Annotated in this window: 46 protein-coding genes and 1 other annotated feature (1 of these 47 running past the window's edge); of the genes, 10 read left to right on the top strand and 36 right to left on the bottom strand. The window is 35.4% G+C overall.

The window, feature by feature from the left end:
- From pepF to spxA, 4 genes are all read right to left on the bottom strand, one after another.
- Positions 1-1,505: the 5' portion of an oligoendopeptidase F gene (gene pepF, locus CD30_RS10565; protein ID WP_036176495.1), read on the bottom strand. Its footprint begins 301 nt before the window's first position; only the first 1,505 of its 1,806 coding nucleotides appear in the window; the start codon lies at positions 1,503-1,505; its stop codon lies beyond the left edge, outside the window.
- Positions 1,506-1,549: 44 nt separating this feature from the next.
- The gene (locus CD30_RS10560; protein WP_052126148.1) at positions 1,550-2,689 is read right to left on the bottom strand and encodes a competence protein CoiA; all 1,140 of its coding nucleotides are present in this window, start codon (positions 2,687-2,689) and stop codon (positions 1,550-1,552) included.
- Positions 2,690-2,837: 148 nt separating this feature from the next.
- The gene (gene mecA / locus CD30_RS10555) at positions 2,838-3,488 is read right to left on the bottom strand and encodes an adaptor protein MecA (RefSeq protein WP_036176493.1); all 651 of its coding nucleotides are present in this window, start codon (positions 3,486-3,488) and stop codon (positions 2,838-2,840) included.
- Positions 3,489-3,878: 390 nt separating this feature from the next.
- Positions 3,879-4,274, bottom strand: a complete 396-nt coding sequence (gene spxA, locus CD30_RS10550; RefSeq protein ID WP_141096054.1) for a transcriptional regulator SpxA — start codon at positions 4,272-4,274, stop codon at positions 3,879-3,881.
- 452 nt (positions 4,275-4,726) lie between these two features.
- Positions 4,727-4,940 (top strand) — a binding site (T-box leader).
- Positions 4,941-4,997: 57 nt separating this feature from the next.
- On the opposite strand from spxA, the gene trpS reads away from it, so the two are divergent.
- On the top strand, positions 4,998-5,987 hold the full coding sequence (gene trpS, locus CD30_RS10545) for a tryptophan--tRNA ligase (protein WP_036176488.1): 990 nt from the start codon (positions 4,998-5,000) through the stop codon (positions 5,985-5,987).
- 326 nt (positions 5,988-6,313) lie between these two features.
- Here the strand turns inward: trpS and fabF are convergent, their stop codons facing one another.
- A complete protein-coding gene (fabF, locus tag CD30_RS10540; RefSeq protein ID WP_036176480.1) occupies positions 6,314-7,555 on the bottom strand; it encodes a beta-ketoacyl-ACP synthase II in 1,242 nt (413 codons plus the stop codon).
- Between the two features lie 63 nt (positions 7,556-7,618).
- Complete coding sequence (locus CD30_RS10535) at positions 7,619-8,554, bottom strand: beta-ketoacyl-ACP synthase III (RefSeq protein WP_036176477.1); 936 nt, start codon at positions 8,552-8,554, stop codon at positions 7,619-7,621.
- Between the two features lie 206 nt (positions 8,555-8,760).
- Here CD30_RS10535 and CD30_RS10530 point away from each other — a divergent pair, with 206 nt between their 5' ends.
- Entirely contained in the window at positions 8,761-8,952 is a 192-nt protein-coding gene (locus CD30_RS10530) for a YjzD family protein (RefSeq protein WP_036176465.1), read from the top strand.
- 120 nt (positions 8,953-9,072) lie between these two features.
- On the opposite strand, the gene CD30_RS10525 is transcribed toward CD30_RS10530, so the two are convergent.
- Positions 9,073-11,190: an ATP-dependent Clp protease ATP-binding subunit gene (locus CD30_RS10525; RefSeq protein WP_084077810.1), complete on the bottom strand. Its 2,118-nt coding sequence runs from the start codon at positions 11,188-11,190 to the stop codon at positions 9,073-9,075.
- A 358-nt stretch (positions 11,191-11,548) separates the two neighbouring features.
- Between CD30_RS10525 and CD30_RS10520 the strand changes: the two genes are divergently transcribed.
- On the top strand, positions 11,549-12,244 hold the full coding sequence (locus CD30_RS10520; RefSeq protein ID WP_084077808.1) for a Crp/Fnr family transcriptional regulator: 696 nt from the start codon (positions 11,549-11,551) through the stop codon (positions 12,242-12,244).
- Positions 12,245-12,585: 341 nt separating this feature from the next.
- Here the strand turns inward: CD30_RS10520 and CD30_RS10515 are convergent, their stop codons facing one another.
- Complete coding sequence (locus CD30_RS10515) at positions 12,586-12,894, bottom strand: metal-sulfur cluster assembly factor (RefSeq protein ID WP_170933655.1); 309 nt, start codon at positions 12,892-12,894, stop codon at positions 12,586-12,588.
- A gap of 264 nt (positions 12,895-13,158) precedes the next feature.
- Here CD30_RS10515 and CD30_RS10510 point away from each other — a divergent pair, with 264 nt between their 5' ends.
- Complete coding sequence (locus CD30_RS10510) at positions 13,159-13,968, top strand: Cof-type HAD-IIB family hydrolase (protein WP_036176459.1); 810 nt, start codon at positions 13,159-13,161, stop codon at positions 13,966-13,968.
- A gap of 99 nt (positions 13,969-14,067) precedes the next feature.
- Entirely contained in the window at positions 14,068-14,928 is an 861-nt protein-coding gene (locus CD30_RS10505) for a DegV family protein (RefSeq protein WP_036176456.1), read from the top strand.
- Positions 14,929-14,988: 60 nt separating this feature from the next.
- Here CD30_RS10505 and CD30_RS10500 read toward each other — a convergent pair whose 3' ends face one another.
- From CD30_RS10500 to CD30_RS10440, 13 genes are all read right to left on the bottom strand, one after another.
- Positions 14,989-16,827: an oligopeptide ABC transporter substrate-binding protein gene (locus CD30_RS10500; protein ID WP_036176454.1), complete on the bottom strand. Its 1,839-nt coding sequence runs from the start codon at positions 16,825-16,827 to the stop codon at positions 14,989-14,991.
- A gap of 136 nt (positions 16,828-16,963) precedes the next feature.
- A complete protein-coding gene (locus CD30_RS10495; RefSeq protein WP_036176452.1) occupies positions 16,964-17,872 on the bottom strand; it encodes an ABC transporter permease in 909 nt (302 codons plus the stop codon).
- Positions 17,873-17,901: 29 nt separating this feature from the next.
- The gene (opp4B, locus tag CD30_RS10490) at positions 17,902-18,864 is read right to left on the bottom strand and encodes an oligopeptide ABC transporter permease (RefSeq protein WP_036176450.1); all 963 of its coding nucleotides are present in this window, start codon (positions 18,862-18,864) and stop codon (positions 17,902-17,904) included.
- Between the two features lie 14 nt (positions 18,865-18,878).
- Complete coding sequence (locus CD30_RS10485) at positions 18,879-19,808, bottom strand: ATP-binding cassette domain-containing protein (protein ID WP_036176442.1); 930 nt, start codon at positions 19,806-19,808, stop codon at positions 18,879-18,881.
- A gap of 1,271 nt (positions 19,809-21,079) precedes the next feature.
- A complete protein-coding gene (locus CD30_RS10480) occupies positions 21,080-22,069 on the bottom strand; it encodes an ABC transporter ATP-binding protein (RefSeq protein WP_036176439.1) in 990 nt (329 codons plus the stop codon).
- Positions 22,070-22,307: 238 nt separating this feature from the next.
- Complete coding sequence (locus tag CD30_RS10475; RefSeq protein WP_036176436.1) at positions 22,308-23,777, bottom strand: alpha-amylase family glycosyl hydrolase; 1,470 nt, start codon at positions 23,775-23,777, stop codon at positions 22,308-22,310.
- A 230-nt stretch (positions 23,778-24,007) separates the two neighbouring features.
- Positions 24,008-24,364 carry a YisL family protein gene (locus CD30_RS10470; protein WP_036176434.1) on the bottom strand — a complete coding sequence of 119 codons (357 nt, stop codon included), beginning with the start codon at positions 24,362-24,364 and terminating at the stop codon, positions 24,008-24,010.
- 99 nt (positions 24,365-24,463) lie between these two features.
- Positions 24,464-25,366 (bottom strand): fumarylacetoacetate hydrolase family protein, encoded by a 903-nt coding sequence (locus CD30_RS10465; RefSeq protein ID WP_036176431.1) that lies wholly within the window; start codon positions 25,364-25,366, stop codon positions 24,464-24,466.
- A 181-nt stretch (positions 25,367-25,547) separates the two neighbouring features.
- Positions 25,548-26,708, bottom strand: a complete 1,161-nt coding sequence (locus CD30_RS10460; RefSeq protein WP_036176429.1) for a DUF418 domain-containing protein — start codon at positions 26,706-26,708, stop codon at positions 25,548-25,550.
- Positions 26,709-26,776: 68 nt separating this feature from the next.
- Complete coding sequence (gene addA, locus CD30_RS10455) at positions 26,777-30,517, bottom strand: helicase-exonuclease AddAB subunit AddA (RefSeq protein WP_084077806.1); 3,741 nt, start codon at positions 30,515-30,517, stop codon at positions 26,777-26,779.
- A complete protein-coding gene (gene addB, locus CD30_RS10450; protein ID WP_036176423.1) occupies positions 30,495-34,019 on the bottom strand; it encodes a helicase-exonuclease AddAB subunit AddB in 3,525 nt (1,174 codons plus the stop codon). Before addB ends, addA begins: the two co-directional genes overlap by 23 nt.
- 162 nt (positions 34,020-34,181) lie before the next feature.
- A complete protein-coding gene (locus tag CD30_RS10445; RefSeq protein ID WP_036176421.1) occupies positions 34,182-34,799 on the bottom strand; it encodes a TVP38/TMEM64 family protein in 618 nt (205 codons plus the stop codon).
- A gap of 11 nt (positions 34,800-34,810) precedes the next feature.
- Positions 34,811-35,362 carry a helix-turn-helix domain-containing protein gene (locus CD30_RS10440; protein ID WP_036176419.1) on the bottom strand — a complete coding sequence of 184 codons (552 nt, stop codon included), beginning with the start codon at positions 35,360-35,362 and terminating at the stop codon, positions 34,811-34,813.
- Positions 35,363-35,627: 265 nt separating this feature from the next.
- On the opposite strand from CD30_RS10440, the gene CD30_RS10435 reads away from it, so the two are divergent.
- Both CD30_RS10435 and CD30_RS10430 read left to right on the top strand, forming a co-directional pair.
- Positions 35,628-36,353 (top strand): AzlC family ABC transporter permease, encoded by a 726-nt coding sequence (locus tag CD30_RS10435; RefSeq protein WP_036176415.1) that lies wholly within the window; start codon positions 35,628-35,630, stop codon positions 36,351-36,353.
- Positions 36,350-36,676, top strand: a complete 327-nt coding sequence (locus CD30_RS10430; RefSeq protein ID WP_036176412.1) for an AzlD domain-containing protein — start codon at positions 36,350-36,352, stop codon at positions 36,674-36,676. Before CD30_RS10435 ends, CD30_RS10430 begins: the two co-directional genes overlap by 4 nt.
- A gap of 85 nt (positions 36,677-36,761) precedes the next feature.
- On the opposite strand, the gene CD30_RS10425 is transcribed toward CD30_RS10430, so the two are convergent.
- From CD30_RS10425 to CD30_RS10375, 11 genes are all read right to left on the bottom strand, one after another.
- Positions 36,762-37,004 (bottom strand): DUF2198 family protein, encoded by a 243-nt coding sequence (locus tag CD30_RS10425; protein WP_036176410.1) that lies wholly within the window; start codon positions 37,002-37,004, stop codon positions 36,762-36,764.
- A 56-nt stretch (positions 37,005-37,060) separates the two neighbouring features.
- The gene (locus tag CD30_RS10420; protein WP_052126147.1) at positions 37,061-38,227 is read right to left on the bottom strand and encodes a PDZ domain-containing protein; all 1,167 of its coding nucleotides are present in this window, start codon (positions 38,225-38,227) and stop codon (positions 37,061-37,063) included.
- Positions 38,228-38,399: 172 nt separating this feature from the next.
- Positions 38,400-39,839, bottom strand: coding sequence for a S41 family peptidase (locus CD30_RS10415; protein WP_036176407.1), 1,440 nt, complete (start codon positions 39,837-39,839; stop codon positions 38,400-38,402).
- Positions 39,840-39,950: 111 nt separating this feature from the next.
- Complete coding sequence (locus CD30_RS10410; protein ID WP_235802046.1) at positions 39,951-40,538, bottom strand: peroxiredoxin family protein; 588 nt, start codon at positions 40,536-40,538, stop codon at positions 39,951-39,953.
- A gap of 185 nt (positions 40,539-40,723) precedes the next feature.
- Positions 40,724-41,962, bottom strand: a complete 1,239-nt coding sequence (locus CD30_RS10405) for a murein hydrolase activator EnvC family protein (protein WP_036176404.1) — start codon at positions 41,960-41,962, stop codon at positions 40,724-40,726.
- Positions 41,963-41,982: 20 nt separating this feature from the next.
- The gene (gene ftsX / locus CD30_RS10400; protein ID WP_036176401.1) at positions 41,983-42,879 is read right to left on the bottom strand and encodes a permease-like cell division protein FtsX; all 897 of its coding nucleotides are present in this window, start codon (positions 42,877-42,879) and stop codon (positions 41,983-41,985) included.
- Complete coding sequence (gene ftsE, locus CD30_RS10395) at positions 42,869-43,555, bottom strand: cell division ATP-binding protein FtsE (protein ID WP_036176398.1); 687 nt, start codon at positions 43,553-43,555, stop codon at positions 42,869-42,871. Before ftsE ends, ftsX begins: the two co-directional genes overlap by 11 nt.
- Positions 43,556-43,892: 337 nt before the next feature.
- Positions 43,893-45,119, bottom strand: a complete 1,227-nt coding sequence (locus CD30_RS10390; RefSeq protein ID WP_036176395.1) for a DUF4097 family beta strand repeat-containing protein — start codon at positions 45,117-45,119, stop codon at positions 43,893-43,895.
- 155 nt (positions 45,120-45,274) lie between these two features.
- A complete protein-coding gene (gene uvrA, locus CD30_RS10385; RefSeq protein WP_036176393.1) occupies positions 45,275-48,142 on the bottom strand; it encodes an excinuclease ABC subunit UvrA in 2,868 nt (955 codons plus the stop codon).
- A gap of 5 nt (positions 48,143-48,147) precedes the next feature.
- Complete coding sequence (gene uvrB / locus CD30_RS10380) at positions 48,148-50,124, bottom strand: excinuclease ABC subunit UvrB (protein ID WP_036176391.1); 1,977 nt, start codon at positions 50,122-50,124, stop codon at positions 48,148-48,150.
- Positions 50,125-50,407: 283 nt separating this feature from the next.
- A complete protein-coding gene (locus CD30_RS10375) occupies positions 50,408-50,647 on the bottom strand; it encodes an IDEAL domain-containing protein (protein ID WP_036176388.1) in 240 nt (79 codons plus the stop codon).
- 213 nt (positions 50,648-50,860) lie between these two features.
- Between CD30_RS10375 and CD30_RS10370 the strand changes: the two genes are divergently transcribed.
- Positions 50,861-51,364, top strand: a complete 504-nt coding sequence (locus tag CD30_RS10370) for a competence protein ComK (protein ID WP_036176387.1) — start codon at positions 50,861-50,863, stop codon at positions 51,362-51,364.
- Here CD30_RS10370 and CD30_RS10365 read toward each other — a convergent pair.
- On the bottom strand, positions 51,339-51,725 hold the full coding sequence (locus CD30_RS10365; protein WP_036176384.1) for a hypothetical protein: 387 nt from the start codon (positions 51,723-51,725) through the stop codon (positions 51,339-51,341). The genes CD30_RS10370 and CD30_RS10365 overlap by 26 nt on opposite strands.
- Before the next feature lie 276 nt (positions 51,726-52,001).
- Here CD30_RS10365 and CD30_RS19490 point away from each other — a divergent pair, with 276 nt between their 5' ends.
- Positions 52,002-52,382 (top strand): DUF7310 family coiled-coil domain-containing protein, encoded by a 381-nt coding sequence (locus tag CD30_RS19490; RefSeq protein ID WP_052126146.1) that lies wholly within the window; start codon positions 52,002-52,004, stop codon positions 52,380-52,382.
- 94 nt (positions 52,383-52,476) lie between these two features.
- Here the strand turns inward: CD30_RS19490 and prfB are convergent.
- Positions 52,477-53,578, bottom strand: a protein-coding gene (gene prfB, locus CD30_RS10355) for a peptide chain release factor 2 (RefSeq protein ID WP_408056759.1) whose coding sequence is annotated in 2 segments (ribosomal slippage) — positions 52,477-53,502 and positions 53,504-53,578 — 1,101 coding nt in all. Because the reading frame shifts where the segments join, the coding sequence is not laid out codon by codon here.
- Positions 53,579-53,581: 3 nt separating this feature from the next.
- Between prfB and CD30_RS20120 the strand changes: the two genes are divergently transcribed.
- Positions 53,582-53,908, top strand: coding sequence for a hypothetical protein (locus tag CD30_RS20120; protein WP_141096051.1), 327 nt, complete (start codon positions 53,582-53,584; stop codon positions 53,906-53,908).
- 220 nt (positions 53,909-54,128) lie between these two features.
- Here the strand turns inward: CD30_RS20120 and secA are convergent, their stop codons facing one another.
- Together secA and CD30_RS20410 are read right to left on the bottom strand one after the other, a co-directional pair.
- On the bottom strand, positions 54,129-56,636 hold the full coding sequence (gene secA / locus CD30_RS10350; protein WP_036176381.1) for a preprotein translocase subunit SecA: 2,508 nt from the start codon (positions 56,634-56,636) through the stop codon (positions 54,129-54,131).
- Positions 56,637-57,480: 844 nt separating this feature from the next.
- A partial coding sequence (locus CD30_RS20410; protein WP_036176379.1) for a hypothetical protein occupies positions 57,481-57,671 on the bottom strand: 191 nt, incomplete at its 5' end.

Raw genomic sequence — 57,671 nt, 5'->3', positions numbered from 1 at the left:
GTAATTTCATCACCAAAATATTGCTTATTTAAATCGTAATAAATCGTCGTTAAACCTTCTGCAGTAATAGCTTCACCACGTGCATCCATTTCATGAACAATATGTTCAAATTCTGCAAACATCGTTTGACGGAACACCGTACTTCTAAATCCATCTAACCAATGATTTAACAAATAAATTTTCAGTTGCTCATCTTCAGTCGTTTTTAGCAAATAATCGAATAGTAGCTCTTCGTTGCAAGTAGAAGCTACTTCTGCAACAAAGATCGAGTAATCTGCATATGGGAATGGTTGATTTTCCGTTGTGAAATAACTGTGCATACTATGCCCAAATTCATGAGCTAAAGTAAATAAATTATTTAAATTATCCTGCCAATTCATTAATACATATGGGTTTGTACCATACGTTCCTGAGGAGTATGCACCACTTCTTTTCCCTTTATTCTCAAGAACATCTACCCAGCGGCTTTCTAAACCTTTTTGAACAATGGATTGATATTCATCACCTAGTGGCTCAAAGCTTTTTACCATTGTCTCTTTCGCCTTTTCATAAGGCATTTCAATTTTCATTTCTTTTACTAAAGGTACGAATAAATCATACATATGAAGCTCATCTACACCTAACACTTTTTTACGAAGGGCTATATATCGATGTAGTACTGGTAAAAATTCATGAATTGTGGAAATTAATTGGTCATACACTTTTTCAGGAATATGATTATTGCTCATTGCTGCATGTCTAGCTGAAGTATACTTTCGAATACGAGCGTTTACATTATGTGCTTTTACATTACCGGAAAGTGTTGATGCAAATGTATTTTTAAACTGACCATATGTCTCATACATTGCTTTGAATGCATCACGTCTAACATCACGGTTGTAGCTTTCTAAAAATGAAATATAATTCCCATGTGTTAATTCAACATCTTCGCCTTCATCATTTTTTATCACTGGAAATTGAAGATCCGCATTATTTAATGCACTAAACGTTCCACCAGAAGCACTTGTAACTTCTGAAAACTGTGCTAACATTTCTTCTTTATCAGCGCTTAAAACATGTGGTCTCTGTAGGTTTAACTCTTTTAACATTTGTGCATATAATTGTAATGGTTCATATTCTTTTAAGTAACTGTTAATAGTTTCCTCATCCACAGATAGTATTTCTGGTGTTGTAAATGACCATGCTGCAGCTAGTTTCGCACCTAATGATCGTACTCTTCCATCCATTGCTTGGTATTTACTGTTTGTCGTATCTTGATCATGCTTTAAGTGACTATAAACATAAAGTCTGCCAAAGCGTTCTGATAATTTATCACTAAATTGTAATGTTTCATATAAGCTTTTTGCACTTTTTGTTACTTTCCCTTTAAATTTTTCAGACTCTGGCACTAATTTTTCAATTTCTTTAAATTCTTGTTCCCATTCATCATCAGAAGAAAAAATTGTTGATAAGTCCCATGTTAATTCAACGGGTACTTCATCACGTGTTAAAACCTTTTTCGCCATAAAATAGCCTCCGATACAGTAAATTTCAATTCTTAAATATTTTCTCAATTTCCATTATTTAATGCAAGAAATTGGTCGTATAACACGTCAATGAGTTGCCCATCATCTACAGAATCCTGTACATGATGAATGGAAAGTTTTTTTATCAGATTGCAATATTCATGGACTGTAGCGATAGTTCTATCTGATTGGTCAATCCCTGCCCATTTTAAAAAGTGAAGAATATCTTGTTTTTCAATAGATCCATACACGGACCCGCTCAACTGCATAAAATAAAATAGCGCCGCTTGCCATTCAACTGCAAACCCCTTCATACTTTCATTCCCTCTAAGGGGAACACCTATAAAATTTGGAAGTGAGCTCAATGTTAAACGTAGCTCGTAAAGACTTCTTAAAAAGAGATCGTTTACTCCTTTCCTACTGAAATGGAGACGATATTTTAAAAATTGCTTCTTAGTATCAACATATGTCTTGAAATATTGTTTAAATTCAAGTTTCGTCAACTTCTTTGGTAAATAGAATGGAAATAATTGTTGATTTAAATCAAGGGTTTGGACTCTAGTGATATAACGATTATCTTTCACATGTAGTAGGTTTGAAAAATATACAAATTGCTTCTTGTAAGGATGGTAGGTAATTAAAAAAAGCTGGGTTTTAGTGGTTTGGATAAACTGACGAAGTTGTTCGTTTAAGGAAATTTTAGTAATACCACTTTCAAAATACTTCACTTCTGGTGTATAAGGGATCCATATCGGAATAATATTATTATCTAGATAGCCCTTGCTTCTATATAGGTATTTTTCTTTTGAAATGGTACTACATTGAAATTCAATAGCAAAGGTATTGTCTTTACTCGTTTTTACTAATAAATCAGGCCTTTGTTTAATGAAAGGTAAATAACTTTCTAATTCCACATTCAACTGAAGTGATTGAAATAATTCGTACAATTGCTGTTTACCTAATAAATGCGCCTCTGACTCACCTTCTGAAAATCGCAAATCACAATCATTATTGGATAAATGTGAAAAATGAGGAATTTTTACAGATCCAATTTTAAATTGAACCGGTTGTTTACATTGAGGACAAAAAAAGGTTCTCTCTTCACGAATCTTTTTATATATCGCTTTAGGCGTGCTCGAACATATAACAAATCGTTCATTTTGATCTGTTATGGCTACAAGCATAAATGCCCTCCTTCAAATTCATTTTAAAAAGAGTTTAGTATATGTGCAACCGAAAACTTGAAAATAGCGGGAATTTTTATTTTGAGGGCTTTTACCAAGTAATTAAAAAAATAAAGCCAAAATCCATTTTAGAATTTTGGCTTAAAATCTAATCGAAATATTGAATGACAGTTTCAAAGCAGCGATCTTGCATAATTTCTTCACCATACTCTTGAAGTCGATAAATCGTCATTTTTGAGCTAGTTAAAAACTCGTTCAATATCGCCTTAATATTTTGGCGTTTAGATTTTTCTTCGACATCAGTGAAATCTACTGCAACATAGTAAATATTGTCATATTTATATAAAGAAGAAGGTATATCGAAAGAAACGAGACGTTTAGCAACTGGAATTACTTCATCAAAATCTTTAAACTTGTAAGTGACGATATTTTGTACTGAATGATTTCCATTCATCGTATCTTCATCAACTGAATCAAACATTGAATCTTTTAGCTTATGTTCTGCACCATCTCGATTTTCATCAAAGCCTGAGAGTAGACTTGATTCGCCATCGCTATTAAAATTGGCACGGGTAACAATAACTTCTAGGCCTTGTTCAGAGGCATTTACATGTATCCAAATTGGCCCTTCAAGATCAAAGTACTCTTCAGTGTTTATTTCGCCAATCATATCCCAAAAAAGTTCCTCGCCTTTTGCTCTGTTGTACCAAATTTCTTCCTTACTATACCCACGATCTTCAATATCACGATAAGATATAAAGAGTTTTAGTGTATTTTCATTCACGCGTTCGATGTCCATATAACTTCAACTCCCTTCTAGTCTTCGTTGAAAAACACGGAAAGCGTTATTAGTATGCTTGAAATGTTCACTTTTATTAGTAAACAATTCAAAAGATGTCACACACCAAATCAGTTTTAAAAGAAAAATATTTAATTTGGTTATGCTACATTCTATAACTCTATTGTATGATGTTTGAACATAAAATGAAAAGGAAAAACATCTACAACATAAAATTATTTGAATATTGAAATTGTAGTTGACTATTCAACTGAAATCAAGCAATTTTTTATTGGATTCTTTAGAATTTACAGACAAAAATATATCTATTTTTCGACATTCATCATAGATAGAAAAAATCGATAAAATCCCTGCAAGAGGATTTTACCGACCATCCATTTCCTTTATTAATTAGTTAACCATACGTTGAGCTTCAAGTAATTGAAAGGCACGAACCTTTCTTGGAAGGAATCGACGAATCTCATCTTCATTGTATCCAACCTGTAAACGTTTCTCATCAATAATAATAGGTCTACGTAAAAGACCTGGGTATTCTTGAATTAACTCGTATAGTTGTTGCAGTGGTAAACTTTCTACGTCCACATTTAATTTTTGGAATATTTTTGATCGCGTAGAAATAATTTCATCTGTTCCGTCCTCGGTCATTCTTAAAATTTCTTTTATTTCACCGATCGTTAAAGGCTCAGAAAAAATATTTCGTTCTCTATATGGAATTTCGTGTTCTTCTAACCACGCTTTAGCTTTTCTACATGATGTGCAGCTAGGTGATGTAAATAGTGTTACAATCACGTCTAAGACACTTCCTTTCAATTGAATATCTATATTAAATTTTTATCACTTTAGAATTAATATAAATTAGATTATTGACTTCATTATACAACATTAATTGCCTTTTGGATATAGTATCTTGTAAAAAAATGTATCACCTAATTAATAAAATAGCTTCATTTTTGCTCATTTATTCAAAATTTTTATTTTTTCATGTATTATCTATATATACTTATACCCGTAATTGTCTACGACAAAACATGAAATTAATTTCATACATTTTCTCAATTAGATTAAATTAATCGAGAAATATCATAAGATTCTGTTAATTTTTACAATTGAAATAGCTATTTGCAATAAATGTATTACACGATAAAAGATTGCCCAATCTTTTAATATTTCATTCCAATTTAAAAAGAAAATGTATTTGCAATGAATTTTTATTTTTAATATAATTTAACTCATCATAGGAAAAGACGATGAGAAAGAGTAGTACATTTGTAAACCGTGTTTAGAGAGTCTGTGGATGGTGCAAACAGAAGATGGAGCAAATGGAATGGACTTTTGAGTTAGCTTTATGAACGTTAGTAGTAAAGTTCGAATCCTTCACGTTACGGAGGCAAAGTGGTTGAGTATTCAACAAACTGGGTGGTACCGCGGATTTAAGCATCATTCGTCCCATTACGTAATCGTAATGACGTATGATGCTTTTTATTTTGTATAAAAATTGGAGGGTTTATCGTGAAAAACATTTTCTCAGGGGTTCAACCAACAGGAGTTATTACTTTAGGAAATTATATCGGAGCATTTATGCAATTCCCTGCTCTACAGGATGAAGGTCGTACAGTTTATTGTATCGTTGATGAACATGCAATAACAGTTCCTCAAGATCCAGATGAGCTTAGCAATAACATTCGCACCCTTGCCGCAACTTATCTAGCCACTGGAATCGATCCAGAAAAATCAATCTTATTTATCCAATCTGAAGTCCCTGCCCATGCACAAGCAGGCTGGATTTTGCAATGTGTAGCAAGCATTGGAGAATTAGAGCGTATGACTCAATTTAAAGATAAATCCAATGGGAAAGAATCTGTATCAGCAGGTTTATTAACATACCCACCATTAATGGCAGCAGATATCTTATTATACAATACTCACGTTGTTCCAGTTGGCGATGATCAAAAACAACATATTGAATTAACTCGCGATCTTGCAGAACGATTTAACAAACGCTATGGTGAAGTTTTCGTTATCCCGGAAATTCAACTTCCTAAAGCGGGTGCTCGCATTAAATCATTGCAAGAGCCAACGAAAAAAATGAGTAAATCTGATACGAATACAAAAGCAACAATTCGTTTCTTAGACACACCAAAACAAATTGAAAAGAAAATCAAATCTGCTGTTACAGATTCAGATGGAATTGTAGCATACGATGAAGTGAATAAACCTGGTGTTTCGAATCTATTAACAATAGAATCAGCCGTAACAGGACAAACAATTGATGCCCTTGTTAAAAAATACGATGGTCTTGGCTATGGTGCTTTCAAAGAAGGTGTAGCAACAAGCTTAATCGAACATTTAACACCAATTCAAGCACGATTTAATGAGCTAATCGATTCTCCAGAGCTTGACCAAATACTGGATGAAGGTGCCGAAAAAGCAAACGAAATTGCTCAAAGTACTCTTAAGAAAATGGAGAGCGCGATGGGATTAGGTCGAAAACGACGATAAATAAAACCGTCAATGAAATAATCGCCATATACAATTCATGTGTCCCAAGTATAAATGACCAAACCGCTGACCATGAATAGCCAAGTGTACGGTAATTTAAATACAATATTAAATTTCCAATGGACATTACACTTAATCCATAGAAAAATAAGAAAATTAATAACCGTAATAAAATAAGTATCATCCTTTACTATGTATAGGTTCGTCTAAAGCATTGAGAAAAGCTTGACTCATTTTTAAACAAAAAGAAAAAGTTCCTTAATCTATCATATAAAAAAGCCTTTAGCGTTATGCTAAAGGCTTTTTAAACAATATTTATAAAAATTTTATTCTTCAAATTTTTTCATTAATAAGCTAGCGTTATGACCACCAAAGCCTAATGAATTGCTCATTGCATACTCAATACTTGCTTCACGAGCAACACCAGGTACGTAATCAAGATCACATTCAGGATCTGGATTAGTAAGATTTGTTGTTGGAGGTAAAATACTTTCTTTTAGTGCTAATGCTGTAAAGATTGCTTCGACACCACCGGCAGCACCTAGTAGATGGCCTGTCATCGATTTTGTTGAACTCATTGCTAACTTGTATGCATGGTCTCCAAAAACGGATTTAACTGCTTGTGTTTCATATAAATCATTATACGGTGTACTAGTACCGTGAGCATTAATATACCCTACTAAAGATGGATCAACACCACCATCATTTAATGCTTGTTGGATAGCACGTGCTGCACCTTCACCGTTTGGAGCTGGAGCAGTAATATGATATGCATCACCTGTTGAACCGTAACCAACGATTTCAGCATAGATTTTTGCACCGCGCGCTTTAGCAAATTCATATTCTTCAATAACTAATACGCCGGCACCTTCTCCGATAACGAAACCATCACGATTTGCATCAAATGGACGTGAAGCAGTTGCTGGGTCTTGATTTAGAGATAATGCAGTACTTGAGCAAAAACCTGCAACAGCCATATTCACAATTGGTGCTTCTGCTCCACCAGTAATCATAGCGTCTGCATCCCCACGTTGAATTACTTTAAATGCATCACCAATAGAGTTTGTTCCTGAGGCACAAGCAGTAACCGTACATGAATTAATACCTTTTGCCCCTAAATAAATCGATACTTGACCTGACGCCATATCTGGAATCATCATCGGAACGAAGAAAGGACTTACTCGGCGTGCTCCACGTTCTTGGAAGGTTACAAATTGATTTTCATATGTTTCCATACCACCAATACCTGAACCAATCCATACACCTATACGGTTTGCATTTGCTTCTGTAATTTCTAAATTAGCATCCTTCACTGCCATCATAGCTGAAGCAAGGGCATAATGTGTAAAGCGGTCCATTTTTCTTGCTTCTTTGCGTTCTATATACTGTTCAATATCAAAATCTTTAACTTCCGCAGCTACTTTTGCTGGGAACTTTTCAGCGTCAATTCTTGTTAAGGGCCCTACTCCAGATTTACCAGCTTTCACGTTTGCCCACGTTTCTTCCGCTGAATTACCTAGAGGTGTAACTGCGCCAACACCAGTTATGACTACTCTACGTTTCATAATCTATTTTCCCCCTAAATATTTTACATTAATTTTAAATTACTATATTTGTTTCTATTAAATCAATTATTTTCCCCATTTTATGACAGCTGCGCCCCAAGTTAGACCACCGCCAAAGCCTACTAATACAACAATATCGTCTTCTTTAATTTTACCAGCTTCTAATTCATCGGATAATGCTATACCAATAGAAGCACTTGATGTATTTCCATATTTATGAATACGTTTCGATAATTTTTCCTCAGGTAATTCTAAACGTTCACGAGAAGCTTCCATAATACGTATATTCGCTTGATGTGGAACTAAGAAGTCAACATCTTCTTTTGTTAAGCCTGCTTTTTCAATTACTGATACTGCAGATTCTCCCATTTGACGAACTGCGAATTTAAATACTTCACGTCCATTCATACTAATGTAACGATCGTCATTTAAAAATAAATGTTTGCCACCAGTACCGTCAGCACCTAATTCAAAGGATAATATACCGCGACCTTCAGATACTTTACCGATAACTGCTGCAGTAGCTCCATCTCCAAACAATACTGCAGTATTACGGTCATTCCAATCCGTTACTTTTGAAAGCTTTTCAACACCAACAATTAATACATAATCATAAGCATTACTTTCAACAAATTGTTTAGCAGTTGCAAGGGCATAAATAAAACCAGAGCAAGCAGCAGAAACGTCCATTGCAGCAGCATTTTTCGCTTCAAGTTTTTCTTGGATTTGACATGCTACACTTGGAAATGCACGGTCAGGAGTCACTGTTGCTACTAGTATTAACCCCACCTGATCTGCTGTTATTTCAGCTGATTTTAAAGCTTTTTGAGCTGCTTTATATGCTAAATCAGAAGTTTCTTCACCTTCTGCAATTCTTCTTTCTTCAATACCTGTTCTCGTACGTATCCATTCATCATTTGTATCTATTGTTTTTTCTAGATCAAAATTTGTGATTACTTTATCTGGAACGTATTTAGAAATGCTAATTATTCCTGCGTTCATTTACTTTCCCCCTTAAATTAAAACCATTCCTTTATGACTTGCATTTAGTACTTGGTCATAATTATAGCTCACATTTTTTATAACTACAACTGTAATATTTGTTAAAATGTAAAATGCGTATTGTTATTTATTTGTGTCGTGTGGTATGATATTTTAGGGTAAAATAGAAATAATATATCTAATAATGTTCGTTAGAGGTGAAAATGATGCAATATATCATGACATTTATCTGGTCATTCCTATTAGTAACAATGTTGAACTATGTTGTTAGTTCAGTATTAGGTGCTCACTTTGATTTTGTAACTGGTGCAATTATCTCAGTTGTGTTCTCTATCATAATTTTAATCATGACTGCAATTATTCCAAATGAACCAACTCCAGATGCAGAACATCACTAATTATAAGTACAATAATTAATTCCCGCGCTATAGCAGTGCGGGATTTTTTCTTTGGACTACTAAAAACAACGCACAAATGTAATCTTTAGCATTTGTGCGTTGTTCTATTAATGAAAAAAATTATTTAGTCACAAGTAATTCCTGATTTTTCATTGTAACGTTTAATGTATCCCCAGGAACGACATCTCCCTTTAACAACTCTCTTGCAACTGCTGTTTCAACATGTCTTTGAATAAATCTCTTTAAAGGTCTTGCACCAAATTGCGGATCAACACCATGTTCCACGACCCATTCTACGACAGATTCGTCAACCTTCAGCTCAATCTCTTGTTCTGCAATACGTGTTTTTAATTGCTCAATATACTTCCATGTGATCGCTGTAAAATGATCGGAACTTAATGCATGGAACATAATAATATCATCAACTCGGTTTAATAATTCTGGTTTGAAGTGAAGGCGCAATTCTGTCATGACTAATTCTTCAGCTGTATCTTTTTGTTCAAGCAAATATTGTGAGCCAATATTAGACGTCATAATAATTACCGTATTTGAAAAGTTTACAAGTCTTCCTTGGCTATCTGTAATTCGACCATCATCTAAAATTTGCAATAGAATATTAGCCACATCTGGATGAGCCTTTTCAATTTCATCAAGTAAAATCACAGAGTAAGGGTTTCTTCTTACACTTTCTGTTAATTGTCCACCTTCTTCATAACCGATGTAACCTGGTGGCGCACCAACAAGTCTTGAAACACTATGTTTTTCCATATACTCACTCATATCAATTCGTATGAAGTGCTCTTCTGAATCAAATAATTGGGCGGCTAATGCCTTAGCAAGCTCTGTTTTCCCTACCCCTGTAGGTCCTAAGAAGATAAATGATCCGATTGGCCGATTTGGATCTTGAATTCCTGCTCGAGCACGCCAAACTGCTTCAGTAACAAGCTGAACAGCTGTATCCTGACCAACAACACGCTCATGAAGAGTATCCTTTAGTCTTAATAGCTTCTCCCTCTCACCTTCAACAAGTTTTGTCACCGGTATGCCAGTCCATCTTGAAATAATGGAAGCAATTTCATCAGCCGTTACTTCTTCACGCAATATTCTTGTTTCAGAGCCTTGTTTCATTTCTTCTTCTAAGGTTGCTAGTTCCTTTTCTAATGCGGGAATTTTACCATGACGTAATTCAGCTGCTTTATTTAAGTCATATTTACTTTCAGCATCCTCTAATTCTCTACGGTATCGATCCAATTGCTCACGCTTATGTTGAATCGTTTGTAATCCTTGTTTTTCAAACTCCCATTGTTCTTTCATTGTTTGCTGTTTAGATTTTAATGATTGCAATTCTTCTTTTAATGCTTCTAGACGTTTTTTGCTCGCATCATCCTTCTCTTTCGTTAATGCTTGCTCTTCTATTTCTAGTTGCATCACTCGTCTTGTCACCATATCCAATTCCTGTGGCATAGAATCGATTTCTGTTCGAATCATGGCACAGGCTTCGTCTATTAAATCAATAGCTTTATCAGGTAAGAAGCGATCTGTTATATACCGATTTGAAAGCTGGGCAGCTGCGATAATTGCCCGGTCGTGTATACGAACACCATGATGTAATTCAAATCGCTCTTTTAAACCACGTAAAATCGAAACAGTATCTTCTATTGATGGCTCACGAACTAATACTTGTTGGAATCGACGTTCTAAAGCGGGATCTTTTTCAATATACATACGGTATTCGTCCAGTGTAGTCGCTCCAATACAATGAAGCTCTCCACGTGCTAACATCGGCTTTAACATATTCCCAGCGTCCATAGCACCGTCAGTTTTTCCAGCTCCTACGATTGTATGAATTTCATCAATAAATAAAATAATACGACCTTCTGATTCCTTCACTTCTTTTAATACACCTTTTAAACGTTCTTCAAATTGTCCACGGTAGCTGGCACCAGCAATTAATGCACTCATGTCTAGTTCGTATAGTACGCAATCCTTTAAGCCTTCTGGGACGTCTTTTCGTACAATTCGCTGAGCTAATCCTTCTACAATGGCTGTTTTTCCTACACCAGGCTCACCAATTAAAACCGGATTATTTTTTGTTTTTCTAGATAAAATTCGTATCACATTGCGGATTTCTTCATCACGTCCTATGACCGGATCCATCTTTCCTTTTTTAACTTCTTCTATTAAATTACGACCAAATTGCTCCAATGGTTTTCGATTATCTTGTTGTTGAAATTGCATTTTTTTCACCTCAATTTTATATCTAAATTATATCCCATGAAAATTTGACCTTTATTGACTATTCCCATTATAGGTTGAATCATTGGATACTTCAAGAAATTGCCATGTGATTTTATTTTATTTCACTGTAAAAAATCACCAATATGTCACATATTTCCTCTTAAATTCAAACATAAAGGTTATACAATATCAACGTAGAGTGGCGAAATTAACCATTAAATTTTTCACATATACATTAGACGTTTATGTTATCATTGCAATGTAGTATTTTATATATATCATTTAGTTCGTGTTCTTTTTATTATTTTTTTGATGACGATTTTAATTTATTCATAAGCAATTTAAGGAAGTGATACATTTGGTCGTTTTAGATAATTCCCCATTGAATTTCCATCGTTTATTCGAAAATAACGGGCAATTTTTTAAAGTTGATAAAGGGAATCATATATTTCAAGAAGGCGAAATGGCTCATGATATTTTTTTAATTAAAGAGGGCAAAGTTCAAATTAGTAAAGAACAAGAAAGCGGTAAGGAATTAACAATTCGGATTTGTGGCAAAGGCAGCATTCTTGGAGAAACTACATTATTTAGTCAAATTGGCTCCCATTCAACATCTGCTATCGCATTAAGCCAAACTGAAATTTTCTCATTAAGTAAAAGTGATTTAGAGTTGTTGTTAACAGAACAACCCGCTTTACTCATCGAATATTTAAAGTGGCTTCAAAATGAGAACATTAAAAACCAAAGTTTGATTCGTGATTTGGTAATGAACGGAAAAAAAGGTGCACTTTATTCAACTTTAATTCGTTTGTCCAATACTTACGGTGAAATAACGGATGATAATAAAATTTTCATTAATTTTAATCTAACAAACACTGAACTTGCTAACCTCTGCTCGACAAGTCGTGAAATGGTCAATCGTATGTTAAACGATTTAAGAAAACAAAACGTACTTTCAATCGATAAGGGATATATTACAATTCATGATTTGAACTATTTAAAAACTGAAATATGCTGTGATAATTGTCCAATTGAAATTTGTAGGATTGATTAAGTTTAGTTTTTGGAGATTTAAGCTAAGAAAGTGATTTGAGCTTATGAAATATATAATTTGGAACTTTTTCTAGGGAAAGTTCCTTTTTTCTTGTGGAAATTTTATCATAGGTGAACCTTCGTAACAGAAAGTGACCATTCTCACAAAACATATTTTTGGAGCACTTTCCCTATCGAAAGTGCTCTTTTCATAAAACTAGTTTTTCATTCAAGTACTTTTACAACCACCAAATAAAATTCCTTATCAACGTACCCTCACTTTTAATTGCAACTAAAATATAAAAAGAGGCTAACCCAAAAGAATCCTATTGGGCTAACCTTTTCTTAAATTAATTATAGAGATTATCGAATCCCTAGAGCCATTTTTGCATATCTTGACATCATATCTTTATTCCAAACTGGTTGCCAAACGATGTTAACGTCCACTTTTTTTACTTCTGGTAAGTCACTAAGAGCAGTGTTTACTTGATCCACAATGACTGGGCCAAGTGGACATCCCATGGAAGTTAATGTCATCGTAACAGTACATAGACCCTCTTCATCTAAATCGACATCATATACTAACCCTAAGTTCACTATATCAATCCCTAATTCAGGGTCAATTACATTTTCTAAAGCACCTAAAATGCTATCTTTTAAATCTTGATCAATTGCCATATCAGTTTCCCCTTTCCTTATAGTGTTTATTGTATCATATTAAAAATGATACATGACATGGAAAACAATTTCAAAAACCACGATTCTTCAATACTTCTTTTTAGTTATATTATATTCAGGAAGCACATAATATATCTGTTCATTATGTTTACTTAAACATACCGTGACAACGTTTGAAATATTCCTTATAGTAAATACTTTGACTAAAGTTTCCATTTAGATATAAAATTTAAAGAATACAGAAAGGAGTTTTCCTTTATGGAGAAACATTTAATTGTGTTAGATTTAGACGGTACTTTGTTGACAGATACACAGACGATTTCTGAAAAAACAAAGCAAACGATTATGAAGGCAAAGGAAGCAGGTCACCAGGTGATGATTGCAACAGGTAGACCATTCCGAGCAAGCCAGCTTTACTATAACGAGCTCATGTTAACTACACCGATTGTCAACTTCAATGGTGCACTTGTACACCATCCTAAAAATAAATCCTTTAAACTCGTTCATTCGCCAATGGATATTGGTGTTGTGCATGATGTTGTTGATTCTGTTGACAAATTTCAATATAAAAATTTAATCGCAGAAGTAATGGATAATGTTTTTATTCATACAGAAGATCAATCAATGATGAATATTTTTAAAATGGGTGATCCAGATGTAACAATTGGGAATTTAAGAGGAAATTTAAATGAAGACCCAACGAGCTTACTTATTCATGCGAATGAAGAAAATGTTCCAAGTATACGTAAACATTTAGAAGATGTCCATGCAGAACTAATCGATCATCGTCGTTGGGGGGCACCATTCCATATTGTTGAAATTGTAAAAAAAGGTCTAAATAAAGCGGTTGGTATTTCACTTGTTGCAAAGGAATTAAACATCCCACGAGATCGTATTATCGCTTTTGGTGATGAAGATAATGATTTAGAAATGATCGACTACGCTGGTATTGGCGTTGCAATGGCAAATGGCATCGATCAGTTAAAAAGCATCGCCAATGAAGTAACATTAAGTAATAACGAAGATGGCATTGCAAATGTACTTATAGAAAGATTAAAATTGAACTAGTAAAAAGGATAGGAAAATACTAGTATTTCTTATTTAAACAACATAAACTATCAAAAAAGCCATTGAATTTAAAAACAACATATAAAGGGGGTCATACTTTTGAAAATTTTTGCAGATAGTGCTAGTGATTTACCAAAGAAATATTTTGAAGATCATGAAGTCGAGCTTTTGACATTACGTGTAAATCTAAATGACGAACAATACCGAGACATTTTAGATATCGACTCAATTAAAGTATATGATGCAATGCGGAACGGCGTATCACCAAAGACATCCCAAGTATCGCCAGAAGATTTTTTAAAAGCATTCGAACAACTTGCCAAAGACAATGAAGAAGGACTTTATATCGCCTTCTCTTCAAACTTGTCTGGTACATACAGCACTGCCGTCATGATTGCAACACAGCTTAAAGAACAATATCCAGATTTTAAGTTAAAAATTATTGATTCAAAATGTGCTTCATTAGGATATGGATTACTAGTAAAAGAAGCTGTATCTTTACGTGATCAAGGATTATCACTTGATGAGATTACATCACGTATTGAGTATTTAGCGAAGCATATGACACATTTATTTACTGTTGAAAAACTTGATTATTTAGCAGCGGGTGGTCGAATTTCAAAATCTAGTGCTTTCATCGGTGGATTATTAAGTATTAAACCGATTTTACATGTAGAGGATGGAAAGCTGATTCCACTTGAAAAAATACGAGGTCGCAAAAAAGCAATACATCGTATTATTGAATTAATGGAAGAACGCGGTGGCGATTTTTCAAATAAAATAGTCGGAATCAGTCATGGAGATGACTTAGCATTTGCTGAGGAAGTTAAATCTTTGATCGAAGAAAAGTTACATCCAAAAGCATTTGATATTACTTTAATCGGTTCATCGATTGGCGCACATGCTGGTCCGGGTACAATTGCAATTTTCTTCCCTGATCGAGAATATCAGCAACAATAAAAAAGAGTTGTCCGAAATGACCCATTTTAGAGTGGATCATACTAAGGACAACTCTTTTTATTATTTTTTCTTATGTGCAATAGGTTTTTCTGATATGAGTTCTATTTCATGTAATCCTGTCCCATTACCATAGTCGATACTATAATTTTTCACTCTTTTATTAACAGGTACAATTTCATAACGGAATTGCATTGGAATGACGACTGCCATATCCTCCATGTATTCCTGAAATGCACCAAATTGCTGTGCTCTATAAACTGGGTTAAATGCTTGAGGTGAATCGATATTTTTTATTGTATTCTCTAAAAATTCTGACGTAAATCGAGTTAAATTATATGGGTCACTCGCTCCATATAATCCAGCTGGTGAAGGATTAGTTCCCGTTCCCCATGCTCCCATAAACATATCAATTTCAGGATCATCTGCTTCAATTTTTTCATAGAAGGAATTAAATTCGATTAATCGATCCGTTGATAATGTAACGTTTAAACCGACATCTCTCCAGTTCTGTAAATAATAAGAGATAATATCTTCCTGAGTCGTATCACCAGACATGGCAGCGAGCTTTATTTCTAATTGATTGCCTTCTCGATCTTCCCTCATACCATCACCGTCGACATCAATATATCCTGCAGAGTCTAATAATGCATTTGCTTTTTTCGGATTATAGTAATATCCTCTCAATGACGAATCATGGAAGGATGAAAATATTGGTGGTATTAATGAGTTTGCTCGTTCTCTTAAATTGTCATAAAACACTTCCGAGACACCCTCTATATCTAACGCATATGCCATTGCCTGTCGCAATCGTTTATCGCCCATTTTTGATCCCTCTAAATCTGTAACTACAGAATTTTTTGTAGAATCAAATGTACCTACTTTAAATCCAAGGTAAGAATAATACAGCTCAGATCTACCAAGAACGGTTATATTTTCATAATCCTTTATTTCAGGCATTTTCGTTGCATTGAAATGAAAGACAATGTCAAATTCTCCTGATCCAATTGCAACAGAAATAGTGCTTGAAGGTACAACCTGCACAATAACCCCATCAAGCTTTGGCTCGCCTTTCCAATAGTGCTCATTTTTCACAAATTGAACGGATTCACCTGGCACAATTTTATCAAATTTAAAAGGTCCAAGTGTCACAGGATTTTTTCTAACAGCATCAGATTCCATTAAATCCTTTACAGGAATATCGCCTATTTGATGAGAAGGAACCGCATATGTCCATAAACCATCACCACCGGAAAAAATGGCAGGTGATAATTGATGAAAATGGATTTCCATTGTATGTTCATCTATTTTTTTAATACCAGAAATTTTATCGGCAAGTCCATCATGATAATCCTCAGCACCAACAATGTTTTTAAAGGCTGAGTTATACCGGACTCCTGTATAATCCTGATGGCCAATAATCTCATACGGTAAAATAAGGTCTTCAATTTTCAACGGCTCACCATCAGACCACTTTACCTCTTCACGAATTTTAATCGTTACTTTATTATTTACCTGGTCAACAACCATGGAAGCAATTCCATCATTCGTTATTAGAAAATCTCCACTTACTTCAAAAATAGAATTTGAAGCAAAGCTCATAATATCTGAATCAAAACCATCTTCATTTAGCTCAGCTAAAAATACTCCTTTAAAAGGCTCGTCCTTAACTAGGGCAACTTTTAACATTCCACCTTTAATCGGTGTACCTTCGTTTGATACAGATAAATCAAATAAAGTATTTTCCTCTTTCTCTGCTTTTGCATTTTTCAATGGCTCATTATTTTCTTTTACAACAGGAACCATTTCGTCAACCTCAGCAGTTAACGTTGTCCCATTACAGCCTGCTAAAACTAATAATAGGGATAATATGAAAAATACGAACCTACTATGTTTTTTCATAACATTCCTCCAATAATTTCATGAATGATTGAACAGTTTCTAATCTTCTCTTTATTAGCATTAACATTTTTACTAGTTTTAAGTACAAAAGTAGATTAAAAATGGTTTCTCATCATGTGAAGGAAATATATATTGTTTAGCCTAAGCGTTGTTGAGCGTCAGCCGAACGTCTAAGCGCTTGTCCAACATAGTTAATCCCGAGCATCATAAATAATATAAATAAAGATGCTGGCAACCAAAGCCACCAATATTCTTGAATGATTAACGGGTTATTGGCATAGCTGACCAAAGTTCCGAGTGACGGTGTTGTTGGCGGAAGACCAAATCCTAAATAGGTTAGACCAGTCTCAATACCAACATTTCCTGCAAAATTTAAAGTAAGTTCAACGATTAAAATTGAACTTAAATTTGGTACAATTTCACGAAAAATAATGATTAAGTCATTTGTGCCAAGGGTTTTTGAAGCTAAAACGTAATCTCGTTTACTTTCAGACAAAGCCTTTGAACGGACAACCCTTGCAGTGCCTGTCCATAAAAATAAGCTCATAATCAAGATAAAAGAGAAAATCGTGTACTTAGGGATGATTGTAATGAACACAATGATTAACATTAGGGATGGAATCGTGACAAAGAAATCAATAATTCTCATGACGATTTGATCGATCCAACCACCGAAATACCCACAAACGAGCCCTATAATTACCCCGAAGCAGCCCGTTATAAACGTAATAGCAATCGCAATTCCTAACGAATTTCTAGCACCGATAATCAGTTGTCCAAGTATATCTCGTCCCCCTGAATCAGCACCAAGGAGAAAGTTTTCCCCTGGTGGTGCAAATCGATCCTTTAAACTAACCCGCATTAACGATTCTTGATCAATAAAGAGTGACCACACAAATACAACTGAAATCACCACAATCATTGCAATTAATGAGAATAATGCAAGCCTATCTTTCTTAAACTCTCTCATAATGACTTCCATTCCTGTAGGAGTTGAGTTTATAACATCAGCATTATCCTTTTGTCTATTTGTTATACTTACCATGTTTTCACCTTCTTTTAATGGAATGGACGTTATTCGATTCTAATCCGTGGATCTACGATGCTCATTATAATATCTGACAGAAGACTTCCTAATAAAGTTAAAAAGCCATATAGCATTACAAGTGCAGTAATTACGCTATAGTCCCTTGAAGTGATAGACGAAATAAAGAGTTGTCCCATTCCTGGATAGCCAAAAATTGTTTCAATAAAAATGGAACCTCCTAATAATCCAGTGATCGTAAAACCAAAAAAAGCCGCAATTGGAAGCAATGAATTTCGGAATATATGCTTTGAGTAAACCTTTCTCATCGGAATTCCTTTACTTCTTGCCGTGCGAACATAGTCCATTGACTTTGCATCGATTATTTCTGAACGTAAATATTGAATGATGCCCGTTGTCCCTAGAAGTGCATAGGTGATAGCTGGAAGAATAAGATGGTAAAATTTACTCCAAAAAAATTCAATTGTCCCTTCCTCCTGCTCGATATCGACACTTCCACTCGTTGGAAACCAATCGAGCGTATAGCCAAATAAATATAAAAATAATAATGCTAATACAAAGGTTGGAATGGCATAGGTGACAAAACTATATAAAATAATCGTTTTATCTATTCTGGAATTTTGATAGCGTCCAGCTAAAATTCCAAGAGGTATGGCAATAGCATATAGGAGAATAACACTTAAAAAGGAAAGCCAAAATGTATTCAATGCCCTTTCTCCAATGAGATCTCCAACATCTCGTTGATAAGTATAGCTACTACCTAAATCCCCTTTAATAGCATTGGAAATCCATCGAATATATTGAATATGCAATGGATCATTTAATCCTGCTTCTTCTCTTAATTCTTCAAGTCTATTCGGATCCGTTTGCGGAGTTATTAATCCGGTAAAGGGGTCCCCAGGCATAAATTTTGCTAATATAAACACGAGAATACTTAATAGAAAAAGTTGAGGAATCATGATGATGATTCTTCTTATAATTGTTTTCCACATATTAGATGACCTCCTTAATAGGGAGATGCTGCTACAAAATGGGTTTTGGTGATTGGAACTAAATCAAAGACGCGTCCTTTCTCATCAAAACTTTGATTACGTATTTTTTGATAGGTATGTTCTAGTACAATTCTTTCACGTTTTCTTTTTTCTCTTCCAACTGGTGAAGCTTCTGGAATTGCAGAGAGTAACCTTTTTGTATAGATATGTTGAGGATTGTTATAAATATCCTTTTTTGTACCTGTTTCTACAAAACGACCTTTGTACATTATGGCAATGTAATCACACATATGTTTGACAACACCTAAATCATGAGAAATAAAAATATAGCTTAAACCATACTCGTTCTGAATATCCTTCATAAAGTTCAGTACTTGTGCTTGAACAGATAGATCAAGAGCAGAAACCGGCTCATCAGCAATGATTATTTTAGGATTCGTCGCAATGGCTCTTGCAATGCCGAGACGCTGTTTTTGCCCTCCTGAAAATTCATGTGGATATTTAAATTGAGAGTCTTCTGGCATGCCGACAATAGTAAGGAGCTCGTAAATTTTTCGTCTCTCTTCTGTTGGAGTTAGCTTTAAAAAATTTCGTATTGGTTCAGCCAAAATCTCATAAACTCTCTTTTTTGGATTTAAGCTTGATTGAGAGTCTTGAAATATCATTTGAACATCCTTACAATAGGAAGACTTTCTATCACGACGCTTGTTTGTGACATCTTCACCTTCATAGTAGATTTTCCCAGAAGTTACTTTTTCCAATCCCATGATTGCTTTACCAGTCGTAGATTTTCCGCATCCAGATTCTCCCACAAGCCCATAGGTTTTTCCTCTCTCAAATTCCATACTTATTCCATCAACAGCATATATATGATCAATTACTCTATTAAAAAACCCACCTCGAATAGGATAGTAAACTTTTAATCGTTCAATCTTCATAAACATGCTGTTCAATCCTCCAATCTAACAAAAACGTTAAATTTTTTTAAGTTTGTTGATGTATGTTCCCTTTTCCTTGACTCTTTATTCGGGAACATTAAGGGATTTGATGTTCCATATGCTTGTTTTTTTATGACAATTCCTATTCTTCACGTCAGCATTTTGTCCGCGAGAGGCGCTCTCGAAGACATTTCACACGCTCATAAGCAGCATTTTGTCCGCGAGAGGCGTTCTCGAAGACATTTCACACACTCATAAGCAGCATTTTGTCCGCGAGAGGCGTTCTCGAAGACATTTCACACACTCATAAGCAGCATTTTGTCCGCGAGAGGCGTTCTCGAAGACATTTCACACACTCATAAGCAGCATTTTGTCCGCGAGAGGCGTTCTCGAAGACATTTCACACACTCATAAGCAGCATTTTGTCCGCGAGAGGCGTTCTCGAAGACATTTCACACACTCATAAGCAGCATTTTGTCCGCGAGAGGCGTTCTCGAAGACATTTCACACGCTCATAAGCAGCATTTTGTCCTCGAGAGGCATTCTCGAAGACATTTCACACACTCGCAAGCATTATTTTGTCCTCGAGAGGCGTTCTCGAAGACATTTCACACGCACACAAGCAGCATTTTGTCCGCGAGTAGCGTTCTCGAAGACATTTCACACACTTGCAAGCATTATTTTGTCCTCGAGAGGCGTTCTCGAAGACATTTCATACACTCATAAGCAGTATTTTGTCCTCGAGAGGTGTTCTCGAAGACATTTCACACGCAAACAAGCAGCATTTTGTCCTCGAGAGGCGTTCTCGAAGACATTTCACACACTCATAAGCAGCATTTTGTCCGCGAGAGGCGTTCTCGAAGACATTTCACACACTCATAAGCAGCATTTTGTCCTCGAGAGGTGTTCTCGAAGACATTTCACACGCTCATAAGCAGCATTTTGTCCTCGAGAGGCGTTCTCGAAGACATTTCACATGCCCATAAGCAGCATTTTGTCCGCGAGAGGCGCTCTCGAAGACATTTCACACGCTCCAACGCAGAGTTTTGTCCTCGAAAGAAGTTCTCGAAGACATTTCACACGCACACAAGCAGTATTTTGTCCTCGAGAGGCGTTCTCGAAGACATTTCACACACTTGCAAGCATTATTTTGTCCTTGAGTAGCTAGTTCGTAAGACATTCCCTACCTTCGCAATAAGAATTTTGTCCCCGAGAGGTAATATCATCACCCCTATAAGCATTTAAATATTTAAAACACCTCATCAGTTTACATTTATTTAACTAAGATAAAAATGCTTCCAACAAGTACATCGAACAAAATGTCCTGGTGAAATCTCATGTAGTACTGGATTTTCTTCATGAGCTTCTTCTGGTATCCAAGGAATTCTTGATGCAAAGCGACATCCATTTCTCGGAAGATGAATCAATGATGGAACAATCCCTTGAATTACATTTAACCTGCCATTATGACTATTCATTTGTGGAACTGAATGAAATAATGAACGTGTATATGGATGTTTTGGATTTTTAAACAATTTTTCTACAGGTGCTTCCTCAATAATTTCACCTGCATACATGACTGCAACTCGATCAGCTACCTCAGCCACTACCCCTAAGTCATGAGTAATAAGTAATATTCCTGAGTTCGTTTCGTTTTTTAAACTTAATAGTAAATCTAAAATTTGTGATTGAATCGTCACGTCCAATGCAGTTGTTGGTTCGTCCGCTATAATTATTTGAGGTTTACAAGCAATCGCAATGGCTATCATTACTCTTTGTCTCATGCCACCTGAAAGCTGATGAGGAAATTGTTTTGCAACTCTTTTTGAATCGGTTATTCCAACTTGATGTAATAATTCAAGTACATATTTCTTTCCTTCAGACTTCGTTAAGTTAGTATGATACGTTAACCCCTCTTCGATTTGGTCACCGATACGCATCAATGGATTTAATGCTGACAAAGGATCCTGAAAAATCATACTAATTTCTACACCGCGTATTTTATTTAACTCATCCTCTGACATAGTAGCTATATTTTTATCGTTATATAGGATTTCACCTTGTATTCGTACTTTTTCATGATCATGCAGTCCAATAATAGAACTAGCTAAGGTGCTTTTCCCGCAACCAGATTCTCCAACGATTGCAAGCACTTCATTTTTCCGAAGAGTTAAAGATACATGATCAACTGCATCATAATAAGTATCTTGAATTCGAAAACCAGTATGTAAATCTTTTATCCTTAAAAGCTCATTACCCGTTTTCAACTAGCTCCTCCTTATACCTAGGTTTAGCTAAAGTGGTAGTATTGGACTCTTCAGTGATTTATGTCCTGGCGCCTTTTGTCGATTTAGTTAACAATTCCAATCATTATATGATGAAAATTTGCTAATTATTAATTAACTAAGTAGAATATTGCCTTGCACTAGTAATAGAACTGATTAGCAAATATTAAAAAATAAAAAAGACAAAATCCCAATTATGAGATTTTGCCTCGTTTCTATATTAGTTTGTATTTTCAGTAGTTTCATTTTTTCGATTTCGTTTTGATCTTCTCATTAATGCAACGATAAATGAGATAAATATGAGATAAACAAATCCTAATGCAATTAGATATGGAATATTAATGCCTCTCTCATCGACCACTTGGTAAATCTCTACAACTTCTCGATCTAACGCAAGTGGGTAAACATTTTCATTGTTCACTCGCACAACTTCACTATCTAACATCGCTTGAATCTCTTTACCTTCCCCAACTAAATCCTTTGGAATGTCGATTCTTTTCGTTTTACTTGTATTATTTATTACGACAATCCATTTTTCGTCTTCAGATGAGCGCATAAATGCTAAAAGTCCATTTTCATTTTTTAGCAATTTAAACTCTCCACCACGAAGTGTATCCGAACTATTCTTTAACATTTGAATATTTTCGATAAAGTCCACTAGTTCTTCATCAGTTCTGAAATTATATAATTGATGTGATTCAGGTCCAACTGCACCATTCATTGCAATTTCGGTACCATATTGCATAACTGGAAGACCTGGTAGCAATAACATGGAAGCAATCGCCATCTTTAAACGAGTAGGTGGATATGCTTCTACATCCATGATAAAGCGATCTGTATTGATATTATCAAACATAATTTGAGTAGGCTTCGTTTCACCATTTACAAATGGTTCAATGTATTTCAACTGCTCAGAAGAATCTTGATCTACATTTATATATATGGAACGGAAAATTTCATTCGTATCATTAAAATAAGTTGCATCGAAATTTGCATCACTTTCTTCATCTGAAATGATGTAGATTGATTCATCAACTTCTTTAATTGCTGAAATCATGTCATTTAAAAATTGTGCATCTGCAATATCAAGGTTCGTTAAACGAACACCACCTACATGATATGTACTTACAAATTCCACAATAGCATTAATAAGTGCTTGCTGAACCTCTTGATTTTTCAAGTCCCAACGCACTAAACCATTAGATGTCCCAACAATCCAATCTACTTTTTCTGGATCTTGTGTCCATTCATGATTTTCACTGACGTTAGTTAACGGGAAATCAATCATCACACGCATATTCTTTTGCTTTAAAGTGGTTACTAAATTTGTGAATTCCTCTGCTGTACCAAAATGAGGTTCAAATTCAGAATAGCTTGTTGTAAGAGTTCCATCATATTTTTCCGTTGCAAATACTGGACCTAATGAAACAATCGTAAATCCCATATCTTTAATTAAAGATAGTTTTTGTAAAATACCATTAAAATCTCCACCAGCAAATTGACTTGGGTCTTGTGCATTTACATTTAAATCATTTTTATCTGTTCCATTAAAATAACGGTCAACTAATAGATCATATATACTTTCGTCTGCTATTGTTTTCGTATTTTCAGCTTTTGCAACAGGCGTTATCGTTAAGGATGTTGCAAGTACAGTTGTTGCTAATACGCTAATCCATTTATTAAATTTCAATTTTATCTCTCCTTTAAAACAACCCATCGTCATTTTATCAAACAAATAAGATAAAGCGCTATCTTTTCAGATGAAATGAGTTAAATGCAATGATAAATTGCGACAAAAAAGTGACAATTATTTCAAATTATTTATAGCTTTCCTCTACTTATTTAAATTTAATCTAATAATTGGAATATATAAGGAAATAAGCAAAATAAAAACGCAAAGCATAAAGCTTTGCGTCATGTTTAGAATAAATCGAATCCCATTTGAAGTTTTAATCCATAGAATAGTGTTGCAAATAGGAAGATAAAGAATAATACCCAGAATACATTAGTAGATTTGTTTTTCGCTTGACGGACTAAAATCATTTCCATCATCGCTATTAACAGAATACCTAATAAAAATTTAATATCATACTCAAAGTTTACTCGCCATTTGAAGAACAATGCGCCACCGCTTATTAAAATTAAAATATAAAATAATCTTAATACCATGTGGATCCCTTTAGATTTAGAGATACCTGTAGCTGCTATGAAAAATAGTATTAAACCGATTACCCATGTTGTAATGTGTAAATGTGTTGAGTCAGTTAAAAAACCCATTATTTCCCCACCTTTTTTATCATTTCAATACATATCCTACCATGATAGAAGGTGTGGCTTCAAACATTATAGTTTCTTTAATAGTGTCTAAAATATGAATTATTCAAAGCGATTAGATAATGTACCAATTCCTTCGATGGAAATTTTCACTTCATCGCCAGCTTTTAAGAAAGTTGGTGGCTTCATGCCTTTTCCGACTCCTTCAGGTGTACCTGTTAAAATCACATCACCAGGCTCCAATGTGACATATTTCGATAAGGTCGAGATTAATTCATCAACTGGGAACATCATATCTTTTGTTGAGCCATTTTGACGAATCTCCCCATTCACTTTAGTTACGATTGTTAATTTTTGTGGATCTGGTATTTCATCTTTTGTAACTAAATAAGGACCCATTGGACAAGTACCATCTAATGTTTTACCTAAAAAGAATTGAACATGACGTTGTTGTAAATCACGTGCTGTAATATCATTTGCAATTGTATACCCAAAGATATAATCATAGGCTTGGTTTTTAGGAATATCTCTTCCTAATTTTCCAATAACAACAGCAAGCTCTCCTTCGTAATCCAAAGAATCTGTTTTTGTTGCATGGATTGGCAATACCTGTTCATCTGCTGCAATCGAAGTTGCTGCCTTTGTGAACACTAATAAGTTCTTTGGAGCTGCTTCTGCACCCATTTCCTTTGCATGTTCATCATAATTTTTTCCGATACAAATAATATTTTTAGGTGTTCTTGGAACAGGAGATAACCATTCTATCTCAGAAAATGATAGTTTATATTGTTCAGTCGAAGTAGATTGTTCTGCTGCTTCAACAAGTTTTCTAATTTGTTCAACAAAGTCGAAACCAAGAGCAATTCCATCGATAATATTTGTAGAAAAAGTTGGTAAAACATTTAAATCTCGCTGAATAGCAACTACGTCCCAGACAGCTTCTTCTTTTTTGACTTTCGGTCCAAACTTCACTTCACCATTCAATTTAAAAGACAAAATCTTCATCGTAAAAAGCGCTCCTTATGTTTATTCGTCAATTAATAGTAGCCTGTTAAATTATGAATATCTCAAAATATAACCTTATCTACTATCATGCTATTACATCATAAAATCTTTTGTACATCACATGAAATTTTATGATTTGATAACATCATACATCAAATTTTTTCAATTTGCTTACTTTTCACTAAATTTTGCGATAAATTATTTTTTTCATTGCTACTTCAAGGGGTCCTTGCTTAAATTTACTAAACCATAGGATTGCAAACATGATTTGGACAATAAAAATTACAATGGCAATTAATACGCCCATTTGTACATTTATTTGACCATATAAACCAAAGCCATAATTATAAAATAATACAGAGCAGATAATTGATTGCATAAGATAAATGGTTAAGGACATTCTACCAGCTAGCCCAATTGGGTGAAGAATCTTTTTAATAAACGGAACCATGCAAATACATACGATTAGTGCCATATAGCCGATTGCTAATACTGGCCCACCTACGTACACCTGTAAATAATCTAACAAATACGTATGTGTAAACATAAAGGGTGCACTTTTAATCGTTAGTCCGATTGCTATACCTACAACTGCAAGGACAATCCAAAAAGGCTTTAAACCCTTAGCTCGCTCTATTAGACGCCACTTCGCAAATGCAGCACCAATCATCATATAAGGTAAAATTGTAAATAATGATAAAAGCCACATTGCAGGCTGCATTTGGACCGTTAAATCAATTAATCGTTGATAAAAAGCATCCATCCAATTTCCTATACCATATGAAGTAATCGCATGTTCAACCATCTCAATATCTACCGGGATTCCCTCGATTTCTCTATTCACAATTCCCGTCACACTGTAAATGAATAAAATCATGAATTGCATTAAGCCATATATTGCAAGTCCTATTGTAATAAGAACTTTAGGAGTAAAGCGGATAAACATTAATAGGAAAAAGCCACAAAAGGCATAGGTAGATAAAATATCTCCCCACCAAATGAATACGGCATGTAGCATTCCAAGGATAAGCAATATGACTAATCGTTTTGATACGAAGGGATAAAATGACGTTTCAGTACGCTCTGCTTTCAAAAACTGCATCGCAAGTCCATATCCAAATAGCATTGAAAATAATGGATAAAAACTGCTTGTTGCGTAAATTTCCACTAGCTGATACCATATAACATCCTTCGCTTCCACAAACCAAGCTTGCAAATCGATATGTGGCATCGGTAAATAGAATGCAAAAACATTTACTATTAAAATCCCAAGCAAACTGAAGCCTCTTATAATATCTAATGATTCAATTCTTTCGTTTAATGTTGTTGGTTGAAAGCCCACAATTCGGCCCCTTTCTACATCTAATTGCCGCAGTTTTTATCACGTTTCTTACATGTGAAATTTTATATTTAAAGTTGAATTTCCTTTTGCGCATTGTATAAATAAATCACTTTTTCATCTACATCTACATCGAGCACCGCTTGAACTGCCTCACTGTAAATACGTAGCTGTACACCGTATCTATTAGTCATTTCTTTTATTAAGGCTGGCTCATCTTTAAATTTCGGAAGAATTTTATCCGTCTTATAATCAAGCAATACCCACTTATTTTCTTCATCAAGGAATAAACAGTCAATAATCCCTTGGACAATTTGGGGATCCCCTTCATCATCTGTTCTCGATAAAGTGAATGGTACCTCACGATGTAATTGTTTTGCATGAATAAACCTTCTGCCAATCGGCGATTCAAAAAACTGGATAATTTTATCAGGTTCAATTACACGAAGCTCTTCTTCCGTAAGAAGCTGCTTATCTACTAGTCCTAGAAGGAATCGATTGATTTCTTCAAGGCTTTGGAACCCTTCTTTTGGTACATGCTGCATCACTGTATGAACAGCTGTCCCCATTTCTGTACTAGATAAAGATTTTTGCTGTAAAAACATAGGCCTTTTAATAACAGTAGTATTTTTCTGTTGATTCGACTCATGACTTTCCGGAATCCATTCATCCTGCTCTTCTTCGCGCTGTAGATTCTCAATACGTTTAATCTCAGTAACACTTGTTTTAGATTTTTTCTTTGTCGAATGCTCAAATGGATATTTAGCAGTAAAACGTTTTTTCAATTCATATAAAATATTTTCATCTACTGGCTGTTGACTTGTATCATCTAATATAGAATCATCCTTTTGAGAAAATGTATTTAAAAAAGTTTCATTAGGAATAGCCGAAATCATCCATTTTGAAGGATGTGAGATCACATTGTACTTTCCATTATGGAAGGATGCGAAACATTCATGGCGAGCAACTGCTGGTCCAATCCAATCTAAATAATTTTTCGCACGAGCTCTCAAATATTCTGGGAGCATTGATTGCTCTGAAAGATGTCCAATCTCACACCATTCATCTCTTGTTTTCTCCCAATTTTTCACTGAACCAACTAAAATGAGTCTTTCCTTTGCACGTGTCATTGCCACGTATAAAATTCGCATTTCCTCCGCTTTCATTTCTAAAATTTTCTTTTCTTTCATTGCTAAAAATGGCAGGGAAGTATAGATGATACGATTGTCAGGATCTATTGCTTTTACAGCAAGTCCATATTGCTGATCAAACAAATAAGTATTGGAAAAGTCCATTTGGTTAAAGCTACGACCAAGCCCTGCTACAAATACAACAGGATATTCTAGCCCTTTTGATGAGTGAATCGTTTCTAATCGAACGACATCATCCTTCTCACCAATGGATTTAGCGACTCCTAAATCATCCCCTCTCAAACGCATTCGATCAATAAATCGTAGGAAACGGAATAATCCTCGGAATGATGATTTCTCATACATTAATGCGCGGTCATGTAATGTACGTAAGTTTGCTTGTCTTTGTTTTCCATTGGCCATCGCACCGACCATTTCATAATAATTCGTATCTAAATATATTCTCCAAATTAGATCTGATAACGATCCACGACGAGCCATATTCCGCCATTCTTCTAATTGAATTAGAAATTGATGTAGCTTCTCAGCTGTATTTCCATTTAAACCTGAGCGTTCCTCCCGGACAAATGTTTTTACTGATTCATAAAAAGGAACATTCTTTTTTGCTAGTCGAATTGTTGCTAGCTCATTTTCCGTCAAACCAACAAAGGGCGCTCGCAATGCAGAGGCTAATGGGATATCCTGATATGGATTATCTACAATTTTTAATACGTTTAGCATGACCATCACTTCTAATGCCTCAAAGTATCCCTTTGAAGATTCTGCATAAAGAGGTATACCCGCTGACTTAAATTCTTCTACTAAATCTGCAGACCAAGTCATAGAACGCATTAAAATGACAATGTCACTATATCGTATAGGTCTCATTCGTTTTGCCGGATCTTTTTCTTTCGCGTTGTAAACCGTTGCGCCACTTTCGATTAGCTCTTTAATTCTACTTATAATATAGCGAGCCTCTTGTTGAGATTTTGCAATTTCCTCTTCCGTTACAATATCTACTTCAGTCGTTTCATTTTCGTTGCTTGAAGTCTCTTCTTCTTGTTCTTCATACAAAACAACAAATTCCACTGGTGTTTCAATATCATCATAGGGCGCTCCAGGCTTTAACTCCGCTTTTTCATCGTAATCTATTTCCCCAACAGCCTTCCCCATAATTTGTTGGAAAACATAGTTTGTCCCATGTAGTACTTCTTTACGACTTCGGAAGTTTGCATTTAAATCAATTTTTAACCCAGTATTCTTTGGATCGTCTTCAAATGTTAAGTATTTGTTTAAGAAAAGCATTGGTTCAGCTAATCGGAATCGATAGATGGATTGCTTTACATCCCCTACCATAAATAAATTACCCGTTGCTTCATCTCCGCTTTTCACAAGCTGTAATATCGTTTCTTGCAGCATATTCGTATCTTGGTATTCATCCACTAGTACTTCTTTAAATTTTTGTTGAAATTCCTTCGCTACTTCAGATGGCTGAAGTTCACCATTTTCAACGTCAGCTAATATTTGAAGAGCATAATGCTCCAAATCAGAAAAATCGACTAATCCGCGCTCAAGCTTTGCTGCTCGAAACTTTTTACCGTAGTTTTCAGTTAACTCTACTAACGTTTCGATTAACGGTGCCATTAGACGAATTTCTTCTAACAATCTCGCAGGTGTTCTCGTAAAAAATGAATCTTTTATTTGAGTCATTATCTTTTTAGCATGATCTCTTTTTTTCTTTGCTAAATCTTGTAAATCTGGATCACAGCTATCTTTTTTTACTCTTGCAAGAGTTGACCATTTTAAAGAAGCGAAATAATCATATAATTCCTGCCATGTACCATTAGTAACTCTGCGGATTCCCTCTTGAATCAGTATAAAATCCAATTCAGCAGTTTCGCCATAAGGAGCAGGACCATCTGGCTTTAATGCAAGCTCACGCATATCTACAATATAAGCAAAGGCCTCTTGCAAACTAAACTTCACTGCATTTTTTACATGATCAATGTAAGGTAATTGATCAATTGTTGCATCAGCTGGTAGCTTGTATTGTTTAGGTAAAGATTTTAACCATTCAGACGGCTTAGGATGAACGCGAGAAGTCTCGTAAAGTCGATCAATCAATGTCTCAATAGCTTGATCGTCCCTATCTGATGTGAAGCTATCTACCAAACGATACACGGCATTTACTTTTGCTTCATCCTTATTATCGTAAGCTTCTTCCAATACTTCTGCTAAAACATCATCTCTTAATAATGATGATTCCCCTTCATTTGCAATACGGAATCCGGGATCAATATCAAGTAAATAGGCATACTGACGTACTATGGATAAACAGAATGAATGCAAAGTGGAGATTTGCGCTTTATTTACTAAGCTTAATTGACGACGTAAATGCTGATTACGTGGGTCTTTCGCTATTTCTTTTTCTAAAGCCTCACTCAAACGATGGCGCATTTCCGCTGCAGATGCATTTGTAAAGGTCACAACAAGCAATTCATCTACATCAATAGGATTTTCATTTGCAATAACTTTTTCAATCATACGATTAATCAGAACTGCTGTTTTTCCAGAGCCAGCAGCAGCTGATACAAGCGTATCTTGTCCTGTAGCCCATATTGCTTTCCATTGCTCGTCCGTCCATGTTACATCTGGCCCTTTAGAAGGTATCGCTCGCATCACTGTTCAACTCCTCTTTGATTTTGTGAAGTATATTTTCCGATTGTTCTGCCTGTAATTGATGGTAGTTTTGCATGTTATCAGTAGGATCAAATTGACAAACCGATTTAAATGAACAGAAATCGCAGGCTGTTTTATTTTTTAATTTATATGGTCCAATCGATGTTTCCCCGCTTAAAATACCATCACCAGCTTGCTTATGCTTACTGCGTACATATTGCTGCAAATGATCCATTTCAAATGGAATGACTACACGAGAATTACGCTGATAAACAGAGCCATCCTTTTTCAATTGCACTGGTATGATTTTAGATTTTCCACTTTCTTGAAGCTCCTCATCCATTAATACCAATGAATCTATATCTTCAGCTAATAAACCTTTCATGCGGAATTTTCGTAAACGTTCCATCTCAAGAGTTGCTTCGTCGAGTTCTTCTTCTATTTTTAAAATCGGATTATGGACATGAACATATAAAACACCTGCTGGTTTCGCCTCACCTGTAATCCAATGACTCGCATTATCTACAGCAACATTTAAATAGGTTAAAAGCTGCAAGGATAATCCATAATACACTTCATTTAAATCTAAATCACGACTGGAAGATTTATAGTCAATGACACGCAAAAACGCTTTTTGGTCAACTTCAGCACTATCAATACGGTCAATTCGACCGCGCAGCTTCATCTTTCTACCACCATTTAAATCAATTTCTAGTGGCGGTAGCATCTCTTTTCCTGGACCAAAGGAAGCCTCTATAGCAATTGGTCTGAAATGTGAGGATTTTGCCTGCTGTGATAGTGCAATCATCGTTCTTTCTACGATACGGATTAATTTATGCTGAATATATCGGTACCTCGCACTGCTTAGTAATATTTGATGAGAAAATACCGGAACGATATGCTCCACTGCAGATCTAGCAAGCAATGCACACTGCTCTTTTGATAATTTATTCCAAGCTATTTTTTTCTTCTCTGTTTCGATGGAAATCCATTTTAATGCTTCGTGGAATAAATCCCCCATCGCAAAATTTTCTAATTTGTATTGGGCTCTTTCTTCAAGACCTAATCCATATGTTGTAAAATGGGCAAATGGACAGCTGTAAAATTTCTCTACCCTCGAAACACTTGATGTAAGCTCTGTTCCGTAAAGTTCATCTGTAATATCTTGAGTCAATCTTTCTGCTTCATTTTTCTTTTCTAACGGACCCATTATGGATTGAAGCGTTGATTTCCATTTTATATCTTGTTCGTAATAGGTTTTTAACGCTACCCATTCAGGGGCTAATTCATTTGTATATTGAGCTTGTCTTAGCTGCATCATCAAATAGGCAATAGCTGTAGCCGGATGCTGTAGATAAGAAAGAACATTGCTTTTATCGAGCTCTTCAATTGGATCAATAAGGATTCGTTCATGTGGTAACGTTTTTTCCCCATTTATCTCAAACAATTTATGCAATCGATTGATATAAAGTGATGGAAGTAAAGACTTACTTTCCTCATCTGCACTTGCAAAGGTCACATAAAGTCTTTCTGTTGGTGAAGAAAATGCACGATATATTAAAAATGCTTCCTGTAACAATCGATGCTTAGAGGTTGGTGATAATTCTGTATCAACTGCAGAAAACCATTCTCTTTCCACATCTGTTATGAGTCCTTCATAATCCATGCGCATTGGATATACCCCGTCATTTACGCCAATCACGAAAACTACCTTCATATTATCAAAACGAGAATATTCCACTGTTGCTACTGTTACTTCATCGACAGCAGGGGGAATGCTAGAAAATTGAAGTGTGTCATACCCTTCATCCAAAATCTTCGCAGCCTCTTCAACTGTCATTTTTTGATCACCAAACATAATGACAAACTGATCTAGCACATTTATCCACCGGTTCCAAGCTTGATCATGCTCAGCTGCACTAATAAGTAGATTTTTTTCTAATTCTTCATCTTTTAACGCTTGTAATTTTTCATATACTTGAAGATTTTCTATACATTGATAAAGTGCTAGAGCGATATCGCGACCAGTCTCCGAATCTTCTAAATTCTTTTGCAGCTCCATTAAAGGCTCTGAAATCAAAGACCTCATTTCATCAATCGTTCGTTGTATGGCCAATTCTTCATCCGTTTGACGCTTTGTTAAAAATTCTAAACCACGATATTTCTTATAAAACCAACGTGACTCTTCAAACCATCGATAACCATATATACCTTGGGCGATGACAAAATTCTCAAATTGATCTGCTTTTTCACGCATCTCCGTTAAATTACTTTTTAACGGGAAAAACAAGTCTGTTTTAACACTTCTAAATACAGGTTCATATTGCCATTTTGAAGTAACAACTTCTAAAATTGAACGACTAAACTCAATTAAAGGATGATGTAACATCGCCTTTTTCTCATTTGTAAAAACTGGAATGTCATATTGAGGAAATATCGTTAATATTAATGGATCGTACACATCGGCTTGTCGGTACATAATCCCAATATCCTGATATCTTACCTTTTCCTCTTTCACTAACCGGCATATTTCCCGGGCAATCCCATGAACTTCCGCACGACGATTTGCCCCTTCTAAAACTCGAACAAAACCATCAGATTTAACTGGTTTTACAATAGGCTCATGAAAATTTGCTTCTATTTGTCTTAAATCGTTATTTAGAAAACGATAATTGCCTGTTAAATGAACTCTTGGTTCAACTTCAATCTGTAACTGTTTTGCTTCATCCATCAATTTGTCATACATGACTGCAGAACGATAAAATAGTGCCTGATCATCATCTTTATCCTGCTCATTTTCAAAAGGAAGAACAATTGTCACTCTTTCAGCTAAAGCGATTAATTGCTTCACGATATCAAATTCACGCACTGTAAAGGCAGTAAAACCATCGATATAAATATGGGCTTGTTTTATTTTCTCAGAGTTAGGTAATTGCTCCACTAATACTGGAAAGAAGCTATCTCCATCAACATAGGTGTCCCCCAACTGCTGCTCTAACTCTTGTAAAATGAGTTGTAAATCTTTCGTTTTGGAAATTAAAGTATGAGGTGCTTGTGTTCCCTCTAATTTACCTATCACTTCATGTAATGCTTCACTGTTAATATTGTATTGACTAAATTCTTTAATCAATTGCTCTACTTCCTCTGTAAAGCCACGCTTATCTGCAGCTTGACGAAATAATGAGAACTCATCCTTATGTTCCATTAAAAGTCTTCGTATAAGCATGCGATATCCGATTTTATCGATTTTTTCCTTTGCAATACCACCAGTTTCCTGTAGCACATACCAGGCAAGTCGTTTAAAGGTCATTACCTGTGCACGAATCATCCCTCGAATGTCATAATGATTTGTCAATTCGTACTCTGTCGAGAAGGACATCTGATCAGGAACAATGACGTAAATCGGCGTACCTAATGGATCTCTTTTTAGTTCTGTAACGATTTCATTTTGAATAAGAGTAGATTTCCCAGAACCAGCTCGTCCACTTATGATTCTTATAGACAATTGGATAGCCCCCTTTTTTGAATAATATTTATCTATTAAAAATTTCTTTTATCGTTATGAGTAACTTGCTCTCATCTATTTTACATGAAAAACCACCTAAACACATAAAAGAGCGGTTTACACAAAATCCAATTGTAAACCACTCGAGGGCAAAATACATTTTTAATTTTCTTTTTGAAAGGAGCTTTTTAAATCTTCCTCAACTCGTTTATTTAAGCGTCTTTCCACTACTTTACTAATTATCCATAATAGAATAACGGCAATAACGACAAGTATAAGCTTTAAAGGATTTTTAATGAATGAGCCCACATCATATCCTAATACGCTCATGCTTAAAATCATGACAAACTTACCAGCCAATAATACGATGAAATAATATTTCTTTTTAATGTGGGAAAGCCCAGCAACAATATTCACTAAAACAGAAGGTGTGAATGGAAAACATAGTAATATAAATAACGGACTTAACCCTCTCATATCTACCCATTTTATTAATTTTTGAACATTTTCTTTTTGAATGAAACGTTTTAATTTAGGATGTTTCCCGAATTTCCGAACGATTAAAAAGACAACATAGGATCCTAAAACCGTTCCAATCCATGATAATAAAAACCCAATCCACAAGCCATAGGAGCTTGCATTTGCTACGACAATGACAACAAGGGGCAAAAAGGGTAATAATGCTTCAAGAAAGGGAAGCAAAATGCCAATTAGCGGTCCAAGTGTACGATATTGTGCAGCTAGTGTTTCGATGTTTTCAACGGTAAACCATTCGCTCACTAGTACCACCTCTATTGATATTGAATAATTAAGTATAACATTGTAATGTCATTAGTTAGGTTTTCATATTGATGTGACTGATGTCCTGAAAAAATCAGTGTTTCTCCTTCGTTCAACACTTCTTTCATATCACCACATTGGATTACAGCTTGTCCTTTAATAACCGTTATCGTTTCCTCTACCCCTTCAGGATGGGCTTCACTTTTATGTATGACACCAGGATCAATCTCAACCTTAAATAATTCCCATCCTCTCTTTGGATCATAAGGAACGATTGAATAGACGCGGTACTTTCCATCTTCTTCTACAGCTGGGGACTCTGAATTTGCCCCATATTTTTGAAAATATTCTTTTGAAGGCTGCATTAAAGTAGAAAAGGAAACTTTCAAACCCGTTGCTATTTTCCAAATCGTTGATACAGTAGGATTTGCTTCACCTTTTTCAATTTGGGCAAGCTGTGCCTTGCTTACACCTGTAGCTTTGGCAACATCATCCAAACTTAAACCTCTTAAACTGCGGAACCTTTTTAGCTGAAACCCAATATTTTTACTCATTTGCTCCATCAATCTCCACCGCCCCATTGTCTTTTATAAAATACATATGTATACTATAATAAACATTTTGATTTTTTTGATTATTTAATTTTAATATAGTAATACGGTGCAAAGCAATGGCGGAGCCTTTTTAAACTGCTATACTACATAACATGAACGTGTTAAAATGACATTGGTTCCAAATACATTTTTTGACATGTAGTTTTACTATATTAGAAACCTATTTAAATTGAAAGAGTTTAAGATAATTCTATTTTAAGGGGTTTGATTTGACTTGGTTACGCAAACAGAATTTAATCAGCAATCCATTACAACCGATTCATTTTATCAGGGGATTAGAGACTGTATACCAACATTACTTGGCTATATCAGTATCGGCCTTGCTTTCGGGGTAATTGGTATTACTTCAAACTTATCCATACTTGAAATCTTTTTATTATCCGTTTTTGTTTATGCTGGATCTGCGCAGTTTATCTTTTGTGCGCTATATGTTGCAGGTGCACCGATTTCTATCATCATTATCACAACTTTTATTGTTAACTTACGTCATTTTTTAATGTCTCTAACGGTAGCACCACATCTAACTCGATATTCATCCCTCCGCAATATCGGCTTTGGGTCATTATTAACAGACGAAACTTTTGGCGTTGCAGTGACTAAGTTAATGAAAGAAAACCATCTTGGCGGTAGATGGATGGATGGTTTAAATATAACAGCTTATTTAACATGGATTGCTTCCTGTACAATCGGAGGAATTGTTGGTAAATGGCTTCCCAATGCCGAGAGCTTAGGTTTAGATTTTGCTCTTGTAGCTATGTTTGTGGCACTCCTTGTATTGAATCTAGTGGACGTAGGAAAGACAAAGCTTTTTCATTACTTAAAATTAATTGGCTGTATCGCTCTATTCATGTATGCTTTTTCTTATTTTTTACCTGGCCATTTAGCAGTTTTATTTTCAACAGTTATTGTTGCAACCATCGGGGTGGTGACTGAAAAATGACTACGACACTTACGATGGTACTAGTCATACTAGCTTGTGCCATTGTTACATGGATTCCAAGAATTACCCCCTTTATATTAGTTCGGAATATTCAATTGCCACAGGTTGTATTACGTTGGCTGCAATATATCCCTGTCTGTATTTTAAGTGCCCTCGTAGTTGAATCACTTTTGAATGCAGAAGGCCCAATCGTAACTTTTGATTGGCTCAATGTCATCGCTTTCGTTCCAACTGCATTAGTAGCTATAATTACGAAAAGCTTATCTCAAACAGTAGTCGCAGGCGTTGTCACAATGGCTATTTTAAGATACGTTCTTATTTAACAAAGGATTATCAACTATAGTCGTCATTGTATATAAAAAGAGTGCGAACTGTTTAATATAGTCCGCACTCTTCATTATATTTTATTCAATCTTCTTTCTTACTTTGTTTCCTCATTCTCGTCGCAAACCAGAATCCAATTGTTAGGGAAAATGCATCCGCTACAAAAACAATGGCTGGTGTTGAGTATCCTGCATAAACCGATGCAGCAATTAATGCAATCGACAATAAAAGCGCCACAATGTGATTATAAGTGATGCGAGTAAAAAGAATGACTAATAATCCTGGTAAAAAAAGCGCGAGCAATAACTTTTCTACGATTGAATCCACCATTGCACCTCTATTTATCTAACCAATTACAACTTTCCCATTTATTAATGAAAGACTTACTCCACTAATAATAAACCTACCTGATGATGGTCCTTACTATGAACAACGTGCTGTGTTAATCGTAATTCATTTTTCTGATCGATTACTTCAATACGGCAATGTGCAGCATTCTTTTGTAATGCTTCATAAAGTTCACGTACAGTATGAACTTCAACACCATTCACTTTACGGATTACTTCTCCAGCTACTAACCCCATTTTTTCTGCTGGTGAATCGGGTAATACAGCAGCAATCATAACGCCATCTGCTTTCGGAGATACAGCGTACATACCGTTACTTTCTGTACTTCGATAAACAATCGATAGAATAATGCGCCATACAAACCCAACAAGTAACACTACTAATCCGACTAACGGTTCAAAGTAAGAAATTAATCCACCGATTACAACAATTTCTCCAAGGACTAAAACAGATCGCCCTAATCTTTGATAGAAATTGATAGGTAACGAATGTCGAGCCATTTGCTGGAATCCAATTACAATAGGAAATAATACGATAGAAAACTCATTAGTACCAAGGGAAAACTGTGGCCAAAATGGGAAATAAGCTTGAATAGCATCACCAGGAATCACCAAAAATATTGGTAAAACCCAAACCTTTTTACTTAAAAACGCAACAGCTTTCATTCCGCGTTTCGTTTTCTCAACAATTGGAGATGCATAAAGAGCCCCATTTTGACGAATTAATATTCCTTCAGCAATTAACAGCAATCCGACGAGAATCGATATCGTAACAGCTGCTCCTTCTTCCACATTTACCCCCATAAACTCCAGCCCAAACAAGTTAAAGGACCAATTTTGCATTCCCATTACCATTAATAACCCTATACTAATGGTAATGTAAATAATGGGTGAAAGCAGATGAAAGAAATAAGTTACTAGTGCTACGACACTAATAATTGTCACCATGAAAAGCAACTGAATAGGAACAGTTAAACCAATGGCTAAAGAAAGCAGTGAAATTGAAAGAGATAATAAAAGTCCTTCCTTAAAAAGACCGGAAAGTTCCGACCATCCCGATAAAATTCGGATATGAAAATTTCTTCTCTCTCTCTTTACTCGTCGATATCCTAAATAAACAGACATCGCAATCGCTATATAAAATAACGGATTTATAAATAGTCTTGTAATTCCAAGACCAAACTCTATTAATATATCTACCATATACTACACCTACCGTTTGCTATCACTACTACAGTCATTGTAACATTGAAGCAAACAGTTGCGTAGTATCAAAAGAATTAAATCTAGTAAATAAAATCAAAATACCTATTTTAAGGCAATTCTTATCTACCAATCTTATACTTTCTATCAACTAAATCGATGTTCACGAAGATTAAAACTCACCCTCAAGAATATGCACCATAACACTAAGCCCCATTTGAAGTTGTAAATCATGCTCTTGCGCTTCTTTATAAAGCGTTACTTGTTCTCGAATACTTTCAAATAAATCCTCAGTCATATTGCGACCTTCAATCAAATTATTTTTCTCCCGATATAATTCAACTGCTTCTGCTGTTTCAGAATCGAAGAATCCATCTGTTCTTGTCACTGTATAGCCTAGTCCATTTAACACTTTTTGAACATAAGCTACTTCCTCACTAAAGTCGCCCTCTTTATATTCTCCAGTTAATGGGATTACTTCAAGTAAAAATAGTGGATGCTGCTCAACCTCGATATCTGCCGGTATGCCTTTTCCATGAATCCATTCTCGTTTTGGCGTCAGCCACTTATTAGTAGATAGCTTTAATTCTCCGCCATTTTGAAGTGCCCACGTTTCTTGTACAGTCCCTTTTCCGAAGCTTTGCATACCAATAATCGTAGCGCGATTCCAGCTTTGAACTGCGCCTGCCATTACCTCACTTGCAGAAGCACTACCTTCATTTTGAAGAACAATAACCGGGATTTTTCCCATTTGTTTTAAATATTCTTCGTCGCCTTCAATATTCGACGTTTGAAGTGGTTCCATAGCTCCTTCACCATTTTGCATATAAGCAAACACTTCACCTTCTTTATGAAGACTGCTTACAATGGCCGCAACGCTATGTAAATATCCCCCTGGATTATCACGCAAGTCCACCACAAAGCCATCTACATTTTTTGAAATTAGATCACTAGTAGCTTCAAACCACTCATCTGCAGTCTTTTCCCCAAACATCGAGATGGAGATATATCCTATCTTTGCATCTTCCACTTCTATAATTTCAGATTCCACAGTATCATTTTTTATTTCCATTCTTTTTAAAGTAACTGTGATATGTCTTTCTGCACTAGGACGATATAACACAAGTGTCACTTCTTCTCCTGCTTCACCTTGAATCATTTCAAGCAATTCTCCCATTGTTTTTCCGTCAAGTCTTTGTTCATCAACTTGTACAATTTCATCAAATGGTCGAATGCCAGCTTTCTCAGCTGGTGACGATTTCACAGGTGCAACAACAACAAATCGTCCATTTTTCTCCGTAATTTCGATCCCTATTCCTACCCTTTGGCCAGCTAACGATTGTTTATGAAGAACTGCCTCTTTTTCTGTATAGTACGTGCTATATGGATCTTCCAGTGCACTTGTCATACCACGAAGTGCTCCTTCTACCAGCACTTCCCCACTAACACTATAAACTGATTTTTCATTAATCAATGAATAAACTTCATCAATTACAGGCATGTTGGAGAGTTCTTCTTCCTTATTTGAACCGTTCCATTTTTGCCAAATAAGTATGAATGCAATCACTAAACATATCGTTCCTAGCAATAAAAAAATTCGACCTTTTCGCAAAAACTAAACCTCCTCTCGTTCAATCTATGAACGAAAAAGATTTCCTAACACATGCATAGGCCGAATTTCTTTTGTCATATTTAAATAATTCTTATTTATTGTCCAATTTCACTAGTTTATTTCGCTAAGATATTGCTGAATTGTTTCTTCATTTAATGGTCCAATAATTTGTCTTTGAATTCTTCCTTCTGTATCAATCATAAATGAAGAAGGAATCGTTAAAACTTTATATTTCTCTAAACTAAGGGCTTCTTTATGCAGTAAAGGAATTGGGAAAGTTAGATCATAGCTTTTAGCGAATAAACGTACATCTTCAATTGAGTTTTGTCTAAAAGTTAAATTAACCGCAACGATTTCTACATTTTCTTCCTTTGCATACCGATCATAGTAATTTTGCAAATCAGGCATCTCCTCTTTACATGGAGGACACCATGTTGCCCAAAAATTTAACAAAACTTTTTTCCCTTTTAATTGTGATAAGGTGATCGTTTCTCCCGTAATCGTTTCTAATGTAAAATCAGGCGCCATTTGACCTTTTTGAATTCCAAATTCAGCATTTACAAGATCAACTTCATATCCTTTAATTTTGGATTGCTCCGCAACGTCTTCACTTGCCTCTATCTGTTTTTTTATATATCCACCAAGCATGATGGCAATAAGTGCTAATACAACTACAACACCAATCATTGATTTTTTCAAAGCCAGCCCTCCGGTTATGCTAACAATTCATTCATAAGAAATTCGTTCGTTTTTTCAATAGAATAACATATTTTTCTGAAATCGTTATCACTTTTCACTTAGCTGTCATTTTTTAGATTAAATTTTGCGAATCTAAAAAATGACCCAAAAGGCATCTCGTACCTTTTGAGTCATTTATATCGGTATTATAAGGAAATATAACGTAATGGATTTACATTACCAGCTTTTTGTCCTTGCCAAGATCCCGTATGAATTTCAAAGTGTAAGTGAGGTCCTGTTGAACGGCCTGTACTACCCATTAAACCAATTTGTTGACCTTTTTCAACAGTTTGTCCTGTACTCACTTGAATTGAACTTAAATGTGCATATACTGTTGTATAAATTTCACCGTTAATAGAATGCGTGACAATGATACAGTTACCATATGTTGATAAAGGTGCAGCGTAAGTAATAATACCACCTGCAGCTGCTAGGATAGGTGTACCAGTGCTGTTTGCTAAGTCAATACCATAGTGGAATTCCGGTCCATAACCAAGATTACGCCAACCCCAAGGACTTGTTAAAACGCCATTTGTCGGTTTCATAAATGTACCATCAGAAGTATTAGGAATTGACCCACCATTTTGGTTTTTTAATGCTTCTAATTGACGTTGTTGCTCTTGAATAATTTTTTGTTCAAGCTCTTTACTTAAATCTAGATATTCTGAATATTCTTCCTCTAATAGTGCTTTTTCACTTTTTAGTTTTTCTTGTTCTGCTTCTAGTTCGTCTATATATTTATCTTTTTCGGATTTTTGTGTACTCAATGAATCTTTTAATCTTTGTAATTCATCTTTCTTATCTTCAAGCTCTTTTTTTGTATTTTCCAATACAAGCTTTTGTTCTTCTAATTTTTTCTGATCTTCCTGTTGCTCACGCATAATTTGGCGGTCAGCTTCTATTAATGTATTGACTGCAGAGAAACGGTCTATAAAATCTACAAAACTATTTGCTCCAAGTAATACATCTAAATAATTGACTGTTCCACTTTCTTGTATAGCACGGGCACGATCACGTAATAATTCATCACGCTGATTTATTTTATCTTGTAAAACTGTAATTTCTTCTTCTAAAGCTTTAATATTATTATTTGCTACTTCAATCTCTTCGTTTGTAGTTGAGATTTGCTTATTTGTATCCGTTATTTTTTTACTTAATGTTTCAATCTGAGCTATTAACTGTTCCATTTTCCCTTCGATGGAATTAATCTCGTTGCTTTTGTTTTTAATTTCAGAGTTTATTTCGTTCTTTTGTTGGTCAATTTCGCTTTTCTCATTTTTCAAATCTGATAAACTAGTCGCATATGTAATAGGTACTTGAACTATTAGTAGTATCGCTACAATTGCGACGAAAAGCTGAATTCGATTTCTTTTACTTTTTTTCATTCAAACTATACTCCCTTCGACTAGACCTTTAAAAACTTACGTACGGACATAAAGCTTCCCCATACACCTATGAAAATCCCTAGTACAACGATTAATCCATTTACTTGCCAAATTAAAGGTGTTACTTCAAGCATTTGAATCAATTGACCTTCTAATTTTGGCGCATATGCGTCATATATGTTGTAGTAGACAAAGGATACAAGCGCCATTGGAATAATTGCGCCACATAATCCTAGCCACATGCCCTCTAATAAAAATGGAATTCGTACAAAGGAATTTGTTGCACCTACTAATTTCATAATCTCAATTTCATCTTTTCTAGCAATAATTGTGATTCGAATCGTATTGGAGATTAAGAAAATAACTGTAAATAGTAATCCTAAAATTAAAACTAATCCTATATTTCTACTAGTTTCTAAGACACTAAAGAGTTTTTCTACTTTACCTTCTCCATACACTACGCTATGTACATTATCAAATTTCTCGATTTTTTTTGCGATGTTTGCTGTTTCTAATGGATCCTCTGCTTTTACGTAAAGTACATTTCTTAACGGATTACTTTGTTCATATAATTTAAATTCTTCACCATGGCTTTGAATTAATAATTCTAGCTCCTGATCCTTAGAAGAGTACTCCACTTCTGCTACACCAGATAGCTTTGTGACTTGATCAATAAGTTCATCCTCTGCAGCTTTTCCCTCTTCATCGTCTTCAATGATATCAATAAGTACTTTTATCTCTACATCATTTTCGAGGGTATTGGCAATGTTGTTTAAATTCATCATGATGACAGTAAATATACCTACAAGTACAAGGGTTACCGTCACTGCACTGATTGACGCAAAGGTCATCCATCTATTTCGTCCTAATGACTTTATGCTTTCACGAATGTGTCTACGTAAAGTTCTACCCTTCATAACCGTAGTCACCCCCATCAGCATCTCGAACAATCATGCCGCCTTCAATAGCGATTACACGTTTACGAATTGAGTTCACAATTTCTCGGTTATGCGTAGCCATAACAACCGTTGTTCCACGAGTATTAATCTCCTCGAAGATTTTCATAATCTCCCATGAGTTTTCTGGGTCAAGGTTTCCTGTAGGCTCGTCCGCTATAACAATTTTCGGAATATTGACGATTGAGCGAGCAATTGAAACTCGTTGTTGCTCCCCACCTGACAATTCACTTGGCAGCATACGCATTTTGTGTTTTAGACCTACTAAATCTAGTACATCCATCACACGTTTTTTTATCAGCTTCGGATGCTCTTCGATTACTTCTAAAGCAAAAGCAACGTTTTCATAAACATTTAGCTTTGGTAAAAGTTTAAAATCTTGGAACACAATCCCAAGCTGTCTTCTTAATGCTGGAATTTGTTTATTTTTCATTTTCCCTACATTTTTACCATTTATAATAACATCACCAGATGTTGGCTTTTCTTCACTATACATCATTTTTATAAAAGTCGATTTCCCAGCACCACTAGGACCAACTACATATACGAATTCCCCTTGACGGATATCGACATTAATGCCATTCGCAGCAACGACACCGTTCGGGTATTTTTTATAGACATCTCTCATCGAAATCATGGATTCACCTTAATTCTCTGATTTTTTACAATCTCAACATTGATTATATCATTCTATGTCATTCTTATACTATTACATTTTTATTTCAATATCGCCGAATTTCGTAATCAATACCTATTTTTTATTAACTTTTTTAACATAGATTGCTATAATTCGATTTTTTTCTTTAGAGTTGATTTTCATTCCAATTGTTTTATTATGAGGAAAAAAAGTAAGTATGTAAGAAGTTGCGGGGATATATTTTACTAGAATTGATTGAGTAATGAACAAAAAAAGAATGAATCACTTTACATCGAAAGCGATTCACTCTTTGATTTATAATCACCTTTAGTTTTCGTTATGACTGGAGTGTGTAGCGTACAATTATGCTACCGGTACGAGATTCCCCAAGTAATCTTAATGTTGAAGCATCCTCTATAATTTTTTCAAAAAACTGTGTTTTACTTAAAAATTGCTCTTCTTCAGAACGAATTGTTACATCTGCTAAGCCAATATCTGCCTTTCCGAAGTTTGTGGACACTTGTCCATTGAGCGAGACAGTTTTAGGAATATATATTTCAACAGCTCCCGCAACAGTAGTGGCCTTCATTTTGCGTGCTGTATTGGATGTTGTTGTCACAACAACTGCTCCATTTACGGATTCTGCTTCAATTTCTTGTAGGTTTCCATCGATATAAATTCGACCATTTACCGTTTCAGCTTCTAGCTCATCACCTGTTACATGACGTAACTCAATTGCTCCATTGCCACCATTTATTGTTGCTGTTTCAAATGTTGTATGCTGAACTTTTACAGCACCATTATATGATTTAATCTTTACTATTTTTGTATCAATATTTGAAATAGTAATACTACCGTTTAAGAGGCGTAGCATAAGTAGATCGTATTGTTTTTCTGGTAAAACAAGGCGCAATGATACTTGAGACATTTTTGAAGGTGTTGTGATATCTAGTTTTCCATCCTTCAATGTAACAAATTTTTGTTCGAAGTCTGCTTTTGTTTTTTCTTCATCTTTATTTACAAGTACTGTTTTCACGTGAGCTTCGACGAAAATTTTATCAGATTCACCTTTGGCAACATCAATTTTCCCACTTGGCAATTCGATTTCAAATCCTCTTACTTCTTCGCTATTAAATTCATAAGTTTTTTCAAATTCAACCTTGTCACCAAAAGGAAATTCAAAGTCGAAATCCTTTACTTTCGTATACGTAGAATTCATTAAGTCCATCACTTTATGGCTAAAATGAGACAAATCTTGTTTTAAGTCATTAAAGAATTCATTCATTTTATTATTCGTATCTTTATTATTGAACATATTGTTAAACATTTCTTCAAAACTGTTCTTTGACTTTTTATCGTTATTTATTTTTTCGAATTTTGGTTCTTCAGCTTTACTATAATCCGTTGTTTTTTCTTCTTCGTTTGTTACAGATAGTGGAGTGGAAGCTTTTTCTTGAGTGGATTCTTTTTCCTTTGACAACGCTTCTAGTAAAACAATAGCCTCTTCCGATGAAATTGTTCCATTTTCAACTAATTGTATAATGCGTTTTCGCTCGTTTTCCATGAATTAAAAATCCTCCCTCTAAGGTATATACCAAGTATACGTCAAGGGAGGAGAAAAAGTTTCAACTCGTATAAAAAAATCACGAATATTGTGTTGCTTTTGGTGAATCATGTCAAATCTTCAAAATATAATTGCAAATCCAAAATACTAATCAATTATTTTTTACTTGCTTCTAAAAGTACTTGTTCCATCCGTTTTCGATCACGTTCTAAAATAGGTTTTAAATAACGACCAGTATATGAACCTTCGACCTTTGCAACCTCTTCCGGTGTCCCTGTTGCAATAATAGTCCCACCATTGTCGCCACCTTCTGGACCAAGATCAATGATATAATCGGCTGTTTTAATAACGTCAAGATTATGTTCAATTACCAGCACCGTATCTCCGTTTTCAACAAGTCGTTGAAGAACTTCAAGAAGTCGCGCAATATCATGAACATGTAAGCCAGTTGTTGGCTCATCTAAAATATAGAAGGACTTACCTGTTGAACGTCTATGCAGTTCCGATGCTAGCTTCACTCGTTGTGCTTCACCGCCTGATAAAGTAGTGGCTGGTTGTCCTAGTTTCATATAACCTAGACCTACATCCACAATGGTCTGAAGCTTACGTTGAATTTTCGGTACATTTTCAAAGAATTTAACTGCATCTTCAATGGTCATGTTTAATACTTCTGAAATATTCTTCTCTTTATAACGAACCTCTAATGTTTCACGGTTATATCGCTTTCCATCACATACTTCACATGGAACATATACATCTGGTAAGAAGTGCATTTCTATTTTTATAATACCGTCACCACTACAAGCTTCACAACGGCCACCTTTTGTATTAAAGCTGAATCTCCCTTTTTTATAGCCACGGATTTTTGCTTCATTAGTAGAGGCAAATAAATCACGGATATCATCAAATACACCTGTATAAGTAGCCGGATTTGATCTCGGAGTTCTTCCAATTGGTGATTGGTCAATATCGATAACTTTATCCAGCTGCTCAATGCCTAATATTTCTTTATGAGTGCCTGGTTTTACTTTTGCTCGATTTAAATGATGCGCTAAAGATTTATATAAAATCTCATTAATTAATGTAGATTTTCCAGAACCTGATACACCAGTTACAGCGATAAATTGTCCAAGTGGAATATCGACTGTGACATTTTTCAGATTGTTTTCTTTCGCACCTTTTATTTTCAGCTTACGCCCATCTGATTTTCTACGTTCGATTGGTAATGGTATAAATTTCTTACCACTTAAATACTGGCCTGTAATTGAGCGGTCATCTTTCATTACCTCAGCGGGTGTTCCAGATGAAACTATTTCACCACCATGTACACCTGCTCCTGGGCCAACATCTACTAAATAATCCGCAGCAATCATCGTATCTTCATCGTGTTCAACGACAATCAATGTATTTCCTAAATCCCGCATCTCTTTTAATGTCGAAATGAGACGATCGTTATCACGTTGATGAAGTCCAATGGAAGGCTCGTCCAAAATATAAAGTACGCCAGTTAAACGGGATCCTATTTGAGTTGCAAGCCGAATTCGCTGCGCTTCTCCACCAGATAATGTCCCTGCTGATCTCGAAAGTGTTAAATAATCTAAGCCCACATTGATTAAAAAGCTCAATCTTTCTGTAATTTCGCGAATAATTAATCGAGCAATTTGCATATCTTTTTCTGACAAAGTCAATGTAGAGAAAAATCCGTACATTTCAGAAATAGAATGCTTTGTAGCTTCTGAAATATTTAATCCTTCAACTTTTACTGCTAATGATTCTGGTTTTAAGCGATGTCCTTTACATGTTGGACATGGTTGCTCCGTCATATATTTACTCATTTGTTCACGAGTATAGTCAGAAGAAGATTCGCGGAAGCGACGTTCAACATTTCGAACAACCCCTTCAAACTCAATTTTTTTATTATGAACACTTCCATAATCGCTTTCATAATAGAAATAAATAAGTTCCCCATTAGATCCATAAAGAATTTTATCCATCTGATCCTTTGGTAGCTCTGAAACAGGAACATCCATCGGAATTTTATAATGATCACAAACTGACTTTAAAAGCTGTGGATAGTATTGAGAACTTGTCGGCTCCCAGGCAGCAATAGCATGTTCTTCAAGAGTCTTGCTCCAATCAGGAATTAGTAAATCAAGATCTACTTCTTGTTTAAAACCCAATCCATCACAAGAAGGACATGCCCCAAATGGACTGTTAAATGAAAACATTCGCGGCTCTAATTCTCCAATGGAAAAACCACATATTGGACAAGCATGGTGCTCACTGAATAATAATTCTTCGTGATCGATCACATCGACTAAAACACGACCCTCCGCTAATCTACACGCCGTTTCAAGAGAATCACTTAATCGGACTTCTACCCCTTCTTTTACTACTACACGGTCAATAATGACTTCAATATCATGTTTTTTGTTTTTGTCTAGTTCGATTGAATCGTCTAAATCACGAATCTCTCCGTCAACACGGACACGAACATAACCTTGTTTTCTCAAATCTTCTAATAGCTTGACATGTGTCCCTTTTTTACCTGAAACAATCGGTGCAAGAAGCTGCATTTTCGTTCTTTCAGGATATTCCATTAGGCGATCAACCATTTGTTGTATCGTTTGAGATGTAATTTCAATGCCGTGGTTTGGACAAATTGGCTTTCCAATACGTGCAAATAAAAGACGTAAATAATCATATATTTCAGTTACTGTCCCAACTGTAGAACGCGGGTTGCGGCTTGTCGTTTTTTGATCGATAGCAATTGCAGGTGATAATCCTTCTATAGAATCTACATCTGGCTTATCGACATTTCCTAAAAATTGGCGAGCGTAGGCAGATAAGGATTCTACATATCTACGTTGCCCTTCTGCATAAATCGTATCAAATGCAAGAGAAGATTTCCCAGAGCCTGATAAGCCTGTTATAACAACAAGCTTATCGCGAGGGATTTTAATCGTAACATTTTTTAAATTATTAGAACGTGCCCCTTGGACAACAATTTCTGTATTTTTCACTTTGGTCACCCTTCTACCTTCAGTTCGAATATTGTATCTCGTAGTTCAGCAGCACGTTCGAAGTCAAGCGCTTTTGCTGCTTCTTTCATTTCTAGTTCTAATTTTGCAATTAACGCTTTTATTTCGGACTTCGTTAATTTTTTGCCCTTTGTCACCTTTGTAACGTATGTTTCTTCCTCTTCTGCCGCTTGTGTTGCACGAATTAAATCCGGGATTTTTTTCTGAATTGTTTTTGGCGTAATGCCGTGCTCTTTGTTATATGCCGCTTGAATAGAACGACGGCGTTTCGTTTCATCAATTGCCTTTTTCATTGAATCAGTCATTTTGTCTGCGTACATAATGACATGTCCATTGGCATTACGGGCAGCCCTTCCGATTGTTTGGATCAATGAACGCTCAGAACGTAAAAATCCTTCTTTATCCGCATCAAGAATTGCTACTAAAGATACTTCTGGTATATCAAGGCCTTCTCGTAGTAAGTTAATCCCTACAAGCACATCATACGTTCCTTTTCGAAGCTCTCGAATGATTTCAATTCGTTCAAGTGTTTTTATTTCAGAGTGAAGATATTCGACCTTCATGCCCATTTCTTTTAAATAGTCCGTTAAATCTTCAGACATTTTCTTCGTTAATGTCGTGATTAACACACGCTCATTACGTTTTATACGATTTTGAATTTCATCGATTAAATCATCAATTTGCCCTTCAATTGGTCGGACATCAATTGTTGGATCAAGCAACCCTGTTGGACGAATAATTTGTTCTACCATTTCTGGTGTGTGCTCCAATTCATATGGTCCAGGTGTTGCTGATACATATATAGCTTGATGTAAATGCTCTTCAAATTCTTCAAATTTTAAAGGTCTGTTGTCTAAAGCAGATGGTAGACGGAATCCATGTTCTACTAACACTTGCTTCCTTGCCTGGTCTCCATTATACATTCCTCTTACTTGTGGTAATGTTACATGGCTTTCGTCTACTACAAGTAAAAAATCTTTTGGGAAATAGTCGAGTAACGTATATGGTGTGACACCTGGCTCTCTCAATGTTAAATGACGCGAATAGTTTTCAATGCCTGAACAGAAGCCCATCTCACTCATCATTTCTAAATCATAATTTGTTCTTTGCTCAAGTCGTTGCGCTTCAAGTAACTTATCTTCTGAACGGAATTTTTCTAGCTGTTCTTCCAATTCTTTTTTAATATTTTCAATGGCGATTTTCATTTTCTCTTCACGAGTTACGAAGTGAGATGCTGGGAAAATTGCAACATGATCACGATCACCTAAAATTTCTCCTGTTAGGGCATCGACTTCACGGATACGATCAATTTCATCTCCAAAAAACTCCACACGGATACAATGCTCGTCACGGGATGCCGGGAAAATTTCAACCACATCACCACGAACACGGAATGTTCCCCGTTGGAAGTTAATATCATTGCGTTCATATTGAACATCGACTAGCTTACGTAATAATTGGTTGCGTTCAATTTCCATCCCTGTTCGGATGGATACGACCATTTCTCGATATTCTTCTGGATTCCCTAAACCATAAATACATGACACAGATGCAATGATAATAACATCGTCTCTTTCAAATAGAGCACTCGTTGCAGAGTGTCTTAGTTTATCGATTTCATCGTTAATACTAGAATCTTTCTCTATATATGTATCCGTTTGTGGTACATAGGCTTCTGGTTGGTAGTAATCGTAATAACTAACGAAATATTCAACAGCATTATTTGGAAAAAATTGTTTAAATTCGCTATACAATTGACCAGCAAGTGTTTTATTATGTGCGATTACAAGCGTAGGTTTATTTACTTCTTTTATAACGTTGGAAATGGTAAATGTTTTTCCTGTACCTGTTGCTCCAAGTAATGTTTGATGCCGTTTTCCTTCTTTAACACCTTGTACTAGTTGTTTTATAGCTTCTGGTTGATCACCACTTGGTTGGTATGGGGATTGCAATTCAAATGTCATTGATCGGCCGTCCTTTCACCCATTTATCTAACAATAATTTTAGCATATCACTTTGAAAAAATCGACAAATAAGCGAACGTATATTCTAATTTGTTTAGCAATTTTTTTCATGATTGTCTTAAGACTGAACCCTTTGTTGAGATTTGTTTGGTACTATTTTTAATTCTATAGTAGTTAGGAGCTTCATATTATTTAGCACCTACAATGAACAAAAGCCGCCTTATAAATTGAACTTACCCCATTTATATGGGAAAAATTCACTTTCACAAGACGGCTTTATATTTTAATTCATCGATTCTTGTAATTCACTTAATTCCGTGGCATAGGCATAAAAGGCTTCTTTGTTTCTTTCATCTAACGCTGTATCGATGAGATCTTTTAACTCTTCAATACGTTGTAATCTTTGAATACGGTTTAAAAACAAGTCCAAATAAATGTCATTCAACAACTTCTCAGATTCATTTGCATGTTGATAGTGTCCAACTGCCTTAAGAAAATCTGTGTATGAATAATATTTATCCATCGATATCACCCCGATTCCCTTTTTTCTATTATAAAAAATCGAGTATCAATTTGCAATATATTCTGAAAAATAGATTCTCTTAACAATTTGTGAATTTTTTCTAATTTTTGTTTAATTTTACTAATTCGATGTTGAACTTAATCGAAAATCATATTATGATGTTCTTGGATCACGCAAGTTCCATAAATTAACAACAGAAAGGAGAATAATGTAATGCAGTCTGAAACAATTGTCGATTCTTATCATCTGTCATTTAATTCGTATTTAATCAAACCCATAAAAAAAGGAGAAAAACTTTATTCATGCGTTTACGATAAAAGCGGTGAAGTGATTGTCAGCAGAAAACCGCTTTACATTATTCGAAAATCATGTATTTTAATGGGGACAAGCTACACAGCTGCACGAGAAGTATCAAAAAGCTTTTTTGGTAAAGAAAAACATAAGTTACCAATCATTATTGCATACGACTATGGAATTCCATTGGTGTTCTTCCCAATTTTATCACCAGCATCTCCAAATAATGTTTGGGTGGCGCTACATAGTATCGTAAATATACAAAAAGCTGATGATTGTACACTAATTACATTAAAAGATGATCGAGAAATTAAACTGCAAGTGCACTATACATCATTTTGTACACAATACGTATGTGCAACTATGCTACAAAAATACGGATCAAATCAACGACTAATTATTCAAAATGACTTACTTCTTTAATTACTTGGGAAGCTTTTTTGAAATATAGATCAAGCAAACTTTCCACTTTATTTCGAAGGCGTATATTGGAGTATCTTCTAATTTCCATTGCCTGTTGAAAATAGAAATAATACTCTGTAAACATTTCATCACTGTTTCCACGTTCGACTCTTAAATTACGATGTGTTAAATACGCCTTCGTTTTTTTTAGGTCCTCATGAGCAATTTTTCGTGCCTCTTCTATTAAATGAAAATACGGCCGTTTAAGTTTAAACTGCCCCGCTTCAATTTGTGCGTGATCCTTATCCAAAACGATGAGCAACATCGGTAAGTATATAGCCGATTCTAAATACGGGACAGCTTCAATGGGAATATGAGCCACTAAATATCCCTCCTAAATACAGAACGTTTGTTCTTATATTTTACAACATAAAACGAAAAATGCAAATCGGAGACAAGAAAAATTTAGTGGAGATTTTGGGATTTTTTAGAGTTTTCAATACTTTAATTATAAGGATTGATTAGCAGTTAGCTTTCAATTTTCTAATGACATTTTTTGCTGATTGTCGAATTTCAATTATTTAATTATAATATATATTACTAATTGATAGATTCGAGCGAATGTAATGCAATAAAATATAAAGGAGGAATAATGAATATGGATCAAGTTTTGCAAGCCATTTTAGAGCTTTCAAACAAAATGGACGAGCATTTTCACTCTTTATCACAAAGAATGGACTCTCTTGAGGCAAGAATGGCATCTCTTGAAAAGAGAATGGACTCCCTCGAAGCACGAATGGATTCTCTTGAAGAGAGAATGGGCTCACTCGAGGTACGAATGGATTCTCTTGAAGAGAGAATGGACTCACTCGTGATACGAATGGATTCTCTTGAAGAGAGTTCAAGTGAAAATCACAGTGAATTAATAGGTAAAATTAATCGAATAAATGAAAAGATAGGAATTTTAGCATACGATTCAGTTGACACAAAAGCAGATGTACGTATGTTAAAAAAAGCAACGGGAATGTTTGATGTTTAATCACAAGTAAAGATTCTCGGATTATGCTACAAAAACAAAAAACAGCATCCCATCACCAATTTGGTCAATAGGATGCTATTTTTATTACTTAAAATTAAATACGAGAACGTAAATAAGCGTTAATAAATCCATCTAAATCCCCATCCATAACGGCATGGACATTACCAGTTTCAAAATTAGTACGGTGATCTTTTACCATTGAATATGGATGGAATACATATGAACGAATTTGAGAGCCCCAACCAATTTCCTTTTGTTCACCACGAATGGCATCAAGCTCAGCCTGTTGCTTCTCAATTTCTAATTGATAAAGTTTTGCTTTTAACATGCTCATCGCTTTCTCACGGTTCTTAATTTGAGAACGCTCAGCCTGACACGAAACGACAACACCTGTCGGAATGTGGGTGATACGAACAGCTGAGTCCGTTGTATTAATATGCTGACCACCTGCTCCTGTTGCACGGTAAGTATCTACCTTTAAATCTTCAGTACGTACTTCGATTTCAATTTCATTATTAAACTCAGGCATAACATCACAGGAAACGAACGATGTATGACGACGACCAGCCGAATCAAAGGGCGAAATACGAACTAAACGATGAACACCTTTTTCTGCTTTCAAATAGCCATAAGCATTGTGCCCTTGAATTAATAACGTCACCGATTTAATTCCGGCCTCGTCACCAGGTAAATAATCCATCGTTTCGACTTTAAAGCCATGCTTTTCAGCCCAGCGTGTATACATGCGAAGTAACATGGAACCCCAGTCTTGTGATTCTGTACCGCCTGCACCAGGATGAAGCTCGAGGATTGCATTGTTTTTATCGTAAGGTTCGCTTAAAAGCAATTGAAGCTCAAAGCCATCCATTTTCCCCTCGAATTCTTGCAATTCTTCAGCGAGTTCATTTTGCAACTCTTCATCGGGTTCTTCTTTTAAAAGCTCCAACGTCATTTCTAAGTTTTCTTGAGTTGAAACAAGATCATTGTATTCATTCACAACCGCTTTTAACCCATTTGCTTCATTAATGACTTTTTGCGCACCTTCTTGGTCATTCCAAAAGTCTGGCATTAACATCATCTCATCAAGCTCTTGAATCCTTGCCTCTTTGTTTTCTAAGTCAAAGAGACCCCCTGAAATCCGCCAATTTCTTGGCTGTAGTTTCCAATGTATTTCTTACATCTGCTAATTCAATCATAAAATGAAATCCTCCGTACTAGTTATTGAAATTGATAGAACCGTGCCATTGATTGAAAATGGCAACGGTTCGGAAATTGTGTTACGTAAAGATAGTTATTTAATCTGTAAAATATACACAGCATTTCGAGACAATTTACTTCGAAAACGGCTGAGTGGAGAAAAATTTGTCGTGAACGGACTAAATGCTCGTCTGAATGGACAAAACGTACCAATTTCTAGACATAAGATTGTTCACTGGACAAAACCTATGCCCCAGTGGACAAAAGCCGCCGTTCAACGGACTAAATACTCGTCTGAATGGACAAAACACACCCGTTTCTGGACATAAAATCGTTCACTGGACTAAATCTTCGCCTGAGTGGACAAAAGTTGCCGTTGAATGGACTAAATGCTCGCCTGAATGGACAAAACGTGCCATATACTGGACATAAAATCGTTCACTGGACTAAATCTTCGCCTGAGTGGACAAAAGTTGCCGTTCACTGGACTAAATGCTCGTCTGAATGGACAAAACACGCACGCCATCCATAAAATTATTCACTGACTAATTACTGCCCAGCACCATGGCAATTTTTATATTTCTTGCCGCTACCGCATGGACAAGGATCGTTACGACCGATATTTTCAGCTTTACGAACTGGTTGTTTTTTCTTAGGTGCAGCTTCTTCTTTTGGATTAACTGCTTGGCCTTTCGCTACTTCTTCACGTTCTAAATTATTGCGAATTTGTGCTTTCATCGCATATTTTGTAACATCTTCGCGAATGGAAGCGACCATCTCTTCAAACATAGCAAATCCTTCTTTTTGATACTCGCGTAATGGATCAGTTTGTCCATAAGCACGTAAATGAATCCCTTGACGCAATTGATCCATTGCATCAATATGGTCAATCCATTTCGTATCAATTGAACGAAGTAAAATAACCTTCTCAAACTCACGCATACGTTCAGGCGTAAGCTCTTCTTCTTTAGCGTCATATTTTTTCTGTACTTCTTCATAGATGTGATCAATGATTTCTTCAGGTGATTTACCTTCTAAATCACTAGCCTTCACAACACCTTCATCTAAAAGGTTGCCATGAACATAGTCTTCAATTGCTTTTAGATTCCATTCTTCTGTAGGACCTTGTGTATGAATTCCTACAATATTTTCAATGGATTCTTGAATCATAGACTCAACAAGCTCACGCATATTTTCAGATTCTAATACTTGGAGACGCTCTTGGTAAATAATTTCACGTTGTTGACGTAATACATCATCGTATTGTAATAAGCGTTTACGAGCATCAAAGTTATTTCCTTCAACACGTTTTTGAGCAGATTCTACCGCTTTTGATACCATTCCGGATTGAATTGGTTGTGAATCATCCATACCAAGACGCATCATCATCGCCTTCATCTTATCAGAACCGAAACGACGCATTAATTCATCTTCAAGTGAAAGATAGAATTGAGTAATACCTGGGTCACCTTGACGACCAGAACGCCCACGTAACTGATTGTCGATACGGCGTGATTCATGTCGTTCCGTACCGATAACCGCTAAACCACCAAGTTCTAGGACACCTTCTCCAAGTTTAATGTCCGTACCACGACCTGCCATGTTTGTCGCAATCGTTACAGAACCTTTTTTACCTGCATCTGCAATAATTTCCGCTTCATGCTCATGGTTTTTGGCATTTAAAACGTTATGTGGAATTTTATGTTTATCCAATAAATTAGAAATAATCTCTGATGTTTCAATGGCAACTGTACCAACTAAAACAGGTTGACCTTTTTTATGACGTTCGGCAATGTCAGCAGCAACCGCCTTAAATTTCCCTTCCATAGTCGCAAAGATTAAATCTGGGCGGTCTTCACGGGCAATCGGTCGATTCGTTGGAATAACAACTACCTGCATGTTGTAAATATTACGGAATTCTTCTTCCTCTGTTTTTGCTGTACCTGTCATACCAGACAGTTTTTCATACATACGGAAGTAATTTTGGAACGTAATCGTTGCCATCGTCATGGATTCGTTTTGAATTTCAACGCCTTCTTTTGCTTCAATTGCTTGGTGTAAACCATCAGAATAGCGGCGACCTTTCATTAAACGACCAGTGAAGCTATCAACAATAACGATTTCTCCATCTTGTACAACATAGTCCACATCGCGATGCATAGAAACATGCGCTTTTAATGATTGATTAATTGAATGAAGCAGGCGAACATGTGTTAAGTCGAATAAATTGTCGATTCCAAATGCGCGCTCCGCTTTTGAAATGCCGCTTTCTGTTAACGTAACACCTTTAGTTGTTTCTTCATATGTGTAATCTTCTTCTGCCTTCAGCATTCGTACAAAAGCATTTGATTGCACATAAAGCTTTGCAGAACGTCCTGCTTGTCCAGAAATAATAAGTGGCGTACGGGCTTCATCGATTAAGATGGAGTCAACTTCGTCAATTACTGCAAAATACAACGGACGTTGAACACGGTCTTCTTTATAAAGCACCATATTATCACGTAAATAGTCGAATCCTAATTCATTGTTCGTACTATATGTAATATCTGCTGCATAGGCTTGTCGTTTTTCTTCTTTCGACAAACTATTTAAGTTTAAACCAACTGTTAAACCTAAGAAATTGTAAAGCTGACCCATTTCATTCGCGTCACGACTTGCAAGGTATTCATTGACAGTAACAACGTGTACACCATTACCAGTGATGGCATTTAAATAAACAGCCATTGTAGAAGTTAATGTTTTCCCTTCCCCGGTCTTCATTTCTGCGATATTTCCGTCATGAAGTGTAGCAGCCCCCATTAATTGAACACGGTAAGGATACATGCCTAAAACACGCTTAGCTGCTTCGCGACAAACTGCAAAAGCTTCAGGTAGCATAGAATCAAGGGATTCCCCATCTTGGAAACGTTTTTTGAATTCATTTGTTTTTTCTTTTAACGCATCATCTGACAATTGCTCCATTTGGGATGCAAAAGCCTCAATTCGATCTGCGACTTTTTCTAGTTTTTTAATTTCTTTTTTATTTGGATCAAAGATTTTACTTAATATGTTCGCCATGAAATTTTTCACTTCCCATATAGTCTCATTCTCCATTTTAACAAATAGTATACAGTCGGTGCAAATGACCGTTCCTTTTGTTTTTTGCATTCGTTTATTATGATCACCTATTGCTTTATTCTATTGTAACTACAATTGTAGTTTTTAACCTATTTTTGTTAGATTATGACGAATGAAAATGGTCTGCCTCCGCTAGAATACGACAATGATTGTTGAAGTTTAAATAAGATTCGACAAATGTGAGGGAAGAATCATGAATTTGCAAATTTATGTTGTGAATTGACGAAAATGATTACAAGACGTGAAGGAGGAACTTTAGGGAATTTATGTAAATGAAGAGAAAATGAGAAGGAAAGAATTCAGAAATAAGATGAATGAGCTGTCAAAGCGATGATTAGAGGCTAAGTAATGATGGTGAAGAAAAAGGTTTTAATGAAATGAAGGAACAGAAAAAAATATGTACCGGGAGATGACCTGAGTGGAATGAGAATAATATACACTTAGAAACAAGGGATAGAGTAATTAGAATTAAATGGAATTATAAAACCCATCAATAAAATATCCACTGGTAGATGGCGGGAGTGGAATGATATGAAGGTCAAATACATGTTTTCTGGGAAAAGCGGTTGTTGGCATGATGATGAAGATAGATCCATTTATATTAAGAAATGAATAAAAAATCGCACCTGGTTCTGGGGATGGGGACCAGGTGCATTTATATGAATCAAGGGGGATTCTTTAATTCTATAATATGGTCATATATTGGAGAATATCGAACCCAATTGTGACAATATCGTTGCAGTTTTTGAATAATTAAGTTCGTGATGAATTAAGTTAAATGAGGTTACTTTTTATCGCTCTGTTTTGTGTCCATATCACCATCCACGCTCTTATGCTCGTTTCGCGATCTTGTTATCGCCCTGTTTTGTGTCTGAATCGATACATTTTGTGTCCATATCGCCCTATTTTGTGTCCATATCGATACATTTCTTTTTAGCCCCCTTAAATATTTAGACACGAAAATAGTTTTTCTTT

This window comes from Ureibacillus massiliensis 4400831 = CIP 108448 = CCUG 49529, assembly GCF_000772965.1.
GTDB lineage: Bacteria > Bacillota > Bacilli > Bacillales_A > Planococcaceae > Ureibacillus > Ureibacillus massiliensis.
Note: the sequence above shows the minus strand (reverse complement) of the source record. Positions and strands in the feature narration are given on the sequence as shown.

What these genes read in the sequence shown, in the direction of transcription:
- CD30_RS10510 (WP_036176459.1), top strand. Translation starts at nt 13,159, where the DNA reads ATGGAGAAACATTTAATTGTGTTAGATTTAGACGGTACTTTGTTGACA.
- ftsX (WP_036176401.1), bottom strand. Translation starts at nt 42,879, where the DNA reads ATGAAGGGTAGAACTTTACGTAGACACATTCGTGAAAGCATAAAGTCA.
- CD30_RS10560 (WP_052126148.1), bottom strand. Translation starts at nt 2,689, where the DNA reads ATGCTTGTAGCCATAACAGATCAAAATGAACGATTTGTTATATGTTCG.
- CD30_RS10525 (WP_084077810.1), bottom strand. Translation starts at nt 11,190, where the DNA reads ATGCAATTTCAACAACAAGATAATCGAAAACCATTGGAGCAATTTGGT.
- ftsE (WP_036176398.1), bottom strand. Translation starts at nt 43,555, where the DNA reads ATGATTTCGATGAGAGATGTCTATAAAAAATACCCGAACGGTGTCGTT.
- CD30_RS10535 (WP_036176477.1), bottom strand. Translation starts at nt 8,554, where the DNA reads ATGAACGCAGGAATAATTAGCATTTCTAAATACGTTCCAGATAAAGTA.
- CD30_RS10495 (WP_036176452.1), bottom strand. Translation starts at nt 17,872, where the DNA reads ATGGTAAGTATAACAAATAGACAAAAGGATAATGCTGATGTTATAAAC.
- CD30_RS19490 (WP_052126146.1), top strand. Translation starts at nt 52,002, where the DNA reads ATGGATCAAGTTTTGCAAGCCATTTTAGAGCTTTCAAACAAAATGGAC.
- CD30_RS10500 (WP_036176454.1), bottom strand. Translation starts at nt 16,827, where the DNA reads ATGAAAAAACATAGTAGGTTCGTATTTTTCATATTATCCCTATTATTA.
- CD30_RS10375 (WP_036176388.1), bottom strand. Translation starts at nt 50,647, where the DNA reads ATGGATAAATATTATTCATACACAGATTTTCTTAAGGCAGTTGGACAC.
- CD30_RS10485 (WP_036176442.1), bottom strand. Translation starts at nt 19,808, where the DNA reads ATGTTTATGAAGATTGAACGATTAAAAGTTTACTATCCTATTCGAGGT.
- CD30_RS10390 (WP_036176395.1), bottom strand. Translation starts at nt 45,119, where the DNA reads ATGGAAAACGAGCGAAAACGCATTATACAATTAGTTGAAAATGGAACA.
- opp4B (WP_036176450.1), bottom strand. Translation starts at nt 18,864, where the DNA reads ATGTGGAAAACAATTATAAGAAGAATCATCATCATGATTCCTCAACTT.
- secA (WP_036176381.1), bottom strand. Translation starts at nt 56,636, where the DNA reads ATGGCGAACATATTAAGTAAAATCTTTGATCCAAATAAAAAAGAAATT.
- CD30_RS20120 (WP_141096051.1), top strand. Translation starts at nt 53,582, where the DNA reads ATGAAATCCTCCGTACTAGTTATTGAAATTGATAGAACCGTGCCATTG.
- CD30_RS10370 (WP_036176387.1), top strand. Translation starts at nt 50,861, where the DNA reads ATGCAGTCTGAAACAATTGTCGATTCTTATCATCTGTCATTTAATTCG.
- CD30_RS10470 (WP_036176434.1), bottom strand. Translation starts at nt 24,364, where the DNA reads ATGGGTTTTTTAACTGACTCAACACATTTACACATTACAACATGGGTA.
- uvrB (WP_036176391.1), bottom strand. Translation starts at nt 50,124, where the DNA reads ATGACATTTGAATTGCAATCCCCATACCAACCAAGTGGTGATCAACCA.
- mecA (WP_036176493.1), bottom strand. Translation starts at nt 3,488, where the DNA reads ATGGACATCGAACGCGTGAATGAAAATACACTAAAACTCTTTATATCT.
- CD30_RS10420 (WP_052126147.1), bottom strand. Translation starts at nt 38,227, where the DNA reads ATGGTAGATATATTAATAGAGTTTGGTCTTGGAATTACAAGACTATTT.
- CD30_RS10465 (WP_036176431.1), bottom strand. Translation starts at nt 25,366, where the DNA reads ATGAAGATTTTGTCTTTTAAATTGAATGGTGAAGTGAAGTTTGGACCG.
- CD30_RS10530 (WP_036176465.1), top strand. Translation starts at nt 8,761, where the DNA reads ATGCAATATATCATGACATTTATCTGGTCATTCCTATTAGTAACAATG.
- CD30_RS10440 (WP_036176419.1), bottom strand. Translation starts at nt 35,362, where the DNA reads ATGGAGCAAATGAGTAAAAATATTGGGTTTCAGCTAAAAAGGTTCCGC.
- CD30_RS10405 (WP_036176404.1), bottom strand. Translation starts at nt 41,962, where the DNA reads ATGAAAAAAAGTAAAAGAAATCGAATTCAGCTTTTCGTCGCAATTGTA.
- CD30_RS10430 (WP_036176412.1), top strand. Translation starts at nt 36,350, where the DNA reads ATGACTACGACACTTACGATGGTACTAGTCATACTAGCTTGTGCCATT.